Genomic DNA, 50,181 nt, shown 5'->3' on the forward strand with positions numbered 1-50,181 from the left:
CCGGATGATGCTCAGAAGACTCTGTAATCATACATCATGATCTTGGACGGACTCTCAGACCCGCAGCGTGACGCTCCGTATGGCCAATCGCCGGATCGAGCATCTGACGCCGGACAGTCCGCGCGATCGTCACATCGCCCATGGTTGGGTCGCCACGGCCTTCGCGGCACAGGGGCGCACCGCCGATCGCGTTCTGGTCCATGCCGATAGCGCCGCCAGCCAACTCGTCGATCAGAAGAGTTTCTATGTGGCCCTCTCGCGCGCCAGGGAAAGCGTTGCCGTCTATACCAACGACCGCGCCAAGCTCGTTGCAGCTATTCAGGAACGATCGGGTATCAAGCAGACTGCCCTTGCTCCGGCAGCCAGCGTCGGAAAAGTAGCAAGTGCCCAGATCGGGGACAAGTATGGCAAGGCGGCTACCGCCAAGGGCATGGCCCTGTGACCCAAATTTGTATAGCCTAGAGATATGTAAAGATTGGAGGCAAGCGTTCCGCGCCGCTCAGGGCACGGTGGTGCTATCTCTTTGTTTGATAAAGGGATTGGGAAGGCGAATGAACGCCGTAGAGATTGAGGAAGCCGTATCCACGCTTGCGGAGCAGACGTTCGACGCCGCAGAGTTTCCGTATCAGTTCCTCGCCGCCTTCGGGAACAAGGACACCACGATCAAGCGGCTGCGCGCCACCAAGGGTTCGACCAACGCATCCGACCTGCCAGGCGGTGTCTTGCAACGGAATAATATCCACATCGCCGTGGCTCCGACTGGTGAGGTGACGCAGATCCTTGGAACGCTCAGGGCCAGTCTCGCCACAACGAAGGCCAAAGCCAAGTTCATCCTGGCCACGGACGGCGACACGTTCGAGGCAGAAGATATGGACAGCGGCGAGACTGTCGCCTGCCCCTATGCCGATTTTCCCAACCATTTCGGCTTCTTCCTCTCTCTGGCCGGGATCACCACGGTCAGGCAAATCAGGGAAAGCTCGTTCGACATCCGGGCGACCAGCAAACTGAACCGGCTGTATGTCGAGCTGTTGAAGGACAACCCAGACTGGGGGACCGCCGATCGTCGGCACGACATGAACCACTTCATGGCCCGGCTGATCTTTTGCTTCTTCGCGGAAGATACGGACATCTTCCACGGCAGCTACCCTTTTACCGGCACGGTCGAGCGGATGAGCGAGCGGGATTCGTCCAACACCCATGAGGTGATTGGCGAGTTGTTTCGCGCCATGAACACTCCCACAGCGGAGCGTGTGGCTGCGAAGCTACCCCGCTGGGCGGACGGGTTTCCTTACGTGAATGGTGGTTTGTTCGCCGGTAGCCCCGAGGTGCCGCGTTTCAGCAAGATCGCCCGTTCTTATCTCATCCATATCGGCGCCCTCGACTGGACGAAGATCAACCCGGACATTTTCGGTTCGATGATCCAGGCGGTGGCGGATGACGAGGAACGTGGCACGCTGGGAATGCACTACACCAGCGTTCCCAACATTCTGAAAGTTCTGAAACCCCTGTTCCTCAACGACTTACGGGCGCGGTTGGAGGAGGCGGGCGATAACAGCCGAATGCTCCTGAACCTGCGGCGACGCATGGCGAGGATCAGAGTATTCGATCCCGCTTGCGGCAGTGGTAATTTCCTCGTCATCGCCTACAAGGAAATGCGGGCCATCGAGGCCGAGATCAACTGCCGCCGTGGAGAACCAGATCAGGCATCGGACATCCCCTTGACCAATTTCCGTGGGATCGAACTACGCGACTTCCCGGCCGAGATTGCGCGCCTTGCGCTAATTATCGCGGAGTTTCAGTGCGATGTGCTGTATCGTGGGCAGAAGCTGGCACTAGCTGAGTTCCTGCCGCTGAACGCGGAAAACTGGATCACCTGCGACAACGCACTACGGTTGGACTGGCTGAGTATCTGTCCGCCAAGCGGGACAAGGGTGAAGCATTCTGCCGACGACCTGTTCCACACTCCATCGGACCAGCCGCAGATCGACTTCGAGAATGACGGTGGAGAGACCTATATTTGTGGGAATCCACCATACAAGGGAAGCCAGTGGCAGGAGGACGATCAAAAGTCCGAATTGGAGGCAATTTTCGGCCATCTTACCAAAAGCTGGAAATCACTCGATTACGTCGCGGGCTGGTTCATGAAGGCAGCGAACTATGGCATACACACCAACGCGGCTGCAGCCTTCGTCTCCACCAACTCGATTTGCCAAGGTCGACAGGTAGAGACTTTATGGCCGCTGATCTTCAAAACCGGCCATGAAATCGCCTTTGCTCACACTTCATTCAAATGGGCCAATCTCGCAAGTAACAAAGCGGGTGTAACGGTCGTAATCGTCGGCATATCCAGTCATGCGGGAAAGCAGCGACACCTTTTCAGCATGGCTGATGATGGTGCTTCCCTTGTCAAGGAAGCGGAAAACATCAACCCATATCTGGTTCCGGGAGCGAATATAACCGTCGGCCCGCAGTCAAAACCCCATAACGGCTTCTCTGAGATGAGTTTCGGCAACATGCCCAATGATGGCGGGCATCTCTTGCTCGATGCTGAAGAGGCAGAAAACGCGATCGAGCGTTTCGGCGTCCCGATACGGTTCGTTCGTCCATTTGTCGGGTCGCAGGAATTTATTCGGGGAATGGAGCGGCGGTGCATCTGGGTTGACGCTGGCGAATATGGCACGGCTAACGAGAACCAATGGCTGCGGGAGAGATTTGAGGCCGTCCGGGTACAAAGAGCAGCATCGAATCGCGCAACCACGAAGGCTCTTTCCGTCATTCCCTATCGTTTTGGCGAAGTCAGGCAAAAAGGCGACGAGACCGTAATTGTCGTACCCAGCGTATCGTCGGAGACGCGGGAGTATTTGCCTGTCGGCTATGTGCCAGCCAGCACCATAGTCAGCAATCTTGCCTTCGCTCTCTACGACGCCCCCCTTTGGAATCTTGCCCTCATCGCGTCGCGTCTACATCTCGTCTGGATTGGTACCGTCTGCGGCAAGTTGAAAACCGACTACCGCTATTCTAACACTCTTGGCTGGAACACGTTTCCCGTTCCAACACTAACTGACAAGATGAAGTCCGACCTGACCCGTTGCGCCGAAGACATCCTGTTGGCGCGCGAGGCCCATTTCCCGGCCACCATTGCTGAACTCTACGATCCAGAAAAGATGCCCACAGACCTGCGCGAAACCCACAAGCGGAACGATGAGGTATTGGAGCGCATCTATATCGGGCGCCGCTTCCGTAATGACACAGAGCGATTGGAAAAACTGTTCGATCTTTACACAAAGATGACCGCATCTGAGAAAGGGGCAAAACGGACAGGCAGGGCGGTGCGCAAATGAGCCAGTTGCCCGCCCGTGAGACATTGACGGTTGAATTCAAGAGCGATCGTAAGCGCCTACCTGATGACGAGCTGGTTCAAGCTCTTGTATGCCTTGCAAATACCGAAGGCGGCGAACTTTGGCTTGGAGTGGAGGACGATGGCACGCCAACCGGACTGCATGACGCACATTTCAATCTGGATCGTCTACCAGGACTGATAGCCTCCAGGACCTCCCCCTCACTCACAGTGAAGACCGAGGTGGTGGAGATTGCTAACATCCGTGTCGCGCGGATCACTGTGCCAAAATCCCAGTCCGATGTGGCAACATCGGCGGGAATGTATCTCCAGCGCCGAATCAAACATGATGGCACGCCAGAGTGCGTGCCGTTGCTTCCACATGACCGAGGTAGCCGTGCCAATCACTTTGGCTTGCACGATGTATCTGCCCAACCTGTGGCCAGCGCTAGTCTAGCAGACTTCGATCCTCTGGAACGTGAACGCTTGCGCCAGGCCATCCAGACTTATGGTGGTGACCGTGTGCTGTTGGAGCTAGATGACGAGGCACTGGATGGCGCGTTACGCTTCACCGTCCGTAATGACGCGGGAGAGCGGGTTCCCACCTTGACGGGGCTACTTGTGATCGGGCGAGAGACCGCCTTGTATGACCGGGTGTCAACACATGAACTTGCATTCCAAGTTTTGGAACGTGAGGCAGTGAGATTCAATGAATTCCGGCGGTTTCCATTATTGAAGATGCTTGATTGGCTGGAGACGAATTTTCGCCCATTTAACCCGGAACATGAAGTTCAGATTGGCCTATTCCGTGTTCCGGCCCCCAAAGTAGATATGGGCGCCTTTCGCGAAGCAGTCGCTAACGCTCTTGTACACCGTGATTACCACAAACTGGGTGCGGTGCATGTGAGGCTTGACGATCACGGCCTAACTATCAGCAATCCCGGCGGCCTCGTAGATGGCGTTACACTTGCCAATCTCCTGACCACCGAACCGCGTCCACGTAATCCTGCCTTGGCCGATGCCATGAAGCGCATTGGGATTGTGGAGCGCTCCGGCCGTGGAGTCGACAAGATATATCGCGGCATGTTGCGTTTTGGTCGTCCAGAACCGGATTACAGCCGCACAAACCAGAGCAATGTTATCGTACAGCTTTCGACAATGGACATAGATGAAGCATTCCTCCGCCTGGTAGTCGAGCAAGGGCGCGATCTCCCGATTGACAGTCTCATCGCCCTGGCAGTGCTCCGTCGGCACAAGAGGGTAAGTGCCGATGATTTGGCCCACCATATTCATCGCGATGCCACTCAGGCAAGGCGAACTCTGGAAAGTCTGATCGAGGCTGGGTTAGTACAGGCTCATGGTCAGACACGGGGTCGCAGCTATATGCTGTCAGCTGATGTTTACAATGCAGAAGGCAGACAGGCAGCCTACACTCGGCAAGTTGGCTTCAGTCCTTTGCAGCACGAGCAAATGGTCCTGAGTTATGCCCAGCAGCATGAACGCATACAGCGGCACGAAGCTGCTGAATTATGCCATTTGAACAGCAATCAGGCATCCAAACTCCTGCGCCGATTGGCGGATGAAAGCAAATTGATCATGCACGGTCAGCGCCGTGGCGCATATTATACGCTGGGTACAAAGGCCATATTATGAGCTGAGTTATGCGCCGTTATGCGCCGTTATGCGCCTTCTGAACGTTTTGATTGGGTTTGGACTCCGAGCGAAGACAAAGGAGGAATCGGATATGACAAGGTTTAAGAAATCAATGGGTTATAGCGGGAGCCCCCGGCCCGGAGTTTTTGATCGGGTTTTGATCGGAAGGACCTGGGCTTGAATATTCCTGTTCCTTCCGTTTCGGTCGCCTATGCCGCAAACGGCAACTCCACCAAGGCCAACGCCTTGGGAATGCGCCCCATGCAGGAGCGCGCATATGAGAAGCGCGGCGAGCAATATCTTCTCATCAAATCGCCGCCTGCCTCTGGCAAAAGCCGGGCGCTCATGTTCATTGCACTCGACAAATTGTCCAATCAGGGCCTGAAACAGGCCATCATCGTCGTGCCGGAGAAGTCCATCGGCGCCAGTTTCAACGATGAGCCGCTGAGCCGGGCCGGTTTCTGGGCTGACTGGCACGTCGAACCGAAGTGGAACCTCTGCAACGCTCCGGGGACAGATGGCGGCAAGGTCAATTCTGTCGCCAAATTCCTTGAGAGCGATGACGGGGTTCTGGTCTGCACTCATGCCACCTTCCGCTTCGCCGTGGACAGGTTCGGCGCCGAAGCCTTCGATGACCGGTTGATCGCGGTGGACGAGTTCCACCATGTTTCGGCCAACCCGGACAACAAGCTGGGCCTGCATCTTGGGGCCTTCATTGCCCGCGACAAGGTGCATATCGTCGCCATGACTGGCTCCTATTTCCGGGGCGACGCAGAAGCTGTGCTGTCCCCGCACGATGAGGCTAGGTTCGATACCGTCACCTATACCTACTACGAGCAGTTGAATGGCTATCAGTATCTGAAACGGCTCGACATCGGTTATTTTTTCTACTCCGACTCCTATGCCGACGACATCCTGAAGGTTCTGGACCCGAGTCAGAAGACGATCATCCATATTCCGAGCGTCAATTCGCGCGAAAGTACCAAAGACAAACTCAAGGAGGTGGAACACATCCTGTCATCACTGGGTGACTGGCAGGGCACCGATCCCGTCACCGGCTTCCAGTTGGTCCGAACACCGGAGGGCAAGGTGTTACGGATCGCCGACCTCGTGGACCCGGCGCATCAGGCCAGGATTCAGGAAAGTCTTCGGGCATCTGCCATGAAGACGGACCGTGACTATGTGGATATCATCATCGCACTCGGCATGGCCAAGGAGGGCTTCGATTGGATTTGGTGCGAACATGCGCTCACGGTCGGCTATCGGTCCAGCCTGACCGAGGTAGTACAGATCATAGGCCGTGCCACCCGCGACGCGCCCGGCAAGACGCGCTCCCGTTTCACCAACCTGATCGCGGAACCAGATGCGTCTGAGGACGCTGTGACCGAAGCCGTTAACGACACACTAAAGGCTATCGCCGCCAGTCTGCTGATGGAGCAGGTTCTGGCGCCTCGTTATGAGTTCAAGCCCAAAAATCCCGCAAGTCAAGCAACTCCGGACTTCGACTATGGTGAAGGCGGCTATCAATCCGACAAGTGCAATGTCGGGTTCAATGAGGAGCGTGGCACCTTCCAAATCGAGATCAAAGGGTTGACCGAGCCCAAAAGCGAGGAAGCCGCCCGTATCTGCCAGGAAGACCTGAACGAGGTCATCACCGCTTTTGTACAGGACAAGACGACCATCGAGCGCGGGCTGTTCGATCAGGAGCTTGTGCCCGAGGAACTGACCGTTGTCCGGATGGGCAAGATCATCAAAGACAAATATCCGGAACTGGACGCGGAGGATCAGGAAACCGTCCGTCAGCACGCTATCGCGGCTCTGAACCTGACCCAGAAAGCCGCCCAGATTGCCAAAGAAGGAGGGCCTGGGGCGAACACAGCCCTGATCGACGGAGTGCGTCAGTTCGCGCTAAACGTGCGCGACCTGGACGTCGACCTGATCGACCGGATCAACCCGTTCGGCGAGGCGTATGCCATTCTCTCCAAGGCAATGACCGAAGAGAGCCTCCAACAGATCGCCACTGTGATAGGGGGTAAGACCGTGACCTTGACCCCGGAGGAAGCGCGCAAGCTCGCCAAACGCGCCTTGCAGTTCAAGCAGGAGCGCGGTCGCCTGCCCGCCATCACGTCGTCCGACGCATGGGAAAAGCGCATGGCCGAGGGCGTCGCCTTCCTTGCCCGCATGAAAGCGGAGGCAGACCGTGGCTAAAAACTTCACTGACGAGGATGATGCGCTCCTTGCGGAACTGGGCATCGAGGTCGAGACGAAAAGGGAGGCGGCCCGGACCCCGCGTGAAGAACGGATCATCGCCGGCTTCGAGGCAATCCAGCGCTTCGTGACGGAGCATGGCCGCCTGCCACAGCACGGCGAGGGTCGAGACATTTTCGAGCGGCTCTATGCTGTCCGGCTGGATCGTCTTCGCACGCAGGCGAATTGCATGATTCTGCTGGAGCCCATGGATCATCAGGGGATTCTTGCCGATGCCGGTCCTGTCCTCAGCCTCGACGAGGAGATAAGCGACGATGAGTTGCTGGCCCAGCTAGGCGTGGACGAGATTGCTCCGGGCAGCGTCACCGATCTTCGTCATGTCCGTTCGACGGCGGACAAGAAGGCCGCCGAGGAGATCGCCAACAGGGAACGATGCGAGGACTTTGATCGCTTTAAGCCCTTGTTCGCACAAATGCAGGCGGACATTGACACTGGCACCCGCATCACCCGGCCGATCCGCAAGGAGGCTGGTTTCCTCAAGACCGACATCAAGGCCGGGGAGTTTTTCATCCTCGGCGGTCAGGTTGCTTATGTCGCGGAGGTTGGAGAGGCATTCAAGGCACCCAATGGCGAGAGCGACGCCCGCCTTCGTGTTATCTACTCCAATGGCACAGAGAGCAATCTGTTGCTCCGTTCTCTCCAACGCGCCTTATACAAAGACGAGACCAGTCGTCGTGTGTCGGAACCTAGCGCCGGTCCACTGTTCTCCGGAGAAAGTGGGGACGATGATCTGGAGAGCGGGACTATTTATGTTCTGAGGAGCAAGTCGGACAATCCGGTTGTCGCCGCCCATCGCGATCTCGTTCACAAGATCGGCGTAACCGGTGGGGATGTTGCCAAGCGGATAGCCAATGCGAAACTCGATGCGACTTTCCTGCTGGCGGATGTGGAAGTCGTGGCGACATATAAGCTGTTCAACATTAACCGCACCAGATTGGAAAACCTGATCCACCGCATTTTCGACCCGGCTCGGCTGGACATCGAGATCAAGGACAGGTTCGGCAATCCCGTCATTCCCCGCGAATGGTTCCTCGTGCCGCTCTTCGTGATCGACGACGCCGTGGGCAAAATCAAGGACGGGACGATTACCGGCTACGCCTATGATCCGAAGCATGCTTGCTTGATAAAGCACGACGGCAAAAGCTGACAGAATATTAAAAATAGTCCATTTTATTCTCAATCATTCTCAAGTCGGAGTATATATGGGGGTGTTGTCATCAATTTAATGATAATTTGTTGTTTATTATCATATAGATAATTTCATAATATGAGTGTGCCCTTGGCACCATTTCCATAAAATTTCCCTACAATCAGAGCATTACAGCTTCAGATCCTCTGTCGCACGCCGCGCGTCCGGGGCGGCATGGCATGCTCTGCGCATGAAAGAGCGGATCGCAGGGGCATCCTTCTACGGGCCGCGTCGTTGTTTTTGCCTTACGGCGAAACAAGGAGCAGAGGCCCATGATCGCGCTATCCGATATTCACGCCGGCATGTCCGTCGTCGGTGCCGATGGCCATCCGGTTGGCAGGATTCGCGGCGTGGAGGGCGCAACGCGCCTGCTGCTTGAAGACACACCGGCAGACGGCGACACGCATTATCTGCCCACAAGCCATATCGTGAAAATCACCGATCAGGTGCATCTCGATTGTCCGGCGGCAACCGCACGCATGCTCTTCGATCAGGATCTTCCGGCCGGCGAGAACACGACCTGAGAGCCGGCAAGCCTGCGATCCTTTGGCCCCATACCATATCATGGCATCTGTCGCGGCCATCCCCGGCCGGGGAGCGTGCGAAACGTATGCTCCCTACCTTTTTTCCGTCTTCCCCTACTTTCCGTCTTCGATGTCTTTCATCGTCCGTTCGAATTCGGCATCCGCTTCCTGGGCATCGCGGCTGCCTTTCGGGCTCTCCTCGGTCGCGGCCTGATCGTCGATCCACAACCACAGACCAAACAGGACCGCGGAGACCATCGCACCTATCCCGAACAAAAACATGCATTTCTCCTTCATGACATGTCCTGGGGGTAAAGGACGGGCCAGCGCGCAGCCGGTCAAGAGGATTTCACCAAGCAGGATCGCGGCTGGTGTCTGCATCTGCTGGCCGTCCGTGCCGGACTTGCCGAAGGGGGGCCTGATCGGCGCACCGAACGACCCCAGCAACGAAAGCCATCCCCTGCGCCTGCTGGAAGGGCTGGGGCGGATCAAGCTGGCACCTTCGGCCGGCCTGCTGCCCACGGCGCTGGATATCGCCGACACTCCGCGCGACCTGTCGGTGAAGGAACTGGATGCCGCCATCGCCAACACGAACCGGGCGTTCAAATCGGGCCTCCAGATCGACAGGCAGTCGATCCTGACCCGCCACCACGCTATCGACGCCACGATCATGCAGGCCGGCATGATCGAAGGCAGCATGCAGATGCAGGTGAAATGCGTCGCACGCCTGTCGGAACAGGACGAGGCGGCCATGGATTTTCTGCGCCAGGACAGCTCGTCGATGGAGACCATGGAAATGGTGCTGGCGCCCGTCCTGATCGCGGCGTTCAGCATGGGGGAGCCCGGTGCACTTCAAGCCCGAAAATTGTGGCCGTCGCTGCTTCTCATGATCGTGGGCATCACACTGACTGGCGTGGGTGCGTCTGGGCATTCGGCCGACGGAACAAGCGACTGGGCTCACCGCGCGGAAGGAATCGCGTGCGCAGCGTCGGCCCTGGGTTCCTAGCCTAAGGTCTATGGGGATTCATCGTGAATGAATGGGGTGAGGTGTCTCCCGCCTCCGGCCTCTTGCCCTTTGTGATCATCTGTAGACGGCCGAGAGGCAGGCGCGGCACCAAGCCGGTACACACCTCTCCGCACGTCGGTATAACTGCCCGAGCCTGGATGAGGCCGGCTCACCCTGGCGGCAGTCACAGCGTCTTGCCATCCGATTGCACGCCCCAGTCCAGAAAATCCATCCGTGACACGGGTAGATCCTCAGGGCGCTTGAAGATCGGCGGAAGACCGGCGGCTTCCGCGATGCCTTGTACCCGGCAGAGGAAAAAGGCCGTGGCATAGGCCTCGTCGATGTCCGCCTGCGTATCGGTCGCGAGGGCCGGCACGGCGGTCCCGCGCGCCCGCATCATGGCATCGAGCCCTTCAACCCAACGCAGAATGCCTGTGATGTCCGCGGCTACTTTCGGCCAAAGCGCCAGCGCCTGGTCTATCTCACAATAATCCCGCACTTCCTGCGCGCCGTGCAGGTTGGCGAAGGCCCATTGCGACCGACCTTGCCGGCGGGCGCGATGACAAAAGTCGCGGAATGTCAGGCCGCGGATCATGGTCGCGCGGGCCGAGGGTTGATACACCACCCGCAATCCCATTGGCGCGAGACGCCAAGCCAGTTCGATATCCTCGCAACCGAAGCGGAAGATCGGATTGAAGATGCCGTGTTCGGTCAGCAAAGCCCGCTTGCATGAGCTGCGGCCACCCCAGAATTCCCGGTAGCTGAGCATCTGACCGGGCTTCATCCAACCATAGGAAAAAAGCTGACTGCCCGCGCCGGTGACATGACGCATGACCGGCAGATCGGCGATATCCGCCGCCAGATCGGTATGGCCCAGAACCGCGACATTGACATCCGGATGGCGCAGATGGGCTGACAGATGCCCGGTCAGCAGATTGCTGTCCGCCACGTCGTCATCGTCCAGAAAAACGATGATCGGCGCGCGGCAGGCGAAAATCCCCAGATTTTTGGCGGCAGCAAGTCCGCTCTGGGCCTGACGCAAGACGCGCATGGGCAGGCGTTCCGCCCAGGCGGCGAGAATGGCCTGTGTCTCGTCCGTTGAGCCGTCGTCAATGACGACAATCTCGAAACGATGCGCCGCGAGGCGCTGCGCCGCCAGCCCCTCCAGCACGCGAGGCAGCAGATGGGCGCGGTTATAGGTGGTGAGGATCGCCGAGATTTCAGGCGTCGCCGGCAGTCCTGTCGGCTCAAACATAAGCATCGAGCACCTGGAAAGCCTGGTCGCGCGTCAGGTGACGATTGGCCGCCAGAACCTCGCTCATGCCGCGTGCCGCATCGTCATACCCGTAGCCGCTGACCTGACGGCGCATCCTGTGGGCAATAGGCGTCGCATCCACGATACCCATCCTCAACCCCGCATCTTCCATCACGCGGGGCCAGACATAGTCCAGCCCCCAACCCATGCCGCAATCGGCCGCGACGGGCAGAATGAGCTGCGCGGCGTCCCGCCGGATCGCCGTCACCGGCCCGATCTCGACGAAACGGGTCTGCCGCGCCTTCACGCCGGGGTTTTGCATCACCAGCGGATGGTCGATGTAACTATCGACGGTTCGCGCGGGCTGGCAGAGCGCGAAGTCATAACGCTCGGCCAGATCGATAAAACTGTCGATGAAATCCGGCGGCAGTTCGACATCGTCATCGACCAGCAGGATCCAGTCGAAACGTGCGGCATCGGCGGTCAGGTCGTTGACCAGAAGAAATTTCGGCGTGCGCTGTAGCCGGATCGAGATGGTGCAGGGCAGGTCGCAATCCCCAGGACGGTCCGCCGCCAGCGCCACCCATCGCTGCGTGACGCGCGTGCGACGTGCGCCCGCGAATTCATAGATGAGATGCGCCGCTGTGTTCGGACGATCAGCCAGATAGATGCCCGCGATCAGAATCTCAGTCACGGAGGATATCGCCCAGCTTGCGTCGCACCACATCGGTCGACAGCGTGTCGGCGATCAGGGCGCGGCCCTGCTTTTGCAGGGCGAGCCACAAAGCGTCGTCCCGCACGAGCTGAATCACCTGACGCGCGAAGTCCTGCGGCGTTTCGGCTACCATGATATTGACGCCGTGCTCCAACGCCATGCCTTCCGCGCCGACGGGGGTGGCCACGACGGGCAACCCATGCGCCAGGCTCTGGCCGACCTTGCCCTTCATGCCTGCGCCATAGCGCAACGGGGCGACAAAGACCCGCGACGTGCGCTGCAACTCGGTCAGATCCGGCACGAAGCCCAGGATTTCAATATTCGGCATGGCGTCAAAGGCGAGGATATCGGCATCCGCATTGGCGCCGACGACGCGGAACACCAGATCCGGCATTTCACGATGCAACTCAGGCCAGATTTCCTTGACGAACCAGCGCACGGCATCGCCGTTCGGCTTGTGCCAGAAGCCGCCGACGAACAGCAGATCGCGCCGGCCGGCGGGACCCGGTGGCTCATCGGCCGGCATATCGAAGACATTGGGCAGAACGTCGATCACGGCATCGGGGGCATGGCGCAGCAAGGCCGCCTTTTCGTCCTCCGTCACTGCGAAGGTGAGATCGGCGGTGGCGATACAGGACAGTTCCTGTGCCAAGGTGGCTTCCGCAGCCGCGCGCAGCGTGGGGTCGCCGATCAGCTCCGCTTCGCGGCTCATGCGCAGATAATGGAAATCCACCATATCATAAAGGATACGCGCCCAGGGGCAGTGCAGCCGGACCAGTGGAATGAATGCCATGGCGATGCTGGGGAAGCTGATGAAGGCGTATCGAACGTCCCGCCCCGATTGCGCCAGATAGGCCCGGGCGTCCTCGTTTCCATACAGAAAACGGCTGACCCCAATCTCCCGGAGCGCGTTTTCGTAACGCAGGCGGCCGGCTTCCGTTGCCAGCGGGCCGGGGGATTGCTCGGCGGGCGTGAAGGAACAAAAGACCACGTCCCATTCCAGGGCGCAGATCAGGGCCATCAGGGTTTTCAGGCGCAGGCCGCCACTTTGTTGATCGTAGAGTGGCAGAAAATCGGCGACAACCAGCACCACGCCGCGCCCCGCTGTGGTCGGCGCTTGATGGGTCTTAGCCGCGAGCCGTTCGGCCGATCTCACCAGGCCGGCGGCATCCGGTATGGGCGATTGTCCCGCAAAGGCCCGCGGCGAGAGAGTGGTCGCTTGAATGGCGGCTTCCATAATGGGCGGTTTGCCTCGCCCGAGCCAGGCGGCGAGCGCCCGCACCGGAGCCGTCAGTTTCCATGATGTCGATTGAAAAAGTCCACGGATGAGCGCATCTTTGGCGGCGAGGCTGGCGCGCAGGGCCGCCAGTTCGTCACTGTCCGCCATCGCCTGTGGCACGAGCGGCGGCACGACGGGAGCGTCGCCATAGCGCAGAATCGCAAGCTTGCTCTGCAGGGCATTGGCCCTGTCCGCCTGACTGTTCCGCTCGCGGGTCAATCGCGCAATTTCGCGCTTCAGCACGGCTTCCCGAATGGCCTGCGCGCTTTGGTCTTCATGTCCGGAAATGGGCAATCCGCTGGGCAATTCGGGACGGGTGTCAGCAGTCATGACAGCACAATCGACATTTCAAACAGACCTCTATCGGCGCCTTGCCGAGCACGGAGCGCCTCTATTACATCCCTTATAGCCAAGCCATTGTCCAGATGCGCCGACAGGCCCGCGCGTCCCGCCCCTAGCGGAAGATTTTGCCCACGAACCGCAAGGGGGCTGTGATCCGCCATGAGGTGGAGGCCAGGATCGCCGAGACATGGCCGCGCGCGATCTGCCCTTCGGCCGCGTTGTTTTCAGCCTGGGCGAGCGCGTGATGCAGGCGTGCCAGTTCTTCGTGACCAATTCCGGTCGCGCGGCTTGTGACCAGTTCCGCATCGAGCGTCAGCGCACGGGCCATGGCCAGTTGCAGATCGGCATGAAGGCGGGCGCCCAGTTGCTGCGCGCTGTCCTTGTCCTTTCGTGTCCGGTCGAGTTCGGCTGTGGTTGCCGCCCGCAGGCTCTCGGCGTCGAGAAGTTCGGCGTGCAGTCGCGCCTGCTCTGCACGGGCATTGTCTCGTTCGGCCGCGATTGCCGCCCGCAGGCTCTCGGTGTCGAGAAGCTCGGCGCGCAGTCGCGCCTGCTCTGCACGGGCATTGTCTCGTTCGGCCGCGATTGCCGCCCGCAGGCTCTCGGTGTCGAGAAGCTCGGCGCGCAGTCGCGCCTGCTCTGCGCGGGCACTGTCTCGTTCGGCCGTTAGGGCCGCAATTGTTTCATCCCTCGCCTGAATGTCGCTCTCCTTGGCCTGGAGATCGCGCTCCTTGGCTTGCAGTGCCAATTCGTAATTTTCCAGCATGAGAAGCTCTGCGCTGTCCTGGGATTGATCAATATAGCGAACCAGGCCGGATCTGGCGGTCCAGGCGTTCAAGAAATTGCGGTTTTTGCCAATCCGGTTGTTGAGGAGAATATGGGGCTTGCCCATCATCAGTGCGAGCACATGCCCGTGCAGACGGTCGGTAAGAATCAGCGTTCCAGGCGCCAGGATCTCGACGGCACGATACAGGCGCTGCCATGAAATGCGGTCGAAGGCGGTGTCGAACATCTCCTCCAGATTGAGGCTGTGGAGGGCTGCCTCTGCCTGTACATTGGCATTATCCTCCACCCCGTGCACGGAACTCCAATCCTCCCGAGCCAAGGTCGTTCCCAGGCCATGGGGAAGGCGCTCGGCGTCGTCGCGCAGCAAAGCAACCAGGCATCGGTCGGGGGCGGGCAGTGTCGCCAGAAGCCGGTGAATGACGGCGGTCAGAAAGAAGGCGCAGTCGATGCCGAGCTGGGCCTGCCTTAGCCCGAGGCGGTCGCGCGCGATGGCGAGGCTTTCATGGTCGCGTGCAAAAACGTGCAGATCGGGATGGCCTTGCAGAATTGCCCGGCTCCGCTCGATACCGACCGCGGTCTCGTAATGAATGCTCTGGGGGAGCAGGATAATGCGCCGCTCCGGATAACCGGCAATGATGGATTCCCGATGGCGCTGATGGTGGCTGTAAAGGTCGCCGAAATTGCCGCCGCCCTGAAAGAGGATCACGGTATCGTCTGGCAATTGATTGAAGGCGTAGAAATCAAAATTTCGGAGGCTGGCTTCGTAGACAATGTTGCACTGTAAGTGCGCGCGCAGCAGAGTCTTCTCGCCCAGCCAGATGAGGTGATCCCCGGAATTCTCGTAATTCGGCCAGTCGAGCAAAGCGACGGGGCGGTTCGCGATGAGGCCGCGCACCTGCTCCGTCAGGTTCTCCAGCGCCTGGAACACACCGCTATCGGCCAGATCGGCGATACTGGCCGCTGACGCCTTTGTCAGGTCAGCCATTCTGGTCGCCGGCAAGGCGATACGAGGAGCCGCCGCGGTGGAGGGCTAGCTGCCCTGGCGGCCTGCTGCGCTGCAAAAGGCTCTCGATGGCGGGCTTCAAGAACGGGTCCGGCACGGCGGTATAGATATCTTCCCATTGGTTGATCAGGGATGTCGACACATCAGCCAGCATGTCGAGTCGGGAATATTCCCAACCGTCGCAGACCAGCGCCAGAACGCTCGATTCCCAGAGCGGTTCCATATCCCCTGCTACGAACCCCAGGGCGGCGGCACATCGGAGCTGGCGACGAAGACCCGCGCCTGGGTCGGCGCGAGGGTGAAGGCGATGGCGATGGCGATGGCGATGGCGATGGCGATGGCGATGGCGATGGCGGCAATGACGGAAATATGGGCGAACATGCCCCAATCAAGCGCCGCGACCCCCGTATTGTCCCGTAAATTCGTCGCGACGTGGATGACCTCCTTCCCGACTTCGCGTCCCACCGCGTCGAGCATGACCCTGCCCCGAACATCCCCATCTCGACGAGTTGCTGAAATAAGGGGCCGTCCGTGTCGTTTCCCGAACCCAAACCACGCATCGTAGGCCGTTACGATTATTTATGGACGCATGAAGCCGCGCGGGGACTGGATCAGGGCAAGGATTGTCCCGCCTGCCTCGTCGCGGCCAGCGACAGCGTGCCGCGGGCTCCGCTGTCGTGCTTCTGCCGATCACGCACACGCCGCCTTCCGGCGATACCGTCGGGATCGAGATACCGGCGAAGGTCAAGGCGGAATTCATCACCCTCGCCCGACAGAAGAAAAGTGCCGCCGTACGTCGCCGACCATGGAAATCCGAAGATGAATGCCCTGTTCCTCAAGGATGGGGTCATGAAGACCTATCGCGGCCTGCGTAGCCGGGTCGAAGCGGAAAAGTCCGGCGGCGGGATCTGCTACGGCTATCACGTCGTGCATCAGATGGACGCACGCGCGGCATGTTCATGACAGGAGGATGGGGCGATCGCCAGTTCGCGGCAGATCGGCTCGATACCCAACTCCTCACGATGGCCGTCGATGAACGACATCATCATTTCCCGCGGCGGTCGAACTGCGCCATCGCAAAATACGCCGATTCCTTGCGCAGGATCTCGTTGGCGCGGCGCATCATATAGACCGATCGTCTATTAAATGAAGCATCCTTCTCCGCCGATAGCTTCACATCGTCGTCAACGACCCGGCGACGGAGGCCGGCTGGTCCTCGCCCTTTCCGAACCGGGTATGGGCATCGCCCCAGTGCTTCAGCGCCATGATGACCGGCTCCAGGCTCCGGCCACGCCCGGTCAGGCTGTATTCCACTTTCGGCGGCACTTCGGCATAGACCGTACGCAGCACGAACCCGTCCTGCTCCAGCTCGCGCAACTGCGCCGTCAACATGCGCTGGGTGACGTTCGGCAAACGTTTTCGAAGGGCGTTGAAACGCATCGTCCCGTGCAGAAGATGGAAGAGAATCACCCCTTTCCACTTCCCGTCGATCAGTTCCAGCGTCGCTTCCACGGCGCAGCCGGGGCTGCAATCGAGCTGCTTGTGACGAATACGGGGCATGACGGTATCATTTCCGATACTATGGGCGTTATATGTGCGTTCTTGCGAATAGCCAGCATAACGCTTCATCCTGCCTCCATTCAACGATGGAGCGGACATCATGCGTGCCGTTGGCTATCAAGCCCCCCCTGCCGATCACGGACCCTGACGCGTTGCAGGATATCGAACTGCCGCAACCCGTGCCGACCGGGCACGACCTGCTGGTCGAAGTCCGGGCTGTTTCGGTCAATCCCGTGGACACCAAGGTCCGGTCCAGCGCCACGCCCGAACCCGGCCAATGGCGTGTACTCGGCTGGGACGCCGCGGGAATCGTGACGGCAACAGGGCCGGATGTCCGCCATTTCGCGGTCGGCGACAAAGTCTTCTATGCCGGATCGCTGCATCGCCCGGGGACCAACGCCCAGTTCCATCTGGTCGATGAACGGATCGTGGGCCACAAACCGAAATCGCTGGACTGGACGCAGGCCGCCGCCCTGCCGCTGACCGCGATCACGGCATGGGAAATGCTGTTCGACCGGCTCGACATCCGCCGCCCGGTTCCCGGTACCGTGCCGTCCCTGCTGATCGTCGGCGGCGCGGGCGGCGTCGGTTCGATCGCGATCCAGCTTGCCCGTGCGCTGACCAACCTTACGATCATCGCCACCGCCTCGCGCCCCGAGACCCAGGAATGGGTCCGCAGCCTCGGCGCGCATCACGTGATCGACCATCGGCATTCCCTCGCCGGACAGGTCGCGCACCTTCCGACCGGCGCACCCGGCTTCGTCTTCTCCACGACGCAGACGGACCAGCACCTCGCCGATATCGTGGAATTGCTGGCGCCACAAGGACATTTCGGATTGATCGACGATCCGCAGGCCCTCAACGCGCTGCCGTTCAAGCGCAAGAGCCTGTCACTGCATTGGGAATTGACATTCACACGCCCGATGTTCCAAACCGCCGACATGGCCGAGCAAGGCAAATTGCTGAACGAGATCGCGGCCCTCGTGGACAGTGGGCGCATCCGCACGACGCTGGGCAAGACTTTCGGCCCGATCAACGCGACCAATCTGCGTCGCGCGCACGCCCTGGTCGAGAGCGGGCGGGCAAAGGGAAAGATCGTTCTCGCGGGCTTCAATGAATAGGCAGAATCGACATGAACACGACATCATCGGATCTGGTGCGGCGCTGGTATGCGACCGGCGACATATCCTTGCTGGATGACGATATCATCTGGTCGGTGCTCGACACGTTTCCCGAGGGTGGTGGTTATGTCGGTCGACATGCCGTCGCGGAACGTTTTTTCCCGGCGGTCAGGACCCATTTCACCGAATACGTTACGATACCGGAGACATTTCTAACCGATGGCGCCAACGTCGCGACGACCGGGCTCTATCGGGTGCGCACGACACTCGGAAAGACGGGTGAAATTGCTTTCGCTCATTTCTGGACAATCCGGAATGGAAAAATCGTGGCCTTTCACCAGGTAGCGGACACCGCAGCATTACGGGATCTCAGGGCCGTGCGGGAGACGGAGTCATGAGCATGAATAACGTGCCTCCATCTGACCCGCAGGGTGGTCGTTTCGATCTCAACGCCATCGCAGCATCGTTTCCGGACACGGCTGACACGATGCTTCTGGACACGTATCTGACAGACTCCGCGTCCCGGAGTATCCGGGTCTTTCGCGTCTATCGCGGCGTACCCGCCCACTATCACACACAATGCGACGAGATCCTGCATGTACTGTCCGGCGAGGGTACATTCTGGATAGACGACCCGGCCACCGAAACACCTTTCGCGCCGGGACAGCTTCTTGTCTTTCCCAGGCGTGCCATTCACGCCCTGCCGCGTATCTTGCGCGCGCCTGTGGTGTTCCTTGCCATAGACACCCCACGGCGTGCACAGGATGACATTACCTTCGTCAATCCTGAAGACGGCACACCAGCCGAATTCATCGCGAAGCTCTGACAGCATGAGCCACCTCAGAGCATGGTTTCCATCCATTCCGTCGACGTCATATTGTCGTTTCGCTCTGATCGCGGCAAGCCTTGTCCTGGGGAATGTCTCGGCGATAGGGGCGGAGACCACCGACACGCGATCACTTCGTGTCGAGGCGTCAAGCCCGGTTCTGGACTGGAATGCCGTCGCCCTGGCTGCCAATCATATCTTCGTAGGAGGCCCGCGCTGGACCGGCTTTTCCGGCCCCGCGGTAGCGGTGCTTACAAAACAAAATTCGCTTCGCCCTTTTCCCAACTCAGAATGGAACGCCTGGAAACCTGGCCTTGACGCAAAACAACGCTTCGTCAGCGTCAACGCCCTTCATATCGACCCCGAAGGCAAACTTTGGGTGGTTGATACAGGGACACCGCAATTTGGTGGGCCACCTGTCGAGGATGGTCCAAAACTGGTCCGTCTCGACCCGGCAACGGGGACAATCCTGCGCATCTATCGGATGGGTCCGGATGTCGCTCCCGCCGGAAGTTATATCGACGATATCCGTTTCAACGGACCGCATGCCTATCTCACCGACGCTGGAAAGGGTGCCATTCTGGTACTCGATGTCACCACGGGTATCTTTCGCCGGGTTCTCGACAGCGCCCCAGCCACGCTGGCACGCCCGCATCGACCGATCATCATCGACGGCGAAGTCGTCAGAAACGCCAATGGGATTCCGCTTCTGGTCAATGCCGATCCACTCGAAGTCAGTCCGGACGGGAAATACCTGTATTTCGGGCCGCTCGAAGGTCCGTGGTCGAAGGTACCAACCTCACTTCTGGACGATCCCGCGATATCGCCCACGACGCTTGCCGCATCCGTGACTCCTTGGGCCGATCTCCCTCCGATCGGCGGCAGTGCGATGGATAAACACGGGAATCTTTATTTCATCGCCCTGAAAGATGAGACTGTTTACCGGCGCGATCCGGCAGGGACGATCGTGTCTCTCGTGTCGGATCGCCGCCTGCACTGGGCGGACGCGCCATTCCTTGCGCGAGATGGACGGCTATGGCTCCCGGTCGCCCAGCTCGATCGACTGGCGCGATTCAACCACGGGGTGACGCGTGTCCAGCGACCGTTCCTTCTTTTCTCCGTAAACACCCAGTGAACCGTCTCCCGGCGTGTACATATACATCCCCATGAGCGTCAAAGAGGTCTTCGGATCAATATCCCGCATTTCTCACACGATGATGTGGGGCGGTCTGACGGAGCGCCGTCAACTGGTTGCGAGCAGTTCTGATCTGTTTTCGTAACGGGAAACCGAATTTTGGGCACGCGCCATCCATGCCCGCTTTGACGCGGATCAGACGCGTGGACATGACGCCTTGCGGTGTCTGTTTCGTCAGCCAGCGGAAATCCCGGTATCGGCGCGCAGCAGGATCCGCACGCGGGGGCGGCGCGGTGGGCGTCGAGAAAGATATCGACGAACCGGGCTTCGATCGCTGACGGGTCGTGCTTGATCCGGTGGTAACGACCGGGTTCCGCGCGGCTCAGTTCCAGCCGGTTCAGCGTGCTCTTGCCTGCCAGCGGCGCGCACCTGGCACGGCGCGCGTCCAGCTTGCCAGCCAGTATCGCCAGGACCGGATCGTGTCGGAGGCGGTCGTGATCGACCAGATCCTCACACCCCAGGGCAATCCCCGCCACGCGCTGGAGCACCAGGGCGCGGATATCATCCTTTTTGAAATAGCAATTCGCCTATCGAATGCCGACAGCGAGAGAATCAAGAATATAATATACGCTACCAGAAAACTAAATGAAACTTTAACAAAAAACGGTAGAATAATATGCGATTTAATTATATTTTTAAAGCGAAAATGTAATATATTTTATTATTCGTCGATTATAATCTTCTTTCTCTTTTTGAAAACGTTTTTACAATGCACTGCGAACGGTTTGGCTGCGCCGTGGACGCGCCTTCAGCCTCGGCCCGGCCGCCGCCAGGGCAACAGATAGGGCGCGCGGCCGTGATGGCCGAAATGGGCCAGCCGGGCCTCGTGCAGTTCGATCGCGCCCAGAATGCCCAGCCGCACCAACCCCACCATCAGGGCCACACCGGCGAAAGGCGCCAGACCGTAGATCCAGAACCCGCGCCACTGGCCGGAGAACAGCGCCGGCCCCAGGCTGCGGGCCAGATTGGTGCTGTCACCCGACAGCCACGCTTCGAACGGATTCAGCATGAAGAACAGCGGGCCGGCCACCAGCGGCGTCACCCAGCGCAAGCGGGCAGTGCCCCCCATGAACAGCAGGCTGCCGATCAGCAGCGCCGTGGTGCAGATTTCGCCCGTGAAAGCCCAGCCCAGCGGCACCCACGCCGACGGCAAGGTCGCGGAAAAATGCGTGGCGTGCGACCACGCCGCCCAGCGCGGCCAGATCAGCCCCGCCAGTGCCACCAGGCCGGTGCCGAGTACCGCCCCCGCCAACTGGGCGGCGATGTAGCCCAGCATGTCGCGCCAGGCCAGGCGCCCCATCAGGGTAAAAGCCAGCGTCACCGACGGGCTGACATGCCCGCCGCTGACCCGGCCGAAAGGCGAGAGCGCGGCAAGCGTTCCGCCCAGCCCGAAGAACAGCCCCTGCAATGCCACCTGCAACGCGGGATGGGCCGCCAGCACCCGCCCAACCGGGCTGCCGGCCGCGCCAAGCAGAATGTTGGTGGAGAGGCCGAAGACCATCAGCAGCGCGGTGCCCGCGCATTCGCAGGCATAGAGGCGGGGATGGACCAGCCGGTCGGGGTGAGGCGCGCCAGCCAGCGGCCGGTCATGCGGCTGGGGATAGCATGCCGGATCGGGCGCCGTGGAGGAAACGGAAGCCGGCCCCGCCACGATCAGCCCTGGTAGGAGGCGATCTCGACCAGATTGCCGTCGGGATCTTCGCAATAGACCGAGGTGACGGGCCCCAGCGCCCCCAGGCGGGCCACCGGCCCGTCGGTGACGCGGACGCCGCATCCCTCCAGATGCTCGACCACATCGCCGCTGGAGACGGCGGTGATGAAACACAGATCGTTGGTGCCGGGCAGCGCGTCGGTGGCCGTGGCCCAGCCTTCCGCCCCATGGGGGCGGAGGTTGAGCTTCTGGCCGCCGAATTTCAGCGCCGTGCGGTTGTTGCGGCCATATTCCTCCCGCTCCATGCCCAGAACCCGTTGATACCAGGACGCCGAAACCTCCAGGTCACGGACGGTGATGACGACGTGGTCCAGCCGATCGACGGTAAAGCGCATGGAACGGGGATCTCCTTGTAGACGGAAAGCCGGGGGTGATCCCCCAGGCTCAGCCCGTCAGACCTTCATAGAAATCATTGCCCTTGTCGTCGATGACGATAAAGGCCGGAAAATTCTCGACCTCGATCTTCCAGACCGCTTCCATGCCCAGTTCCGGATATTCCAGAACCTCGACCTTGCGGATGCAGTCCTTGGCCAGCCGGGCCGCCGGGCCGCCGACCGAGCCGAGATAGAAGCCGCCATATTTGTGGCACGCCTCGCGCACCGCCTTCGACCGGTTGCCCTTGGCCAGCATGACGTACGATCCACCGGCAGCCTGGAGCATATCGACATAGCTGTCCATGCGCCCGGCGGTGGTGGGGCCGAACGAGCCGGTCGGCAGGCCGTCCGGCGTCTTGGCCGGGCCGGCGTAGTAGACCGGATGATCCTTCAGATACTGCGGCAGGCCCTCGCCGCGTTCCAGCCGCTCGCGGAACTTGGCGTGGGCGATGTCGCGCGCCACGACCACGGTGCCGGTCAGCGACAGGCGGGTCTTGACCGGGTACTGCGACAATTGCTTGCAGATCTCGGTCATCGGCTTGTTCAGGTCGATCTGCACCTCTTCGCCGCCCAGATGCTCGTCGGTGGTCTCGGGCAGGAAGCGCGCGGGATCGGTTTCGAGCTGTTCGAGGAAGAAGCCGTCGGCCGTCACGCGGGCCTTGATCTGCCGGTCGGCCGAGCACGACACGCCGATGCCCACGGGCAGCGACGCGCCATGGCGCGGCAGGCGCACCACGCGCACGTCATGGCAGAAATACTTGCCGCCGAACTGCGCGCCGATGCCCAGGCCCTGGGTCAGCTTCAGGATTTCCTGCTCCATCTCCAGGTCGCGGAAGGCGTGGCCCTGCGGGCTTCCTTCGGTCGGCAGGGTGTCCAGCCATTTGGTGGAGGCCAGCTTGACCGTCTCCAGCGTCTGTTCGGCCGACATGCCGCCGATCACCACCGCCAGATGGTAGGGCGGGCAGGCCGAGGTGCCGAGCGTGCGCACCTTGACGTCCAGCCATTTCAGCAGGTTTTCCTTGGTGGACAGCAGGGCACGGGTTTCCTGGAACAGGAAGGTCTTGTTGGCCGAACCGCCGCCCTTGGCGACGAACATCAGGTCCATCTGCTCGGCATGGTAGTCGCCGGGCGTGGCCGAGATATGGAACTGCACCGGCAGGTTGGTGCCGGTATTCACTTCCTCGAACATCGACAGCGGCGCCATCTGCGAATAGCGCAGGCTGGTGCGGGTATAGGTGTCGTAGACGCCGCGCGAGAACGCCTCTTCCTCGTTGCCGTCCACCCAGACGCGCTGGCCCTTCTTGCCGTAGACGATGGCGGTGCCGGTATCCTGGCACATCGGCAGCACGCCGCCGGCGGCGATGCAGGCGTTCTTCAGCAGGTCCAGCGCCACGAAGCGGTCATTGTCCGACGCTTCGGCGTCTTTCAGGATCTTGGCAAGCTGGGCCAGATGGTCGGGGCGCAGCAGATGCGCGATGTCGTGGAAGGCCCGGGCAGCCAGTTCGCTCAGCGCCTCGGGCTTGACATGCAGCACCGTGCGGCCGTCGCACACGCTGGTGTGGACCCCTTCGATGTCCAGCCGCCGGTACGGCGTGTCGTCATCGTGGAGCGGAAAGAGCGGGCCGTAGACGAACGGCTTCAACGGTGGCTTGGGGGGGGTGGATGCATTCAATGGACAGTCTCCCTCTGTGTGCCTGTCTCCCCCGGATTGCTTCCGGGTGGTGGCGATGCACGGAGAGCCCGGCCGCATCCGGGCCCCCCGGATGGTGTACGGTTCAGCCTGGGCCGGAACCTTTCTTCCGGAACGCGGCCAGGCTGACCACTTGTGGCGAGGACGGCGCGTCCCCGGAGGCCGCGGGGGCGTTTTCCGGGGCTTCCTGCACCGGGGCCGCCAGTTCGGCCGGTGCCTCCTCCTCGTGCGCCGGCTCGGGCGGGGTGAAGCGCAGCGCGAGCCGGATATGCGGGTCGGCGAAGGCGGTCACGGCGTCGACGGGAATGACCAGGATCGATCCCACGCCGCCGAAGGACAGACCGACCGAAATGGTCTGCGCATCCTCATCCACCTTCAGGTCCCAGAACTGGTGTTGCAGCACGATGGTGATCTCGTGCGGATACTGGGCACGCAGGCGGGCGGGCAGCACCACGCCCGGCCAGTCGGTGCGGTAGGTGATGTAGAAATGGTGCCCCTCGGGCAGTCCCTCGCGGCCCACATGCTCCAGCGCGCGCAGCATCACGCCCCGATACGCATCCTCGATCCAGGAATCGTAGGGGAGGAGGCTTTCCGGAATCATGGTGTCGAAACCGTTTTCCTCGTCGCGATCGTCGGACATGCGGGATACTCCGTACCGTCCGGCCGCCCCGGTGGGGGTCGACCGGGCCATGATGGCCGTGTGGGTCGCGCCACGCCCTGCCACAGCCTTCAGCCATGCGTCAAACCGCGCGGGCGCACAAGGGCTGCCACGGCAGGTCAGACATCACAACCGCAGGAAGAATAATGGCATGATCTGGCGGTGAAGTGGGAGGGCTTCTGTTGCCCGGTGCCCTCCCGAACCGCGCTTGTCACTTATGCAGCGACAGCGAGCACCTCAGAGTTATCGTTGGCACTTGTAAGTTAGCCCGATGACGGCGGTACAATGCCGGGCAAAAGGCAGGTCTTTACCATGCGTGTCGAGCCTGTTTCGTCCCCATGCTCCCCTGCCCCGAAGGGTCGTGACGGAGAGAGTTCTGGTGGAGACGCCGGGTACTGCCCCCGGGTCCACTACACTTATTCCACGTGCCGTTTATCGCCATAGCCAAGGAGCAAGCCCCTCCGGCACCCCGGTATATAAGGATGGCGCCTCCCGGTGGCAAGCCGTGTCCGTGGCCGGTGATTCGTGGTATGCGCGCCCTTGGACTCAGCGGCAGGCACGGAGCGCGGCAATGTTTTCAACGGACCAGAAATCGGAAATCGACGCCGCCCGCGCCGACTGGGCCGAGACGCGCCGCACGGTCGTTCCCGCCATCGAAGAGGTGCTGTACGAGCCCCAGCCGGTGCTGGGCACCGGATTCGTCCGGCTGGTCGACTATATGGGCGGTGACGAAGCCATCGTGCAGGGCGCGCGCGTCTCCTACGGGCGCGGCACCCGCAGCACGTCGGACGACCGGGGGCTGATCCGCTACCTGATGCGCCACCGGCATACCAGCCCGTTCGAACTGGCGGTGGCCAAGTTCCACGTCCGCGCCCCGATCTTCGTCACCCGCCAGTGGTTCCGCCACCGCACGGCCAGCATCAACGAATATTCGGCCCGCTATTCGGTGCTGGAGAAGGAATTCTATTTCCCCCGCCCCGAGGACATCGCCCACCAGTCCGCCAGCAACAAGCAGGGGCGCGGCGAGAGCCTGCCCGCCGATGCCGCCCAGCATGTGCTGGACCTGCTGCGCGAGGACGCGACCCGCTGCTACGACCATTACCTGGAGATGCTGAACCAGGACGAGGACGGGAATGTCGTCGATCCCGCCCGCCCGGTGGTGGCGCGCGAACTGGCGCGCATGACGCTGCCGGTCAATGTGATGACGCAGTTCTACTGGCAGCTCAACCTGTGGAATCTGCTGCATTTCCTGCGGCTGCGTGCCGATGCCCACGCGCAGTATGAAATCCGGGCCTATGCCGACACGATCCTGAATCTGGTCGAGCGCTGGGTGCCGCTGACCTTCGAGGCCTTCCGCGACTACATGCAGGAAGCCGCCCTGCTGTCCGGCCCCGCCCTGCGGGCCTTGCGCGACGTGCTGGCCGGGCGGGAGGTCGATTTGCAGGCCTCGGGCCTGTCGAAGCGCGAGGTCACGGACCTGATCGGCCTGCTGCCCGAGATCGCCCCGCGCCTGGGCCGCTAAGAAGCTGCTTGCGAAGTCGGCCTGACGGCCGCCTTCAGGCCGCCACGAGGTTCGACGGCCCCTCTTCCAGCACCCTTACCACATCGCCCACCGCGACCCGGCCGGGCCGCACCACGACCGCGTTCTGGCCGAACATCACCCCGCCTCTGGCGCGGCGGGTGCGGGCCAGCGTCGCCAGCGGTTCGCGCGGGTCGGGAATTTCGGCCGTCTTCTGGTCGATGGTCGTCATGATGCAGCGCGAACAGGGTTTGACGATGCGCAGCAGCGCCGCGCCCACAGCCAGCAGGCGCCAGCCATCCTCAGCCCACGGCCTGGCCCCTTCCAGCACCAGATTGGGCCTGAAACGATCCATCGGCACGGGAGTCGGCAGGTCGCGGTTCAGCGCCCCCAGCGACTCCCGGCTGGCCACCAGCACGGCGAATCCGTCCGCGAACCCCACGGTGGCCCCCGCCGGCGCGAATGCCGGGTCGGCCGGCCGTGCCCCGGCATCATGCAGATAGACCAGCCGGCAGGGGCGGCCCAGCGCGGCGGTGAGCCAGCCGGCCACGGCATCGCCCGCATCGACGGCCGGCACGCTGTCCTTCCATACCCGCACCATCCGCCGCGCGCCGTCGACGGGCGGCAGGGCGACCGCGTGTGCGCCCTGGCCCGCCAGCGCCAGCACCAGTCCACCGGGGTCGCGCGCCACCGTCACCAGCGCCATCCGCGCCACCTGCCGCTGGGTCAGGAAACCGCCATCCGGATCGGTGACCATCCAGCGCCGGTCATCCTCCAGCCCGCACGGCCCCAGCATGCCGGCCGCCACCGCGAGCCCGCCCAGAGACTTGACGGGATGGACATGCAACGCCGCCACCCGCGCCACAGGGGTCCCGGCCGCCGGGTCCGCCAGATCATTCATCATCCCTCACCATAACCCTGCTCACAGGACGCCGCCGCCGAGGCCCGCGCTCGATCACGGGAACGTGAACAACCCAGCCGGAGACGATGCCGCGCCCGTGTATTCCCTCCAGCGGCCGCAGTGCTCCGGAAACAGGCGCAGTACCCCGCCGGGGGGGAAAATCCTTGCCATCCCCGCCTCGTTCCCCCAACGCATGACCGATCGGTCATCGTGGGCGATTGCACGGGCCGCGTCCCATGCTAGAGAGAAGTTTCGCGGACGCGCGTTGACGGGCCGCGAGATCCATTGGCTTCCCCGCGCGTTACAGGCGTCGGGGACGGCAGACCAGGGAAACGGGAACGAGCATGCGTGCAGTGACAGGATCGAACTTACAGCCGTCCCGGTCATGTACGCCCACCCGCCGCCCGCGCCGGACCTCCCGCTTCTTCGCCGGGCTGGCGCTGGCCGCCCTCGCCGGCTGCGCCGCCCCGCCGCCCAAGGACCCGGAGGCGCTGGCCGAATATCGCGAGGCCAACGATCCGTACGAATCCCTCAATCGCAAGATGTACGACCTCAGCATGACGCTGGACAAATATTCCATGCGTCCGGTGGCCAAGGCCTATGTCTGGGCGGTGCCCTACCGCGTGCGGCAGTCGCTGGGCGGCCTGGTCCAGACGATGAACGAGCCGGTGGTGTTCTTCAACGATGTCGGCGCCGGCAAGCCCCGCCGGGCGGGCGATGCCTTCGTGCGCTGGTGCGTCAACATGGTCGCCGGTCTCGGCGGCCTGATCGATGTCGCGAAATATGCGGGCTATCCGCACCACGACAATGACGCCGGCCTGACGCTCGCGACCTGGGGCGTGCCGTCCGGCCCGTATCTGTTCATGCCGATGATGGGGCCGTCGTCGTTCCGCGACGGGGCCGGCTACGGCATCGATGTCGGCCTTTCGCCCTGGAACTATGTGCCCAGGGGCTACGGCCTGCTGACATTCAACTGGGCCTATAACATCATGGGCATGATCAACGGCCGGGCCGACCATCTGGATGCGCTGGACCAGTTGCAGAAAGATGCGCTGGACCCCTACGCCACCATCCGCAGCGCCTACCAGCAGCAGCGCAAGGCCCAGGCCGAAGCCATCCGCAACGACCACCGCGCCACCGTGCCCGACTGGTACAACTGAACAGGGACACAGAGATGAAGACAGCCCTCTCCCGTCGTCATGCACTGGGTCTCGCCGCCGCGACCGCTGCCCTGCACGTCGCGGCACCGGCCCGCGCGGCTTCCGCCCAGGAGGCCCGCGCATTCGTCAGCACGTTCGGCCAGCAGTTGATCGCGATCGTCAATTCCGACCGTACGCTGGCCGAGAAGAAGACCGCGATCCTGCCGCTGTTGCAGGACCATGTCGATATGGACGCCATCGGCCGCTATTGCCTGGGCCGCTACTGGCGGGTGGCCACGCCGGAGCAGCAGACGCGCTTCCTGGCGCTATTCCACCAGATTCTGGTCAATTCCATCTCCGACAAGATCGGCGACTACCGGGGTGTGACCTTCACCATCGGCAATGTCACCGCCTCCGGCACCGACCAGGCCGTGGATACCGTGATCAACCGCCCCGAGCAGCCTGTCGTGAACGCCCAGTGGATCGTCAGCTTCAGCAGCGGCAAGCCGATGGTGGTGGATGTGATGGCCGAAGGCCCCAGCCTGCGCCTGACCACCCGGCAGGATTATGCCTCCTTCATCGGCCGGCATAACGGCAGCATCGACGCCCTGCTACACGCACTGGAGCACCAGGTCGCCGCCCACGCCGGGCAATGACTCCCAGCCAGCCCGGCAAACGCGTCAGAAACGCGTGGCCGGGCCGGCATGCCATCCAGGTCGCCGCGTAAACCGCTGGCAGGACCCCCGGGCTGCCGCCGAGCCAGGGGGGCACCGAAGCAGCCGCGCATCGGAGGAAGATGCCTGGCCTGCGTGTGTGGCACGCGCCCCCGGGATAGCCTGGCGACGCGACGCCGAGCGTAAAGCAGCACATGGCCCATCGCAGCGACGGCGGATACCGGTTACGCTGCTGCCGGTCGATCTTCAGCCCCCTCCCCATCGGGTTCCGGGCACGTCAGCCCCCATATGGCGGGGCTGCGATGCAGCATTGTCCACCGTCACCTACCACCATACCGTTCGGGCAAACAGAACGCCGTCGACGTCAAAGGCTGACCAGGGAAAACGTACCCTTGTTCTGGAAATGCGTTCCATACCGGCCCGACAGGCTTTCAAATCGCCGTAAAATCGACGCAGCCTCATCCTTTTCGGCCAGAAACGGCACGCCTCTTTTATGCGCGGCCTTTCCCAGCCCCAATGAAACGGGATGAATCTCGATAGCTGAAAGACCTTTATGCGCGTCGAACTGGCAGACCGGCAGGATCGTTTCCCAAAATCTGCGATCGGCCGGAAAACCCTTCCTGTCGTTTTCTGTCCGCGCGCGGTACACCATGTGGGTCGTCGTCTCTAAAGGCACCTTGTAAAATTCGTAGGATTCCCTGGGCAGGGCCTCGATCAGTTCATTCTGTCCGATAAAATTGCCCAGCCCATAAAAAATCGCCTTGCCATTATATATCTCCAGCCCCTTGAGAAGATGCTGGCCATGACAGACTACAATATCGGCACCGGCGTCGATCATGCGCCTTGCAAATTCCTCGACGAACGCAGCAGGCGTCTCCCAGCTTATTGCGCCGTCGTCCCCATACCCCACATCATGCGTATGCAGGCTGACGACCACGACGTCCGAAACGATATCGGCCTCACGCGTCCAGCGTTCGATGTCCTGCATATCCCGCTCATCCGGTATTGTCTCCATCCTGCAGGAATCGCCCGTTACGAAATCCAGGCCCGCGAACGGCAGGACGCCATCAGGGGGCGCATACTCGAAGCCCAACCGCACCTGCTGCTCCTTGATGCGGGCCAGGCCCACCCGCTCATGGATGCCCTGGAGGGCGGCCATGTCATCTGGCGTCACCACGAAACGCCGTTTGTGGCGCAGCGGATTCAGGCCCGGTCGCCCCTGCATGCTGCACGTCTGGTCAGACGCTTCCTGCCCACGGGCAAAAGTCGAACAGCACGATATCATCGCGACCGTACCCTTGGGGTGGGTTGCATAGGCCGGGCGCCGGGCAGCTTCCAGCGTGCGACCGACACCCGCGAACAGGATCTGGCGCTGTTCCAGACAATCGAGTGCCGAGCGCACGCCCGCGACACCATAATCCAGACTATGATTTGTCGCTGCCGCAAACAGGGAAAAGCCTGCCTCAGATAAATCGTCCAGCACCCACGGGCGCGCACTGAAATGCGACCCGCCATGATCGAACACCGGATCACCTTCAAAATTGCTTGGCAACATTTCCAGATTTGTGAACGAAACGTCACACGCCCTGATCTTGTCAAACAGGCTACGGCATGTCGGATCCGACATGCTGTTCAATCTCCGAAATACGATACTGTCGCCTGTCAGGGAGACTCTCATGATATCCTCACGCAAACACATCAATATACCGAATGCACCGTCATGAATTCATGAGCGAATCCGCAATCTGTCCCCTCGTCGCAAACCAGACATTCTCGATACCGGATATATACTCGACGAATCTCCGCAATCCTTCTGCCCGGGCGGGTCGACCCACGATCCGGCAATGCAGACTGATCGTCATCATCTTCGGATGCTCGGCACCCTCGCGATACAGACAATCGAACGTGTCTTTCAGATAACTGAAAAAATCGTCCCCTTTTGCGAATCCGCCTCGCCAGAACTTGATATCATTCGCATCCAGCGCGTGCGGAACCACGCACCATTTCTGCCCATCGACGGATACAAAATATGGCAGATCATCGGCGTAGGAATCACAGTCGTAGTGAAATCCTCCATGTTCCACCAACAGCTTTCTCGTGTGAATACTTGGCGCATAACGGCAGTACCAACCGGTCGGAACCCGCCCGGTCAACGTCTTCAGCAGTTCATAGGCCTGGTGAATATGGTCCCGCTCTGTCTCGCGCGTCAGCCGGGACACTTCTTCCCAACGATAGCCATGACAGACGATTTCATGCTGCATGGCATCCGACAGATATGCCGCGAGCTCCGGATTGCGCTGTAGCGCGACGGGGCAGGCATACATCGAGACCGGAAGACCGAACTGGTCAAACAGGTCGATCAGGCGCCAGACTCCGGCACGACTGCCGTATTCGAAGAACGACTCCATCGCCAGGTCTCGCTCGCCCGGAGCGGGCGCGCGCGTTACCTCGCCCAGGGTCTCGCCATACGAATCCCCATCCAGCACGCTCTGTTCGGCCCCTTCCTCGAGATTGATGACGAAGGACACCGCTATGCGCGCACCGCCTGGCCATCGCATAACAGGGGGGCACCGTCCATACCCGACGAAATCGCGTTCACTCGCTTCTGCCGCTGTCATGATCCAGATCCTTTCAATCCCTCAACACAAAATTGCAGCGGACGGTAAAGAGCAGATCGCCTGCACCGCCAGCACCTCATCGTCTGTCCCGGTCGCGCATTATTGCGGGAGGCTGCCCGTCCATGGCCTGACACGCCGGCCGGAACCGGGCTCCGCCATCACAGTGTCGCCGTCATAGATCATCCGGCCGCGCAGATAGGTCGCGCTCACCTTCCAAGCCAGTTCCCGCCCGTCATAGGGGCTCCAATCCGCAAAGGCATTGGCGCTGGCCTGGGCGTCGTAGGTCCAGCGTTCGCGTTTCATGACCGTGATATCCGCATCCAGCCCAGGTCGCAGCGCACCCTTCTGCCCGGAAATGCGAAAGAGACGCGATGGGTTATAGGCCAGGAGACGCGGCCCCCAGCTCAGGGAAAGCCCCCTTTTTTTCAGCTCGGTCAGGAACAGGGGATAGATCACCTCCAGCGAAGGAACGCCAGACGCGTTGGCGAGCATGTTTTCGTTCAGCTTGCGGTCCAGCGACCAGGAGACATGATCCGTCGAAACGATGGTCACATTCCCCGCGGCCAGATGGTGCCACAATCCCTCGACATCCTTGCGCGGACGGATGGGCGGATTGACCTTCGCCTTGCCCCCTAACCGGGCGACATCGCCTTCCTCATCCAACAGCAGGTAATGGACGCAAGCTTCAATGGTCGAATCCACACCCTGCTGACGATAGGCGGAACAAAGCTCGTACCCACGGGGGATCGAGGCGTGCACGACATGCGCCGAACAGCCGGTCGCCGCTCCGATTTCATAAATCTGGGTAATGGCCAATGCTTCCGCCAGCGCAGGGCGGGACAGTCCATGCGCCGACCAGTCGGACAACCCCTTCTGCTTTACTTCCCTGATCGCAGATTTGACGAATTCGTCGTCCTCGTTGTGTACACCCGCGACCAGGCCGTACCGCGCGATTTCCGCGAAACATTCGGCCAGCAATGCGGCGGGAATACGTGGAAAGCGCTCGGGGTCCGTCTCGAACGTAGAGAATTTGAAACCTACGGCCCCCGCCTGCACCATACCGGGAATGTCGCCGGCGCCGACACGCGGGTCGATCGTCCCCCACAGGCCGAAATCGGTCCTGACCTGGCTGGCGGCCTCATGGGCCTTCTGCAACAGCCTGTCAGCATTGCAGACCAAGAACCCGTCGTCATAGGGCATGTCCATGATCGTGGTGACACCCCCGGCCGCCGCCGCCCGCGTCGTCCAGACAAAATCCTCCTGCCCCGCCTGGGTACGGGAGTGGACCTGCGCGTCAATGCCTCCGGGCAGCAGCAACCCATCGCCGTAATCGACCATATGATCGCAAGCTGGCGGCATATCCTGCCCAACCTGGACAATTTTCTCGTCGGCGACCGCGATCCAGCCATTTTCGATGACCCTGGTCTCGGTGACCACATTACCCTTGAGAATAAAATCGATTTTCATTTTTTCCTCCACTGGCGGAATCCGGACGTCCGCAACATCACAGACGGAACCCCTCATCATAATAACCGCTGATCAAGACAGGACCTTCGTCGTCGACGCGCCCAGCGTCACTCGGCACTTAACGAAAACATCATCCCTGCTCGCAGGAAGCCGCGCCCGTCGTATACGGCACCGGGCCAGGCCGACCAGGCAGAACGAACACGGTCACGACCATATCGACGACATACACCAGTCCAAGAAAACCCAGTGCGCCAGCGAAACCCAGTTGCGCGGCAGCATAGCCGATCACAAGCGGCGCCAGCCCCCCGCATGCCCGGCCGAGGCTCCACAATACGCTCTGAGCCGTACTACGGTTTTGCACCGGATAATATACGCCGACCAGTTCACCATACCCGCCCATCATTCCGTTGACGAATATGCCGGCAACGATCCCCAGCGGTATCAGCACCTGACTGGACTGAACACAGGAGTACAGCAGCACGATCATCGCCGCACCAAGCTGGTAGGATACGAAGGCCCGCCTGTATCCGATCTTCGCCGACAGACGACCGAAAAGCAGCACCCCCACGATCATCCCGACAACCATCAGCGCGGCGGCGAATCCCGAATTCATCATGCTGAATCCACGCTCCTTCGTCAGATAGGACGGAAGCCAGATCATCAGGCCGTAATATCCAAAATTCTGTATGAAGGCCATCGTGCAGATAGCGATGGAACTGCGACGCCTGATCGGCGGATACCATAATCCCTTCACCGGATTATCGCCCGTAGGACGCGACCGGCTGGACACCTGGAATTCCTCGGAATCCTGAACGCCCCGCCGGATGAAGAAAGCCGCCAACGCCGGCAGCCCTCCCACCACGAAGACACCGCGCCACCCGATCATTGGCAGAAGAAGCGGTGTGAGCAGCGATGCCAGCAACACGCCCAATTGCCAGCTCAACCCCACATAGGACGCTATACGCGGCCGCATGGTGGCGGGATACGCTTCGGTCGCCAGAACCACGCCGACCCCGAATTCGCACCCCATGCCAAGCCCGGCGCAGAACCTGTAGAACAGAAGATCGTAAAATCCCGTAGAAAAAGCTGATAGAATTGAAAATACCGAGAACACCAGGATCGACATCGATAAGACTCGCGCCCGACCGATATAATCCGCGAGGATGCCGAACCCTGCCCCACCGATCGCCCCGCCCACCAACGTCCACGTCACCAGAATTCCGCTGTCGATCGGAGACAGCAGCAGGTCGTGCGAAAGGGAGGGCAACATGAAACTGAGCATCAGCATGTCGAAGCCGTCCAGGGCAAAGCCCGCCATCGCTGCGATCAGGGCACGCCTTTGATTTCCATTCCTTGTCATTCCGCAATCCCCTTTCCAAAGAAGGTCGTCATTTCGTGCCCGGCTGACATGAGTAGAACGATCTCGTCTTTCGCCAACATCCTGCTCCGCCATCATGAGCGGACCGATGCCGAGGCTTGCCGCCCCGCTGCGCACCCCGTCAATCGTCATATCCTGCATCTGATATCCTCATCGGTGTCGCAATGAACGTCTTCAATTTGGAAAACGCGGATATGCTTTTCCTGAACATCACATTGTGGCGGGTCGGGTGGTGCAAACTGTCGCCACCGGTACCTACTGAGCCATCCATCCTCCATCCACCATGAGGTTATGGCCCGCGATATAGGTGGCATCATCACTCGCCAGAAACAGGACGGCACGCGCAACGTCCTGAGGTGTGCCGAGACGCGGCATCGGAGTACGTCGCCTTGAATAATCGAGACGTTCAGGATCGACGGCCGGCCCCGTCTTGCCAGTCAGGATCTTGCCTGGCGCCACGGCATTACAGATGATGTAATCCTTTGCATAGTCCGTGGCGACCTGTCTGGTCATATAGACGAGGCCCGCCTTGCTGACGCCATAGGCAAAGTCCTGCGGCGCGCCGATCATGCCATGCTGGGATGTAATGTTGACGATCCGTCCTCGCGCCTCATTCACGATATCCTGCTTCAACATCTGAAGGACGGCCGCCCGCAGGCAAAGATAGGCGCCTTTCAGGTTGACATCCATGACACGGTCCCAGTCCGCCTCCGTGGTGTCCGCCAGGGACAATCCGCCCCGGACCATCGCGTTGTTGATCAGGATATCAACACGACCGAAACGTATAACCACCAGATGAAACAGGGATTGTACGTCTGCCTGCCTCGAGATATCCGTCCTGACGAACATGGCGCTGTCTGTCAGTTTGCGCAGGGCGTGAATAACAGGCTCGCCCCCTTCCACAACGTCTTCTGTAATATCGGCCGCAATGACGGTTGCGCCTTCCCGGGCAAAAAGCAGGGCAATGGCGCGTCCTATACCCGACGACGCTCCGGTGACGATTGCGGTCTTGTTCAGAAGGCGCATGAGAAAACCCCTAATGACGGATAATTTGCTGCAGGAATGTGCGGGTACGGTCATGCGCCGGCCCCTGGAAAAAGGCCTCCGGTGCGTTTCGTTCCAGAATTCGGCCGGCATCCATGAAAATGACCTCGTCCGCCACGCTGCGGGCAAAGCCCATTTCATGGGTCACACAGACCATTGTCATCCCGTCCTTGGCCAACTGGACCATGACGTCGAGAACTTCCATGATCATTTCCGGATCCAATGCCGATGTCGGTTCGTCAAAGAGCATGATCTTGGGTTCCATGCACAACGCACGGGCAATGGCAACGCGCTGTTGCTGTCCACCCGAGATCGCCGAGGGAAGCTTGTCTGCATGATCGGAAAGCTTCACCCGTTCCAAATAGAATCGGGCCAGGATTTCGGCCTCGGCCTTCGATTTCCCGCGCACCTTTATCGGAGCGATCATGAGGTTCTTCAGGACGCTAAGATGAGGAAACAGATTGAAATGCTGGAACACCATCCCGACTTCGCGCCGGATCAGGTCCAGGCTCCTCGATTTTCCGTGGACTGGCGCGCCATTGACGAAGAGTTCGCCTCCATCAAAGCTCTCCAGTCCATTCATGCACCGGATCAACGTGGATTTGCCTGATCCCGATGGACCACAGATGACGACGCGCCGCCCCGGCGCGATCGTAAGGCTGACATCCTTCAGTGCATGATAGCTGCCATAGTGTTTCTCGAGCGCGCGCACATCGATGGCCGCGCGGCCTTCCAGATGGTCCGGCATATTGGAGGGCCTGCTACAGGTCATCGGGATACTGCTCCAGCCAGTTCAGATAGTTGACAACGGTATCGGCCCCTGTGAAGCACGGCACATAGTCCGTGTCCTGCAGCAGGCGGTCGATGGACAGCGGGGCACGGTCCTGCCTGAGCGGAGACAGGATTGTTGGCGCCTTGCCCGGAACGGAATGGGTTATGGGCGCTCCATGCAGGACAGACGCCATGACCGTCCCCCATTCGGCGACTGTGCTGACAGACCCGTTTCCTATGTTATAGATGTCGTGTTTCAAAACCTGGGCGAGCGCAAGGGATGCGATCCCTCTCCCGGCATCACGGCTGTAAAGCCAGTCTCCCGCCATTCGCCGGTCAAGAATGACCGGTTCGCCGCGCAGCAGGCGTTCAAGGAGTTGCGCGTGAGGACTGAGCATGGGACGCACGGCCGTCCCATGCTCCCAGGGGCCATAAACCGGCCCGATCCGGGCGATCCGCACATCCATTTGATAAATCTCCGCGAGGCGCAGAGCCGTTTTTTCCGCCGCCACCTTACTGATTCCGTACAGGCTATGCGGAGCGAGCGGATGGTCTTCCGATATCATGCCTTCCGCCGGATCGACATGACCGTAGACGGCCACGCTGCTGGCCATCACGACACGCCGGATATCCGGGATTGCCCGCACTGCCTTCATGAGCGAAGCGACACCTGAGATATTGACCTCCGTAATCCGCTCCGGCGCGGCCTTTTCCGCATCCAGGTCCGGCGTGACGGCTGCCAGATGAATCACGATATCCGGCCGACAGACCCCAAGTGCCCGTTCAAGGTCGTGCGCCGAGCGGATATCGCCATGGACAAAGGCCACGTCCCGCAAGGGGGCTCTTTCGCCAAACCGCGCGGGGACAGGAGCCATCGCGAACAGGAATGGGGTATGTCCTCGCGCAAGGAATGCTTCGGCGACGGCCAACCCGACGGAGCCCGTGCCCCCCGTCACGAAGACCTTCAAAGATCGACCCTCCCTAGCAATGCTCCCCTTTCCAGTCGTGAAACAAGGTGAGAAAACGGCCATAACAATACGAAGAAGATGATACCTACGGCGCTGAGCGGAGTAGGATTGTATATCTGTTCCTGGGCGATCTCGGCGGAGCGGATCAGTTCCGGTATCGCGACAAGTCCGGCGATCGACGTGGTCTTGACCAGTTCAAGGGAGTTGCTGGCTAGTGGAGCAGCGGCCCTGCGCAGGACCTGCGGCAGGATGATGTAGAACATCGCCTTCGTACGGTGAAATCCCAGCGCCTGGGCCGCCTCCATCTGCGAAACTGGAATCGATTCCAGACCAGCGCGGAATATCTCGCTGAAATAGCCCGTATTGTTCAGGACAATCGCGGCCACGACAGCGGAAAAGCCGCCCAGCGTTATCCCCAGAAACGGCAGGCTGTAATAGATCAGGATCAACATCATCAGAACGGGAAAAGCCCTCATCAGGTCGATCAGAACCAGCATGAACCGCCGGACCCGCTTTCCCGCGAAACTGTAGAGAAGCGCAACAGAAAGACCACATAGGATAGCGAGCGGCAATGCGACGACGGAAAGCAGCAGCGTGAGCCTCAGCCCCTGCCAGAGTAGATACTGCACCGGCATGAGCGATGAAATATTGAAGAAATTTGTCAGGAACAGGTGCATTGCCGGATGATCCTTAGCGCGAGAAATGCCGTTCCGTGTATCGGCTGAACATGACGAGCGGAAAGAAAAACAGCAGGTAGAAAAATGTCGCCAATATCAGTGGAGAGGGATTCGCCTTTATCGCCATGACACTTTGTGCGCTTCCAAGCGTTTCCTGCAAGGACACCGCAACCCCGAATGCCGTTCCTTTCGTAATGGCGATCATCCGGTTGGTAACAAGAGGAAGCGCAAGCCGGAGTGCCTGGGGCAGGATGAAGAAGAACAGGCTCTGCGAACGCCGGAACCCGAGAGCAACGGCGGCTTCCCATTGGCCACGAGGTACGGCGACAATAGCCGTCCAGAAAATCTCCGCTGAAAACGCGGCAAGCACCGCGGAAAGGGCGACCACGGTCGAGAAAAATGCCGAGAGACGGATACCCGCATACGGCAGGCCAAAATATATGAAAATCAGGACCACCAACTGCGGCATGGTCCGGAAAATTTCGATATAAAACCGGATCAGCGCGTTGAGGATACGATTGTTGATGCACCGCAGCAAGGCAAACCCGAGACCGAATCCCAAGCCGAGGATAATGATGGACAGGGCGGCAAGAACCGTCACCCAGAAGCCCTGCAGCACATCGGGAAAAGCCTCTCTTATGATCTGAGCATTGAAATAGTTTTCAATAATCTGGTGCATGCGCCGTCCGGCTATGGGAAAATGTGCTGATTGCGATCTGAGCGGATTTCATATGGAAAAATCAATAACATTCTAAATCATGCGGTCTGGCATCGTAACCCGAGAATCCGGGTGGCCCGAAGCCCGGATAGATGGTCGTAAGAGGACTGCCCTTTGGAGGAACGGCGCCGTACCACTTGAGGTAAAGCCTGGCCAACACACCCTCCCGCTTCAGACATTCAATGGCCCTTTCGGCTCGGCCCCGCAATTCCGCATCATTTCTGCGGAATGCGTAAGCAAAATTCCGGCCATCAAAGTCCTTGTAGGCGACTTCGATGAGCGGATTCCTGCTGGCCGCGTAAACGGTCGTCGGAATTTCATTCAGAGCCGTAAGGGCGCGGCCCGTCAGCACGGCCAGCACCGAATCGGGAAATGTTTCATAACGCTGGATCGTAAATCCATAGCGCTCCTGGTTCTGCGTTGCCCAGGTATCAGACAAAGTCCCCCGGTTTACCGCCAGCACCTGCCCCCTAAGGTCTTCCAGACCCGACAGCTTCCTCCCTTTGAGAACGATAAAGCCATTTCCTGTCGCAAAGATCGGTTCGCTGAACAGAAGTCTTTCGCTGCGCTCACGTGTGATGTTGAGCGGATTGACCGTCATATCGATACGCGAGGAAAACAGCGCCGGGAACAGGCCGGAGAAATTGATGTCCTCGATATCAACGGCCCCGTATCCCATTTTCCGCCCGACCGCCCTGATCAGGTCTACCCCGAACCCTTCCGGTCCATCGTGCCCCCGGACGATCCACGGTGCCACGCCGAAGTCCGACCCGACCGTCAACGTTCCCGCGGGCGATGGCGTGGCGCACCAGCCAGCCCACGGAAATGCCACGAACGCCGCGAATGCCACGCACAGGAGAACAGGATATGATTTCCTCATTCATATAGCTCCCGAATACGCGCGACCTATCGCTGGTCTTTTTCCCAAGCTGCCGGCCGCCATATGCTCGACCGGCATGGCTGGGAAAACATGATGAACATCGCGTCCGTCGCCATGCGGCCGCATGCGCGCCACCCGTGACGTCAGAACGTCACGCCGGCCTGCAACCACACATAGCGCCCGATCATTTCCTCACCGTAAAGGCCGCTAGCCGTATTATAGACGGCGGTCGGGATATAGGGGGGAGCCTTGTTGAATAGATTGTTGACCCCGCCATCCATATGCCACTTGCCAAAATTATATCCGACCGAAATGTCGTGCGACGTAATCGGACTGACCCGATAGACCGAGTTGGTCTTGGCCGTCAGATCCGTGGTACCGTTGTTGAGCGTCATGCCACCCGTGAAGTTCATCATATAGGTTACTTTGAAGTTCCCATGATACCAGCTGGCTCCGAAGTAATCCTTCACGCGCGGGAAACCATATCCGGCGGAATAGATCATCCGGCCATTATAATTAAGCCACGGGCCACCTGGGCTGTTCTGCTGCTGGTAGCTGATGACCTCCTGCATGTTATTGGAAATCACGAGGGTGTCATCCATCGTCAGGTGGATGGGATAGCTGACATCGAAGTCGATGCCGCCGGTCCTGACACCGCCGAGATTCTGATAGACCGACGAAACCTGCGTAATCTGCCCCGAGGAACTGCGCGGCGCTATATTGCCACAATAGGACGTATTCAGCCCCTCATAGCATTGATCGAGAATATATTGTGGGTTGACCGTGTTGATGGTGTTCTTGATCGTATAGTGCCAATACTCCACCGATATATTCAATCCAGGGATAAAGCGCGGCGTGAGGACGGTACCAAATGTATAGGTGCGCCCCTCTTCGGGTTTGAGCGAACTGTTGCCGCCGGACAGAACCGGAAGCTGCCCCGACCAGGCGGATGTAAAGTGGTTTGCATCGACGCCAACCTTGCCACAGTTCAGAACGACGGCGGAACTGAGGGCGCCATAGGTCCGGGCCTGCGAGCAGGGATCGATCGCCGACGTCAGGGCCAGGGTATTGCCGCCATACAGTTCGTAGATGCTCGGCTGGCGATAGGATGTTCCGAGCGTTGCCCGGAAACGGATATCGCGTGTGGGCGCCCAGTTGATGCTGGTTTTCCAGTTCTCTGTCGATCCGAACGTATTGTAGGACGACCACCGGCCCTGCGCGCCGACAGTCAGATCCTTGGCAAGCCGGGCATTCTGCAGAAGAGGAACGCGCAACTCGCCATAGACTTCATTGGCATTGAATCCGCCACCCGTCGATGCCGAGCTTTCACCCGCGATCTGCCCGGCCGCAATCAGCGGATCGGGGCTGAAGCTACCCTGCTCGCTGCGATGTTCCATACCAAAAGCCAGGCCGATATTGCCACCATTCCGGTAAGGCAGTTTGACAAGCTTGTTGTTGTTGATCCTCAGATTGAAGTCCCTGAGCTGGTAGTTCGCATGGCCGTGCTGCGTATAGCTGATATAGCGGGCGCCCTGTCCGGACCAGGGCATGAAGGGATTGACCAACTGGCAGCCCGCAGAACTGGCACAGACAGAGGGATTATAGACGATGGCGCTTGAAGAATTGCCCGGATTGATCTGTTCGACACCCAGTTCCTGAAGGAGATGGGCGTAATTGATGTCGTTGGTCGTCTGGAAGGAGGACTGGCTGGAACCATACGCCATGGAAACGTCGTATTTCCAGTTGCCATAAATCTGCCCCTGCGCGCCGGAGGTTACCTGATAGGTATCAACCGCAGTGCTCAACTCGCGCGGACCCAGCTCGGCGAAACGCTTGTAGAGACCGACATTCTTCCCCCAGACGTTATAGGGATTGTCCGCGGGCAGCGTCAGGGAACTAAGGAGGGTGGATTGCGGATTGCCGCTACCGGGCACACCAAGCCCGGTGATGCCCGACGTCGAGCGATGGGCGTAGTTGACGTTGCTATAAATAGTAATATGCCGATTGATATCGTAATGAAAATCGCCATTCAAATTGCCAGACTGGGTGTATCCCACCATTGTCTGGTCCATACCGTAATTATAGTTATCCGATGAATTGTATTTCGAAAATGAACCGTCGTTATTGCTGATCAGATTCATCCCGCTCGGATCGACGCGGGTTCGAGACGTGATGGACGATCCGAAAATCGCGGTCGCACCCGGTGCAGGATTGTTGCTGGATGGATTACGCGACCACGAACGGTCACGCTGATACGTCCCACCCTGCGTCAAATACTGGCCAAAAACTGAAATATTGCCCCGATCATGATCGAAATTGAAGCCTTTGTGCGCCGAAATGCGCCCCGTCCGGTCATCGCCAACGTCCGTAATGCCGCCGCGCACCGAAATCGTCGCGTCGTTGACATCGTGCTTGAGTTTAATATTGAGCACGCCCGAGACAGCATCCGCGCCATAGAGTTCCGAACCGCCGTCCTTAAGAATTTCAACCGACGCGATCTGGTCCGTTGCAATGGCGTTCAGATCCACGCAGGACGAGGAGGTGCCCATCGTCTGGACCATCCTCTTGCCGTCGACAAGAACAAGCACGCGCGATTGTCCCAGATTCCGCAGGTCCACGCATGACAGTCCGTTTCCCGCAATCGATTTCGAGTTGGAAGAACCGGTGGAGCCGATCGACGGAAGCCGCAGCAGATAATCCCCGATGGTCGTTGCCGAGGTGTTCTGGATATCGGCGGCCTTGACTGTCTGGACGGGATTGGGGTCCGAATTGCGCGCGCCACCAAGGTAGGACCCGGTCACGACCACGGTTTCGGCTTCTCTGGGCTCCACCGCCTGGGAGAGCGGGGCCACATTCACCGAGCCCTTCACGCCACGCGCCGGGGACATGATCTTGGCGCCCTTGTCCATGCTGGGCAATGCATTCAGGGGCTTTTTAGCCGCTACCGCCTTGCCGGGCACAGGCTTGCGCTCGGACGTATCCGATGCGGCCTGCGCCGCGCCGCCTCCTAAGGTGGCAAGAAGGCACACGCCGCACATGAGACGGAACCTTGTTTTCGTGATGATCATCAACCCCTCCAAATCATACCTTCCATCCGAATGATCACCCGATTCCGCACCTATGCGCCCGGTTACTCATTCGTCATTCCGGTCGCTACGCTCCTCGCCTCCCGACGATGCGATCCCGACATGGCCGCCTTTCCTATTTGTTATCATATCGGAATAGAAACAACACGAAACGAAAACTATGTTCTGACCTTATGAAAACTCTCATCCGCGATGTCCCAAGGACAATCGTCCAGCTGCATCATGAGGACAATATTCTTATATCGGAATGAAAAATATTTGTAATACAATTAGTTATTATAAAATGGCGACCATACCGACCGCGTTGACGGATATGCTTTCTTCGCTCAAAGAAAACGATATTTTTTCTATGGCATCAAGAAACAAAATCGTGCTTAACCGACGATAGACAGCGACATAAGAGACAGAAAGCACGACATAACGTGAGGAAATGACCATGCCCAATCCGTTCCATCTCGCTTTCCCAGTTGACAACCTGGAGGCAGCCCGGCGTTTTTACGGTAAGGTCTTGGGGTGCCCCGAAGGAAGAAGCTCCGATACATGGATTGATTTCGATCTTTTCGGACACCAGATCGTCGCCCATCAGATCGAGAACGCTTCCAGAAGCAGCGGGCATGGGCTGGTCGATGCAAAAGAAGTACATATCCCGCATTTCGGTGTCGTTCTGGACATGGAGGACTGGAAGGCCCTGGCTCAGAAACTGACGGCTTGCGGTACCGAATTCATCATTGAGCCGCAGATCCGCTTTGAGGGCCTGCCGGGTGAACAGGCGACGATGTTCCTTCTTGACCCAGCCGGCAATGCCATAGAATTCAAGGCATTCTCCGACATGAGACAGCTTTTTGCAAAACAGTAGCACTGCCTGCCACGACCGGAACGGGGATATGCGCGACGCTACCGCTCTGAAAGCGTGTTGCCGGGACAGATCCCGTTCGGGTGGAAACACCCGGACGGAACAAGAGGGTCGTCAAACGATAATGCAGGGTGATTCTTGTCATCAGGCGGGCACCGAGGATCATGGGCCACCACGTGGTGCGTCCGCCAGGACCATTGGACCCCGCCCCCAATAGTGCAGCATGGAAGAGAAAGTCGATGGAACAGACCCTAGATCACTCGGCAGGCGACGGAACGCATGCTCTGGACCGGCAACTCCCTGAACAACTTTTTTCAGCACTTCATGATATCGGATTCGATGGACAGGGCATCACGCGCGCGACGTATGGTGCCGGCGAGAACGCCGCGCATCACTTGATCGAAGCCGCAGCGGACAAACTGGGCCTTGAAATCCGCCGGGACTGGGCAAACAATCTCTATGTCACCTTGCCGGGCCGCGATCGGTCACGACCGGCCGTCATGACCGGCTCGCACATGGACAGCGTACCAGGCGGCGGAAATTACGATGGTGCCGCTGGCGTGGTGGCCGGGCTGACTGTCCTTGCGTCGTGGACGGCGGCTGGCTTCGTTCCGGAGCGCGATGTGACGGTCATGGCGATCCGGGCGGAAGAAAGCGCCTGGTTCCCCATTTCCTATCTCGGCAGCAAGGCGGCCTTCGGCCTGCTGAGCGAAAGCGATATGGCGACCCGACGCAATGACGGTGCCGGCATGCTGGGGGATATGATCCGCCAGTCCGGTGGCCAGCCAGATGCTTTTGCCGTGGCGGCATTGGATCCAAAATCCATCGACAGCTTCGTTGAGCTCCATATCGAACAGGGGCCGGTCCTGCTGGAGCGCGATTGCCCCGTCGGTATCGTCAACGGTATCTGTGGCAGCATACGCTACCGCTCGGCGGTCGTTCACGGGCAATATGCTCATTCCGGGGCAACGCCGCGGAGCTATCGCTCCGACGCCGTCATCGCCGGCGCGACACTCATGCTGGCACTCCAGCAGGAATGGATCCGACGGGAGGACGCCGGGCAGGAAATGACCCTGACCTTCGGTGTTTGCCACACCGAAGCCGATCTGGCGCATTTCAGCGCCGTGTCTGGCCGGCTCGATTTCTCGATCGACGTCCGGTCGCGCGACATCGTCCTGCTGCGCCAGATCGACGAATTCATTCATGAGCAGGCCAGGCTCATCGAAAAGACCTGCCATGTCCGCATCGCGCTTGGACAACAGACATCCACATCCCCGTCGATATCGGACGGCGCACTCGTGCAAAGCGCGATCGACAGCACCGCGAACATGGGCATTCCGGCAATCTGCATGCCCAGCGGCGCGGGCCACGACACCGCTTTATTCGCCACGCAGGGTATCCCGACCTTGATGATCTTCGTCCGTAACGAACACGGAAGTCACAACCCAATGGAAAGTATGGAACTCTCTGATTTCATGAAAGGATGTGCCGTCCTGGAGGCCGTACTGCGTAAGCGAAGCACCGCCGCTTGACCGAGATACCGTCATGGCATGCTGTTTCATAACCCAGCCCATAGATGAACGCGCCGTCGCATTTCTGCACGATCATGGCGTCGATGTGCGGTATGCGTCACACGCCAGTATGGAAAGCGTGATGGCGGAAATAGGGGATGCGCAAGCCGTCATTACACGCGATCTGGGCCTGAATGCCGAAGCGATCCGCGTCGCCTCCGCATTGCGCATCATCGCCTCTCACGGCGCAGGCACGAACACCATCGCGATCAGCGAGGCAAATGCGCGGGGAATCGTGGTCACGCGGACCCCCAGCGCCAATAGCCGATCGGTCGCCGAACTGACGATGGGACTCATGCTCGCCGCCGCACGACGTCTCTGCGACGCCGACAGGGCGGTCCGCACCGGCGAGTGGGACTTCCGCTATCATTGTGGCGGCCTGGAACTGCATGGTCGCACGCTCGGTCTGGTGGGCTTTGGTGCGGTGGCCCAGGATGTCGCGCGAATAGCGGGACAAGGTTTCGGCATGAGGGTTTATGCCTGGTCGCCCAGCGTACCTGACCATGTCTTTTCCGACCTGAATGTCCAACGCATACGCGACCTGCCCGCCCTCGTCCGTGCCTCCGACATCCTTTCGCTGCACAGGCCGTCTGACCCAGGCACGCCGCCGGTCTTCAATGCCCGATTTGCGGAGGCGCTGCGCCCGAAGACCATCCTGATCAATACCAGTCGGGGCTCTGCCATCGATAGCCAGGCCTTTCTGGATGCACTGGAAGATGGACGGATCGGCGCAGCTGGACTCGACGTTCTGCCGCTGGAACCTCCCCCCGCGACCGACCCCCTCCTTACGTGCGACCGCATCGTTCTCTCACCGCATATCGGTGGCGCGACAGCGGAAGCTCTGTTTCGTACGGCGATGACGTGTGCTCGTCAGGTGCTGGATGTGCTGTCCGGCCGCGAGCCGCCCCACAGGCTGTAGCACCGTCTCAGGGCCTGACCGAAATGTGCGCCGACCTGAGAAAGGCGCGGTCGAAGGACCGCCGGTGCCGTTGCTGGCGGCCTTTCAGACCGACCTCACCAAGCCCCCATCCACGCGGATGAGCGTCCCCGTCACATAACTGGCGCGCGCGCTGGCCAGGAAGGTCACCATATCGGCGAATTCGGCCGGGTCACCGTAACGCTGCATCGGAATGGCCTCGCATGAGGCCCGGGACACCTCTTCAACCGACCGGCCCTGCCGCGCTGCCGCCGCGGCATTCAGACTGTCGACCCGCCGGGTATGAATCCGCCCCGGCACGACAGAATTGACCGTGACACCGTCGGCCGCCACTTCAGCCGACAGGGTCTTGGCCCACCCGACAAGTGCGGGACGCAGCGTATTGGAGAGTGAGAGGTTGGCGATCGGCTGCAGGACGCCGGACGAGACGATATTGATGATCCTTCCGAATTTCCTCTGACGCATGGCTGGAAGATACATTTCGACTGTGGCGATCGGCACGCGCACCATGGCCGTGAAATATTGCTCCAGATCCGACACGTCGATCCGCGCGGCCTCACCCGGCGGCGGGCCGCCGCAATTCGTCACGACAATGTCCACATCCGCTATTTCCTTTTTCATGTCGTCAAGATGCTTCATATACTGAAAATCGACGACATGACATGATGCCTGCCCTCCCTCGGCCCGGATGGCATCGCATGATGCTTCAAGCGACAGGCGATGACGGCCTGTCAGGATGACGTGGGCGCCCTCACGGGCAAGACCCGCCGCGCAGGCATAGCCAAGTCCCTGGCTCGATCCCATGACCAAGGCAATACGCCCCGCAAGACCCAGATCCATTCTCCACCCCATTTCATCACGATCATTTCTTCATATAGAGATTTATCGATTCTGTCATAATAATCGGTGGTGTCATGCCTATTGCCTCCGCGCTCCGGTTATCGGTGACCGACGCAACGGTTCATCAAAACTGGCAACTCACAATATTTTCCCTGAATTTACGGATCGCATCGCTATTGGACGATGACAGCGTCCAGAGAAAGCCGATATGACGCTGCGGACAATCGTCAGGCAGGGTCAGCTTGCGTACGGACAAGCCTGACGGCCAGGGGGGCGCCCAATCCGGCAACAATGCAACGCCGATATTGTGGCTGACCATGATGCTAATCGCCTCAAGCGCATCCATGTCAAGCTCACTCTTTGGAACAATTCCTTGCTGACGCAGGAAATTATCGACAATGCGACCGCCCCACTGGTTTCTGTCGTAGCGCAGGAACAGGTGACTTTTCAGTACTTCGATTGGATCGGTCATCTCGCATTTCTCGGATGTCAGCACGATCATGGGTTCAGAACGCAGCCTGATCCATCCGCATGTCTTGGGGACAGGAAAGGGGGGTTCCACAATGACCGCGCCATCCAGGCGCCCCGTGAACACATCATCATAGAGCTGCAACGATTGCCCCGGTGTCACCCGCAGTTCGACATTCGGATTTTCCGCGAAGAACGTATTTAGCGCCAAGGGCAACAACCCCGTCAGGGCCGACGATATCGCGCCGATATGGAGGTTGCCAGCCAGAGTGTCATGGCCGGCAATGCGCTTGAGTTCGGTGACGGAGGAAATGATTTCGCGACTTTTGTCCAATATCGCGCACCCTGACGATGTCGGGACGACCGTGCGCCCCGCCCGCGTCAGCAAGGGTTGCCGGATCTGATCCTCCAGGGCCTTGATACGCTGGGAAACGGCGGCCGGCGTAATGCCCAGATGCCGGGCTGCATCGGCAATCGATCCACGTTCGACGACGGACAGAAAGCTTTCGAGAAACCGAATATCCATTACTCTTCCCCAAACGGATTCGTCACGAGCTGGCAGCGGTGGCGGCGGCGATAAAATGCGCGCAAGAAGACCACCAGCATGACCAGACGGGCCGGAGAATTCAAATGCCGGATGATCCGCCCGCGCCCGGCTTCCGGAAAACCGTATTTTCCGGCGCAGGATAAGGATCCAGAAAACGTCCCGTGGCTGGGCTTCCCGTCTGCGCCGCAGCAGCCAGCTCGGCTTTCCCGCCAACGGGACAATGTCCCCGGACCGATCCGCCTATTCCGGCAGCCTGACCGGGCGGCGGGGCGGCAAGGGCGGCAGCGGGTCGGACGCGACCTCGCGGATGCTTTCATAGACCAGCATCTGGTGGCCATCGCGTTCGAAACTGTCGTACTGGGTCATGCCGATGCCACCCAGGATGGTGCGCGAGGCAATGTTGGTGTCGCGCGTCACCGCCATCACACGGCGAATCCCCGCGTCATGGGCGAAGCTCAACGCCGCCGATGCCGCCTCGCGCGCCAGGCCGCGCCCGGCCGCCCATGGCCAGAGCGCGAAGCGCAGACCCAGCCCGCGCCCGTCGGGGCGTTCATGCAGGCCGGTCATGCCGATAAAGCGGCCGTCCTCGCGAATCGTGAAAATTCCGACCCCGCGCCGCGCCCAGCAGGCCATGTCGTCGGCCATGTCGGCCTCGGCCTGCTGGCGGCTGCGCACGCCGCCCAGCATCATGCCGAACGCCCCGGCATCGGCCTTCAGCCGGGCCATCTCGTCCATGTCCCGCCACGAGACCGGTTCCAGCACCAGACGCGGCGTGCGGATCGACCCGCCCGTAATCTGAGGATGGGTCGCCCATGCGGCGCGGTCGGCGGGCTGCCCCCACGGGCCGCGGCGCAGATGCCGCGTCCCGGCAGGGTCCTGCCCGTCAACCCGGCGCGGCGGCCGCGTCACGGAAACCGGGCCGAGAGCGCGGGACGTACATCGCCCCGCCGATTCAGCGCGCCAGGGGGCGGTATTTGATCCGTCCCGGCTCGGTCGCATCCGGGCCGAGTCGGCGTCGCTTGTCCTCTTCGTAGGCCTGGAAATTACCCTCGAACCACTCGACGTGGCTGTCGCCCTCGAAGGCCAGGATGTGCGTCGCCAGACGGTCGAGGAACCAGCGATCATGGCTGATGATCACGGCGCAGCCGGCGAATTCGGCCAGCGCGTCTTCCAGCGCGCGCAGTGTGTCGACGTCCAGATCGTTGGTCGGTTCGTCGAGCAGGATGACGTTGCTTTCCTGCCGCAGCATCTTGGCCAGATGCACGCGGTTGCGCTCACCGCCCGAGAGGATGCCCACCTTCTTCTGCTGGTCCGCGCCCTTGAAGTTGAAGGCGCCGACATAGGCGCGCGACGGCACGGCCCGCTTGCCCAGATAGATGACATCGGTGCCGCCGGAGATTTCCTCCCACACCGTCTTGTTGTCATCCAGGCTGTCGCGCGACTGGTCCACATAGCCCAGCTTGACCGTATCGCCGACCTTCAGCGTGCCGGAATCCGGCTGTTCCTGGCCCACGATCATGCGGAACAGGGTCGATTTGCCCGCGCCGTTCGGCCCGATGACGCCGACGATGCCGCCCGGCGGCAGCTTGAAGCTGAGATCGTCGATCAGCAGCCGGTTGCCGAACGCCTTGCGCAGATCCTCGGCCTCGATCACCGTGCCGCCCAGGCGCGGGCCGGGCGGAATGACGATATCGGCCGTGCCGCCCGCGCGCTCGGCATTCTGGGCCAGCATTTCCTCGTAACGGGCGATACGCGACTTGCTCTTGGCCTGCCGGGCCTTGGGGCTGGAGCCGATCCATTCCTGTTCGGCGGCCAGGGCGCGCTGGCGGGCGCTCTCTTCTTTTTCCTCCTGGGCCAGACGCTTGCGCTTCTGGGTCAGCCACGAGGAATAATTGCCCTGGAACGGATAGCCACGGCCCCGCTCCAGTTCCAGAATCCAGTTGGTCACGTTGTCCAGGAAGTAACGGTCATGGGTGATGATCATGACCGTGCCTTCGTAGTCGCGCAGGGTCCGCTCCAGCCACGCCACGCTCTCGGCGTCCAGATGGTTGGTCGGTTCGTCCAGCAGCAGCAGGTCGGGCTTTTCCAGCAGCAGGCGGCACAGCGCCACGCGCCGGCGCTCACCACCCGACAGCTTGGTCACCGGGCTGTCGGCCGGCGGGCAGCGCAGCGCATCCAGCGCGATGTCGATCTTGCGGTCCAGTTCCCAGCCGTCGCCGGCATCGATCTTTTCCTGCAATTCGGCCTGTTCGGCCAGCAGCGCGGTCATTTCGTCGTCCGACATCGGCTCGGCGAACAGCATCGAAATTTCGTTGAAGCGATCGACCGCCACTTTCAGGTCGCCGAAGCCCAGCGCCACGTTCTCGCCGACGGTCAGGGACTCGTCGAGCTTGGGCTCCTGCTCCAGATAGCCGATCCGGGTGCCTTCGGCGGCCCAGGCCTCGCCGCCATATTCCTTCTCGATCCCGGCCATGATCTTCAGCAGGGTCGATTTACCGGCGCCGTTCACGCCCAGCACGCCGATCTTCACCCCAGGCAGGAAGGAGAGGGTAATGCCCTTGAAGACCTCGCGCCCACCCGGATACGCCTTGGTCAGGTCCTTCATCACATAGACATATTGCGTGGCGGCCATGACG

At 60.5% G+C, this 50,181-nt stretch carries 44 protein-coding genes, 1 other RNA gene, 3 pseudogenes and 1 other annotated feature; of the genes and pseudogenes, 17 read left to right on the forward strand and 31 right to left on the reverse strand.

The genetic code is table 11. From position 1 onward, the window contains the following. The first annotated feature begins 67 nt into the window (after positions 1-67). The 6 genes from ABF821_RS04655 to ABF821_RS04680 all read left to right on the forward strand — a co-directional run bounded on the left by ABF821_RS04655 (position 68) and on the right by ABF821_RS04680 (position 8,971). Complete coding sequence (locus tag ABF821_RS04655) at positions 68-442, forward strand: hypothetical protein (RefSeq protein ID WP_415529202.1); 375 nt, start codon at positions 68-70, stop codon at positions 440-442. A 109-nt stretch (positions 443-551) separates the two neighbouring features. After that, the gene (locus ABF821_RS04660) at positions 552-3,341 is read left to right on the forward strand and encodes a class I SAM-dependent DNA methyltransferase (RefSeq protein ID WP_415529203.1); all 2,790 of its coding nucleotides are present in this window, start codon (positions 552-554) and stop codon (positions 3,339-3,341) included. Next, a complete protein-coding gene (locus tag ABF821_RS04665; protein WP_415529204.1) occupies positions 3,338-4,990 on the forward strand; it encodes an ATP-binding protein in 1,653 nt (550 codons plus the stop codon). The genes ABF821_RS04660 and ABF821_RS04665 overlap by 4 nt, the downstream gene beginning before the upstream one ends. Before the next feature lie 171 nt (positions 4,991-5,161). Further along, complete coding sequence (locus ABF821_RS04670) at positions 5,162-7,198, forward strand: pseudomurein-binding repeat-containing protein (RefSeq protein WP_415529232.1); 2,037 nt, start codon at positions 5,162-5,164, stop codon at positions 7,196-7,198. Beyond that, a complete protein-coding gene (locus ABF821_RS04675) occupies positions 7,191-8,405 on the forward strand; it encodes a GIY-YIG nuclease family protein (protein ID WP_415529205.1) in 1,215 nt (404 codons plus the stop codon). The genes ABF821_RS04670 and ABF821_RS04675 overlap by 8 nt, the downstream gene beginning before the upstream one ends. 314 nt (positions 8,406-8,719) lie before the next feature. Continuing rightward, positions 8,720-8,971, forward strand: a complete 252-nt coding sequence (locus ABF821_RS04680; RefSeq protein ID WP_415529206.1) for a DUF2171 domain-containing protein — start codon at positions 8,720-8,722, stop codon at positions 8,969-8,971. A gap of 114 nt (positions 8,972-9,085) precedes the next feature. Here ABF821_RS04680 and ABF821_RS04685 read toward each other — a convergent pair whose 3' ends face one another. Next, entirely contained in the window at positions 9,086-9,352 is a 267-nt protein-coding gene (locus tag ABF821_RS04685) for a hypothetical protein (RefSeq protein ID WP_415529207.1), read from the reverse strand. A gap of 13 nt (positions 9,353-9,365) precedes the next feature. On the opposite strand from ABF821_RS04685, the gene ABF821_RS04690 reads away from it, so the two are divergent. Further along, the gene (locus ABF821_RS04690; protein WP_415529208.1) at positions 9,366-9,977 is read left to right on the forward strand and encodes a MetQ/NlpA family ABC transporter substrate-binding protein; all 612 of its coding nucleotides are present in this window, start codon (positions 9,366-9,368) and stop codon (positions 9,975-9,977) included. Positions 9,978-10,161: 184 nt separating this feature from the next. Here the strand turns inward: ABF821_RS04690 and ABF821_RS04695 are convergent, their stop codons facing one another. From ABF821_RS04695 to ABF821_RS04730, 8 genes and pseudogenes are all read right to left on the reverse strand, one after another. Next, positions 10,162-11,232 (reverse strand): glycosyltransferase family 2 protein, encoded by a 1,071-nt coding sequence (locus tag ABF821_RS04695; RefSeq protein WP_415529209.1) that lies wholly within the window; start codon positions 11,230-11,232, stop codon positions 10,162-10,164. Beyond that, entirely contained in the window at positions 11,225-11,926 is a 702-nt protein-coding gene (locus tag ABF821_RS04700; RefSeq protein WP_415529210.1) for a hypothetical protein, read from the reverse strand. The genes ABF821_RS04695 and ABF821_RS04700 overlap by 8 nt, the downstream gene beginning before the upstream one ends. After that, positions 11,919-13,229, reverse strand: coding sequence for a glycosyltransferase family 4 protein (locus ABF821_RS04705; RefSeq protein WP_415529211.1), 1,311 nt, complete (start codon positions 13,227-13,229; stop codon positions 11,919-11,921). The genes ABF821_RS04700 and ABF821_RS04705 overlap by 8 nt, the downstream gene beginning before the upstream one ends. Positions 13,230-13,680: 451 nt before the next feature. Next, entirely contained in the window at positions 13,681-15,336 is a 1,656-nt protein-coding gene (locus ABF821_RS04710; RefSeq protein WP_415529212.1) for a polysaccharide pyruvyl transferase family protein, read from the reverse strand. Beyond that, on the reverse strand, positions 15,329-15,577 hold the full coding sequence (locus ABF821_RS04715) for a hypothetical protein (RefSeq protein ID WP_415529213.1): 249 nt from the start codon (positions 15,575-15,577) through the stop codon (positions 15,329-15,331). Before ABF821_RS04715 ends, ABF821_RS04710 begins: the two co-directional genes overlap by 8 nt. A gap of 8 nt (positions 15,578-15,585) precedes the next feature. Beyond that, positions 15,586-15,831, reverse strand: a complete 246-nt coding sequence (locus ABF821_RS04720) for a hypothetical protein (RefSeq protein WP_415529214.1) — start codon at positions 15,829-15,831, stop codon at positions 15,586-15,588. 430 nt (positions 15,832-16,261) lie between these two features. Next, positions 16,262-16,615 (reverse strand): annotated as a pseudogene (locus tag ABF821_RS04725) (IS3 family transposase); the annotation flags it as partial. Next, positions 16,328-16,442: a sequence feature (AL1L pseudoknot), on the reverse strand. (Overlaps the previous pseudogene by 115 nt.) Next, positions 16,528-16,914 (reverse strand): winged helix-turn-helix transcriptional regulator, encoded by a 387-nt coding sequence (locus ABF821_RS04730; protein ID WP_182973170.1) that lies wholly within the window; start codon positions 16,912-16,914, stop codon positions 16,528-16,530. The pseudogene ABF821_RS04725 and the gene ABF821_RS04730, both read right to left, overlap by 88 nt. Before the next feature lie 100 nt (positions 16,915-17,014). On the opposite strand from ABF821_RS04730, the pseudogene ABF821_RS04735 reads away from it, so the two are divergent. The 4 genes and pseudogenes from ABF821_RS04735 to ABF821_RS04750 all read left to right on the forward strand — a co-directional run bounded on the left by ABF821_RS04735 (position 17,015) and on the right by ABF821_RS04750 (position 19,996). After that, positions 17,015-18,035: pseudogene (locus ABF821_RS04735) on the forward strand (zinc-binding alcohol dehydrogenase family protein). A gap of 68 nt (positions 18,036-18,103) precedes the next feature. Further along, positions 18,104-18,433, forward strand: a complete 330-nt coding sequence (locus ABF821_RS04740; RefSeq protein WP_415529215.1) for a nuclear transport factor 2 family protein — start codon at positions 18,104-18,106, stop codon at positions 18,431-18,433. Continuing rightward, positions 18,430-18,861, forward strand: a complete 432-nt coding sequence (locus ABF821_RS04745; RefSeq protein WP_182973167.1) for a cupin domain-containing protein — start codon at positions 18,430-18,432, stop codon at positions 18,859-18,861. Before ABF821_RS04740 ends, ABF821_RS04745 begins: the two co-directional genes overlap by 4 nt. Before the next feature lie 4 nt (positions 18,862-18,865). Beyond that, positions 18,866-19,996 (forward strand): L-dopachrome tautomerase-related protein, encoded by a 1,131-nt coding sequence (locus ABF821_RS04750; protein ID WP_415529216.1) that lies wholly within the window; start codon positions 18,866-18,868, stop codon positions 19,994-19,996. Positions 19,997-20,277: 281 nt separating this feature from the next. Here ABF821_RS04750 and ABF821_RS04755 read toward each other — a convergent pair. The 6 genes and pseudogenes from ABF821_RS04755 to ssrA form a co-directional block, all read right to left on the reverse strand. Next, a pseudogene (locus ABF821_RS04755) lies at positions 20,278-20,556 on the reverse strand (transposase); the annotation flags it as partial. 248 nt (positions 20,557-20,804) lie between these two features. Next, positions 20,805-21,707, reverse strand: a complete 903-nt coding sequence (locus ABF821_RS04760; protein WP_415529217.1) for an MIP/aquaporin family protein — start codon at positions 21,705-21,707, stop codon at positions 20,805-20,807. A gap of 2 nt (positions 21,708-21,709) precedes the next feature. Beyond that, complete coding sequence (locus ABF821_RS04765) at positions 21,710-22,102, reverse strand: VOC family protein (protein WP_114725502.1); 393 nt, start codon at positions 22,100-22,102, stop codon at positions 21,710-21,712. A gap of 49 nt (positions 22,103-22,151) precedes the next feature. After that, positions 22,152-23,813 carry a fumarate hydratase gene (locus tag ABF821_RS04770; RefSeq protein WP_415529218.1) on the reverse strand — a complete coding sequence of 554 codons (1,662 nt, stop codon included), beginning with the start codon at positions 23,811-23,813 and terminating at the stop codon, positions 22,152-22,154. 103 nt (positions 23,814-23,916) lie between these two features. Continuing rightward, positions 23,917-24,471, reverse strand: coding sequence for an SspB family protein (locus ABF821_RS04775; RefSeq protein ID WP_415529219.1), 555 nt, complete (start codon positions 24,469-24,471; stop codon positions 23,917-23,919). A gap of 184 nt (positions 24,472-24,655) precedes the next feature. Further along, positions 24,656-24,995, reverse strand: a transfer-messenger RNA (tmRNA) gene (gene ssrA / locus ABF821_RS04780). Between the two features lie 65 nt (positions 24,996-25,060). On the opposite strand from ssrA, the gene thyX reads away from it, so the two are divergent. Further along, positions 25,061-26,011: an FAD-dependent thymidylate synthase gene (gene thyX, locus ABF821_RS04785; RefSeq protein WP_183008286.1), complete on the forward strand. Its 951-nt coding sequence runs from the start codon at positions 25,061-25,063 to the stop codon at positions 26,009-26,011. 34 nt (positions 26,012-26,045) lie between these two features. Here thyX and ABF821_RS04790 read toward each other — a convergent pair whose 3' ends face one another. Beyond that, complete coding sequence (locus tag ABF821_RS04790) at positions 26,046-26,912, reverse strand: MOSC domain-containing protein (protein ID WP_415529220.1); 867 nt, start codon at positions 26,910-26,912, stop codon at positions 26,046-26,048. A gap of 341 nt (positions 26,913-27,253) precedes the next feature. On the opposite strand from ABF821_RS04790, the gene ABF821_RS04795 reads away from it, so the two are divergent. Both ABF821_RS04795 and ABF821_RS04800 read left to right on the forward strand, forming a co-directional pair. Beyond that, complete coding sequence (locus ABF821_RS04795) at positions 27,254-28,069, forward strand: VacJ family lipoprotein (RefSeq protein ID WP_182973162.1); 816 nt, start codon at positions 27,254-27,256, stop codon at positions 28,067-28,069. A gap of 14 nt (positions 28,070-28,083) precedes the next feature. Next, positions 28,084-28,704: an MlaC/ttg2D family ABC transporter substrate-binding protein gene (locus ABF821_RS04800; protein ID WP_415529221.1), complete on the forward strand. Its 621-nt coding sequence runs from the start codon at positions 28,084-28,086 to the stop codon at positions 28,702-28,704. A 382-nt stretch (positions 28,705-29,086) separates the two neighbouring features. On the opposite strand, the gene ABF821_RS04805 is transcribed toward ABF821_RS04800, so the two are convergent. The 11 genes from ABF821_RS04805 to ABF821_RS04855 all read right to left on the reverse strand — a co-directional run bounded on the left by ABF821_RS04805 (position 29,087) and on the right by ABF821_RS04855 (position 42,311). Next, on the reverse strand, positions 29,087-30,421 hold the full coding sequence (locus ABF821_RS04805) for a CapA family protein (RefSeq protein WP_415529233.1): 1,335 nt from the start codon (positions 30,419-30,421) through the stop codon (positions 29,087-29,089). A gap of 19 nt (positions 30,422-30,440) precedes the next feature. Beyond that, positions 30,441-31,340 carry a polysaccharide deacetylase family protein gene (locus ABF821_RS04810; protein ID WP_415529222.1) on the reverse strand — a complete coding sequence of 300 codons (900 nt, stop codon included), beginning with the start codon at positions 31,338-31,340 and terminating at the stop codon, positions 30,441-30,443. Between the two features lie 99 nt (positions 31,341-31,439). After that, entirely contained in the window at positions 31,440-32,807 is a 1,368-nt protein-coding gene (locus ABF821_RS04815) for a dihydroorotase (RefSeq protein WP_415529223.1), read from the reverse strand. 130 nt (positions 32,808-32,937) lie between these two features. Continuing rightward, positions 32,938-34,167: an MFS transporter gene (locus ABF821_RS04820; RefSeq protein ID WP_415529224.1), complete on the reverse strand. Its 1,230-nt coding sequence runs from the start codon at positions 34,165-34,167 to the stop codon at positions 32,938-32,940. A gap of 273 nt (positions 34,168-34,440) precedes the next feature. Further along, the gene (locus tag ABF821_RS04825; RefSeq protein ID WP_415529225.1) at positions 34,441-35,211 is read right to left on the reverse strand and encodes an SDR family NAD(P)-dependent oxidoreductase; all 771 of its coding nucleotides are present in this window, start codon (positions 35,209-35,211) and stop codon (positions 34,441-34,443) included. A gap of 10 nt (positions 35,212-35,221) precedes the next feature. Then, positions 35,222-35,977 carry an amino acid ABC transporter ATP-binding protein gene (locus ABF821_RS04830; protein ID WP_415529226.1) on the reverse strand — a complete coding sequence of 252 codons (756 nt, stop codon included), beginning with the start codon at positions 35,975-35,977 and terminating at the stop codon, positions 35,222-35,224. A gap of 13 nt (positions 35,978-35,990) precedes the next feature. Continuing rightward, on the reverse strand, positions 35,991-37,031 hold the full coding sequence (locus ABF821_RS04835; protein ID WP_259657204.1) for an NAD-dependent epimerase/dehydratase family protein: 1,041 nt from the start codon (positions 37,029-37,031) through the stop codon (positions 35,991-35,993). Then, complete coding sequence (locus tag ABF821_RS04840; protein ID WP_415529227.1) at positions 36,965-37,645, reverse strand: amino acid ABC transporter permease; 681 nt, start codon at positions 37,643-37,645, stop codon at positions 36,965-36,967. The genes ABF821_RS04835 and ABF821_RS04840 overlap by 67 nt, the downstream gene beginning before the upstream one ends. A gap of 13 nt (positions 37,646-37,658) precedes the next feature. After that, positions 37,659-38,324 carry an amino acid ABC transporter permease gene (locus tag ABF821_RS04845; RefSeq protein WP_415529228.1) on the reverse strand — a complete coding sequence of 222 codons (666 nt, stop codon included), beginning with the start codon at positions 38,322-38,324 and terminating at the stop codon, positions 37,659-37,661. A 61-nt stretch (positions 38,325-38,385) separates the two neighbouring features. Next, positions 38,386-39,243 carry a substrate-binding periplasmic protein gene (locus ABF821_RS04850; protein ID WP_415529229.1) on the reverse strand — a complete coding sequence of 286 codons (858 nt, stop codon included), beginning with the start codon at positions 39,241-39,243 and terminating at the stop codon, positions 38,386-38,388. 143 nt (positions 39,244-39,386) lie between these two features. Further along, entirely contained in the window at positions 39,387-42,311 is a 2,925-nt protein-coding gene (locus ABF821_RS04855) for a TonB-dependent receptor domain-containing protein (protein WP_182973152.1), read from the reverse strand. A 454-nt stretch (positions 42,312-42,765) separates the two neighbouring features. On the opposite strand from ABF821_RS04855, the gene ABF821_RS04860 reads away from it, so the two are divergent. The 3 genes from ABF821_RS04860 to ABF821_RS04870 all read left to right on the forward strand — a co-directional run bounded on the left by ABF821_RS04860 (position 42,766) and on the right by ABF821_RS04870 (position 45,672). Beyond that, complete coding sequence (locus ABF821_RS04860) at positions 42,766-43,185, forward strand: VOC family protein (protein WP_415529230.1); 420 nt, start codon at positions 42,766-42,768, stop codon at positions 43,183-43,185. Positions 43,186-43,421: 236 nt separating this feature from the next. After that, positions 43,422-44,714 (forward strand): Zn-dependent hydrolase, encoded by a 1,293-nt coding sequence (locus ABF821_RS04865; RefSeq protein WP_415529231.1) that lies wholly within the window; start codon positions 43,422-43,424, stop codon positions 44,712-44,714. Positions 44,715-44,727: 13 nt separating this feature from the next. Next, complete coding sequence (locus ABF821_RS04870) at positions 44,728-45,672, forward strand: hydroxyacid dehydrogenase (protein ID WP_182973149.1); 945 nt, start codon at positions 44,728-44,730, stop codon at positions 45,670-45,672. 84 nt (positions 45,673-45,756) lie between these two features. Here the strand turns inward: ABF821_RS04870 and ABF821_RS04875 are convergent, their stop codons facing one another. The 4 genes from ABF821_RS04875 to ettA all read right to left on the reverse strand — a co-directional run bounded on the left by ABF821_RS04875 (position 45,757) and on the right by ettA (position 50,177). Then, positions 45,757-46,530 (reverse strand): SDR family oxidoreductase, encoded by a 774-nt coding sequence (locus ABF821_RS04875; protein ID WP_182973148.1) that lies wholly within the window; start codon positions 46,528-46,530, stop codon positions 45,757-45,759. Between the two features lie 124 nt (positions 46,531-46,654). Next, positions 46,655-47,758, reverse strand: a complete 1,104-nt coding sequence (locus ABF821_RS04880) for a LysR family transcriptional regulator (RefSeq protein ID WP_246401452.1) — start codon at positions 47,756-47,758, stop codon at positions 46,655-46,657. Positions 47,759-47,785: 27 nt separating this feature from the next. Beyond that, positions 47,786-48,340, reverse strand: a complete 555-nt coding sequence (locus tag ABF821_RS04885) for a GNAT family N-acetyltransferase (RefSeq protein ID WP_114726007.1) — start codon at positions 48,338-48,340, stop codon at positions 47,786-47,788. Between the two features lie 157 nt (positions 48,341-48,497). Continuing rightward, complete coding sequence (ettA, locus tag ABF821_RS04890) at positions 48,498-50,177, reverse strand: energy-dependent translational throttle protein EttA (protein ID WP_114725495.1); 1,680 nt, start codon at positions 50,175-50,177, stop codon at positions 48,498-48,500. Between the last annotated feature and the right edge of the window lie 4 nt (positions 50,178-50,181).

It is taken from the genome of Gluconacetobacter sp. (assembly GCF_047721585.1).
GTDB classification, from domain to species: domain Bacteria; phylum Pseudomonadota; class Alphaproteobacteria; order Acetobacterales; family Acetobacteraceae; genus Gluconacetobacter; species Gluconacetobacter dulcium.

What these genes read in the sequence shown, in the direction of transcription:
- ABF821_RS04720 (WP_415529214.1), bottom strand. Translation starts at nt 15,831, where the DNA reads ATGCTCGACGCGGTGGGACGCGAAGTCGGGAAGGAGGTCATCCACGTC.
- ABF821_RS04695 (WP_415529209.1), bottom strand. Translation starts at nt 11,232, where the DNA reads ATGTTTGAGCCGACAGGACTGCCGGCGACGCCTGAAATCTCGGCGATC.
- ettA (WP_114725495.1), bottom strand. Translation starts at nt 50,177, where the DNA reads ATGGCCGCCACGCAATATGTCTATGTGATGAAGGACCTGACCAAGGCG.
- ABF821_RS04680 (WP_415529206.1), top strand. Translation starts at nt 8,720, where the DNA reads ATGATCGCGCTATCCGATATTCACGCCGGCATGTCCGTCGTCGGTGCC.
- ABF821_RS04835 (WP_259657204.1), bottom strand. Translation starts at nt 37,031, where the DNA reads ATGGCCGTTTTCTCACCTTGTTTCACGACTGGAAAGGGGAGCATTGCT.
- ABF821_RS04850 (WP_415529229.1), bottom strand. Translation starts at nt 39,243, where the DNA reads ATGAGGAAATCATATCCTGTTCTCCTGTGCGTGGCATTCGCGGCGTTC.
- ABF821_RS04875 (WP_182973148.1), bottom strand. Translation starts at nt 46,530, where the DNA reads ATGGATCTGGGTCTTGCGGGGCGTATTGCCTTGGTCATGGGATCGAGC.
- ABF821_RS04745 (WP_182973167.1), top strand. Translation starts at nt 18,430, where the DNA reads ATGAGCATGAATAACGTGCCTCCATCTGACCCGCAGGGTGGTCGTTTC.
- ABF821_RS04805 (WP_415529233.1), bottom strand. Translation starts at nt 30,421, where the DNA reads ATGTGTTTGCGTGAGGATATCATGAGAGTCTCCCTGACAGGCGACAGT.
- ABF821_RS04845 (WP_415529228.1), bottom strand. Translation starts at nt 38,324, where the DNA reads ATGCACCAGATTATTGAAAACTATTTCAATGCTCAGATCATAAGAGAG.
- ABF821_RS04840 (WP_415529227.1), bottom strand. Translation starts at nt 37,645, where the DNA reads ATGCACCTGTTCCTGACAAATTTCTTCAATATTTCATCGCTCATGCCG.
- ABF821_RS04830 (WP_415529226.1), bottom strand. Translation starts at nt 35,977, where the DNA reads ATGCCGGACCATCTGGAAGGCCGCGCGGCCATCGATGTGCGCGCGCTC.
- ABF821_RS04775 (WP_415529219.1), bottom strand. Translation starts at nt 24,471, where the DNA reads ATGTCCGACGATCGCGACGAGGAAAACGGTTTCGACACCATGATTCCG.
- ABF821_RS04765 (WP_114725502.1), bottom strand. Translation starts at nt 22,102, where the DNA reads ATGCGCTTTACCGTCGATCGGCTGGACCACGTCGTCATCACCGTCCGT.
- ABF821_RS04660 (WP_415529203.1), top strand. Translation starts at nt 552, where the DNA reads ATGAACGCCGTAGAGATTGAGGAAGCCGTATCCACGCTTGCGGAGCAG.
- ABF821_RS04750 (WP_415529216.1), top strand. Translation starts at nt 18,866, where the DNA reads ATGAGCCACCTCAGAGCATGGTTTCCATCCATTCCGTCGACGTCATAT.
- ABF821_RS04855 (WP_182973152.1), bottom strand. Translation starts at nt 42,311, where the DNA reads ATGATCATCACGAAAACAAGGTTCCGTCTCATGTGCGGCGTGTGCCTT.
- ABF821_RS04685 (WP_415529207.1), bottom strand. Translation starts at nt 9,352, where the DNA reads ATGCAGACACCAGCCGCGATCCTGCTTGGTGAAATCCTCTTGACCGGC.
- ABF821_RS04810 (WP_415529222.1), bottom strand. Translation starts at nt 31,340, where the DNA reads ATGACAGCGGCAGAAGCGAGTGAACGCGATTTCGTCGGGTATGGACGG.
- ABF821_RS04820 (WP_415529224.1), bottom strand. Translation starts at nt 34,167, where the DNA reads ATGACAAGGAATGGAAATCAAAGGCGTGCCCTGATCGCAGCGATGGCG.
- ABF821_RS04790 (WP_415529220.1), bottom strand. Translation starts at nt 26,912, where the DNA reads ATGATGAATGATCTGGCGGACCCGGCGGCCGGGACCCCTGTGGCGCGG.
- ABF821_RS04715 (WP_415529213.1), bottom strand. Translation starts at nt 15,577, where the DNA reads ATGGAACCGCTCTGGGAATCGAGCGTTCTGGCGCTGGTCTGCGACGGT.
- ABF821_RS04825 (WP_415529225.1), bottom strand. Translation starts at nt 35,211, where the DNA reads ATGCGCCTTCTGAACAAGACCGCAATCGTCACCGGAGCGTCGTCGGGT.
- ABF821_RS04865 (WP_415529231.1), top strand. Translation starts at nt 43,422, where the DNA reads ATGGAACAGACCCTAGATCACTCGGCAGGCGACGGAACGCATGCTCTG.
- ABF821_RS04815 (WP_415529223.1), bottom strand. Translation starts at nt 32,807, where the DNA reads ATGAAAATCGATTTTATTCTCAAGGGTAATGTGGTCACCGAGACCAGG.
- thyX (WP_183008286.1), top strand. Translation starts at nt 25,061, where the DNA reads ATGTTTTCAACGGACCAGAAATCGGAAATCGACGCCGCCCGCGCCGAC.
- ABF821_RS04795 (WP_182973162.1), top strand. Translation starts at nt 27,254, where the DNA reads ATGCGTGCAGTGACAGGATCGAACTTACAGCCGTCCCGGTCATGTACG.
- ABF821_RS04730 (WP_182973170.1), bottom strand. Translation starts at nt 16,914, where the DNA reads ATGCCCCGTATTCGTCACAAGCAGCTCGATTGCAGCCCCGGCTGCGCC.
- ABF821_RS04860 (WP_415529230.1), top strand. Translation starts at nt 42,766, where the DNA reads ATGCCCAATCCGTTCCATCTCGCTTTCCCAGTTGACAACCTGGAGGCA.
- ABF821_RS04665 (WP_415529204.1), top strand. Translation starts at nt 3,338, where the DNA reads ATGAGCCAGTTGCCCGCCCGTGAGACATTGACGGTTGAATTCAAGAGC.
- ABF821_RS04710 (WP_415529212.1), bottom strand. Translation starts at nt 15,336, where the DNA reads ATGGCTGACCTGACAAAGGCGTCAGCGGCCAGTATCGCCGATCTGGCC.
- ABF821_RS04870 (WP_182973149.1), top strand. Translation starts at nt 44,728, where the DNA reads ATGGCATGCTGTTTCATAACCCAGCCCATAGATGAACGCGCCGTCGCA.
- ABF821_RS04800 (WP_415529221.1), top strand. Translation starts at nt 28,084, where the DNA reads ATGAAGACAGCCCTCTCCCGTCGTCATGCACTGGGTCTCGCCGCCGCG.